Raw genomic sequence first — 57,671 nt, forward strand, 5'->3', positions numbered from 1 at the left:
GCAATCGCATGGGCATTCTTACATGCTTCATACGGCTCTGTTTCTACTTTTAACAACTGCTTATTCTCTTCACTGCTACGGGTAGCCAGATAATCCAGATCACTGTAAACCTGCTGCTCCGGTACCTTCGGATCGTAAACAGATATGTTCGCCTGTTCAAAAAGCAAATGGTCGGCAACATAGATCGCTGCTGATTCCCTCGTATCGTTCGTGTCTTTCTTAAACGCCCAACCTAAGAAGGCTATCTTTTTACCATTAACCGTATTATACAGTGTACGGATAACCTTATTGGCAAAACGGCGTTTCTGATGGTCATTCATGATGATTACCTGTTCCCAGTAATCTGCTACCTCCATTAAACCATAGGTACGGGCTATATAAACCAGGTTCAGGATATCTTTCTGAAAGCAGGATCCACCAAAACCTACCGATGCCTTTAAAAACTTTGGACCAATGCGGCTATCCGTTCCGATTGCCCTGGCCACTTCGTTGATGTCTGCCTCAGTATGCTCGCACAGCTCCGATAACGCATTTATCGAGGAAACACGCTGGGCAAGCATCGCGTTGGCTGTCAGTTTCGACAGTTCCGATGACCAAACGTTCGTTGTTAATATCCGTTCCCGCGGTACCCACCGTGCGTAAACAGCCGCCAATGCTTCAATGGCCCGCTGTCCGTCGCTATCCTGATCGCCGCCGATCAGTACCCGATCAGGGGCCATCAGATCCTCAACAGCTGTCCCTTCCGCCAGAAACTCCGGGTTAGACAATATCTGGAATTTTATCCCGTTGCCGGTATGGTGAAGGATATCCTTCAATGTGCTTGCCGTACGCACCGGAAGTGTCGATTTTTCCACGATGATCTTATCCGTTGTACTTACCCTGGCAATCTGCCTGGCACATAATTCTATCCACTTCAGGTCTGCCGCCTGCCCTTTACCTGCTCCATAGGTTTTGGTAGGCGTGTTAACAGAAATGAAGATCATATCCGCCTCATCAATGGCCCGCTCAACATCCGTAGAAAAAAACAGGTTCCGTCCGCGTGCCTCTCCTACAACTTCACTAAGCCCAGGTTCATATACCGGAATCTTTGTTACGTCAACATCGTTCCACGCAGCTATGCGCGATTCGTTCAGGTCAACTACCGTTACCTGGATATCAGGGCACTGTTTCGCTATTACAGACATCGTAGGGCCACCCACGTAGCCTGCTCCTATACAGCAGATTTTCTTTATTGTCATCGTATCAGAAACTATTAAGGGTTAATATAATCGTTATTTTTTCCAAAATTTCCACAAAGGTTTATTTTCTTCATCCTGTGCATAGTGTCCATAAGCATAACCATAATAACTCATGCCTTTACCTTTCATTTTTACATCATTAATTACAATGGCATAACTTTTAATTTTTCTTTCCCTCTTCAAATCTTCCGGTAGGCCTAACATATTATATGGTGTATAATTTGCTCTTGCTACAAACAAAAATAAATCGGCGTAATTACTTAAAAGCTGTGCATCAGTCACTGCGCCAACAGGTGGTGCATCAATGATAACAATGTCAAACTGTTCTCTTGCCATGGTAAACATTTCCTTCGTTCTAGCCTTTAAGATCAACTCTGATGGATTTGGAGGAATCGAGCCACAGGCTGCAAAATAGACATTTCCTGTATTATCAACTGCTGTAATAATATCATCCAGCGACAGTGATTTATCAATAATAAAATTAGAAATTCCCTTTTGCCCAGATTGATATGTTTTAGAAAGTTTCGGTTTTCTTAAATCAAATTCCATCAACAAGACCTTCTTGTCTGAATGAGCAAAAACATTTGCCAAATTGAGTGCAGTAAAAGACTTTCCTTCTCCCGGCATTCCAGATGATAACAAGACCACCTTATTCCCTTCTTCTGCCAGTAGAAATTGAACATTTGTACGAAGGCCCCGAAACTGTTCTGCTAGTACGGATCTGGACGATTCAAACTCAAGCAGTTCTTTTCCGGTATAGTTATGCCCTAATTCTGCAATCACCGGTGCTGTACTTCTATCTTCTACATCCTTCCTACCTTGAATTTTTGTATTTAAACTATCACTTAAGAAAACCTTGCCCGTTGGTATTAGAAAGGCAACTATGAAACTTCCAATCCAAATAAAAGACGATTTTGGACTGAATGGGCTCTTATCGGCTTTCGGCCTATCGAGAATAGTAATTCCCGCAATACTTGATGTATTCGCTAAAGCCGTTTCTTCTCTTTTTTGTAACAGGAACAGATAAAGCTCTTGTTTCAATTGTTGCTGCCTAGAAAGGTCCAAAAAAGCACGCTCCTGTTCAGGCACCTCTCGAATGTCACCCTTAACAAAAGTAGCGCTTCTTTCAATTTCCTGCTTATTCACCTCAAGCGTTTTCCTCGAATTCCTGATATATTCAAAAATATTATCTTTTACAGAGACTATCCGTTGATCTACATTCTTAACGACAGGATTATTAACCCTATATCCCATTAAAAGTCTTTCTCTTTCTAATACCAAACCGTTGTAATTAGATATCATTGCATTGAATGCCTGATCGGACAATCCATTATTCAAAACCGTTCCCGATATTAAACTTTTTCCTCCGGGTACATTTAATAACGAATCCACCGCCTTCATAACCTCCATACGTATTTCTACATCCTCCAGCTGTTTTAAATATTCATTATCCCTTTGCAGCATAATTTGAGATTGTGCGGAAATATTAGTAAGACCTTTACCTTGCATAAATTGCTGTATCTTTTGCTCGATCCCATTTAACTCAGCATTCACCAAAACAATACGTTGATCAATAAACGCAATCGTACTATCGGCAACCCTGCTCTTATTTTGAATATTCTGTTTAATATATTGATCAATATAACGTGTTAAAATAAATTCACCCTTCGACTTTAAAGCACAATCCATTTGAATATCAATAATGGTAGTAAGTTTATTTATAATATTGGTCGTTATAGTGGAACGCAGCGAAGACACCGCATCATCAAATGGCAATATTTTAATTTTAAATTCCTCTCCAGCTGCTGGCAGTTTCTTCTGAGGATTACTGCTCATCGTAAAAGCACCGTATCCAGGCAGTTCAAAAGGGCTATTAAAAGGAATATTTTGCAAAGCAATTTCTTCTTGACTTCCATTTGTGTAGACTAAATTGAATTTAGTACTATCTAATGTTGTCATACTGAGGATTAAAGAACGGTTCAATGTATCCGTTGTACCGTTAAATGTCAGTGTAAAAGGACCATTAAAAATCTCTATTTCCCTTAACGGTTCTTCTTTATACCACATGATATTCAACTTAAAATCGCGTACCAGAGCTTCCATTAATGACCTAATTTTCAAAACTTCCGACTGATTATCGACACCACTGGTAGTACCTAGGAGATTATCAAGGTTTAATTGAGCTGAGGACTGGCTCCCCGATTGTTGATCATTTTCTATCAATATTTTTGCTCCTACATGGTATGCAGGTATAGTATAGTAATGCAAATAAATATAGGCAGCAATAAAGCAAACTATTAGACTAAACAAAAAGAGTGGCCATAAACGAATTAATCGCAAAAAATAGTCGTGATAACTAAAGGCTGTCTTTCGTTTAGGTTGAGGTGTCACTTCCGTATAATTTGTACTCATAGATCAAATCAGATTAAAGGCGTGTTATAATTAAAGCTGCTGTTGATAATAAAGAGGCCACAATAGCGATCACACTAAACCGCGACGATTCAGCAGAAGCAATTTTACCCTTACTTGGCTCCACATAAATAATGTCATTTTGTTTCAAATAGTAATAAGGAGATTTAAAAATTTGGGCGTCATTTAAATTAAACTGAACTAGCTCCTTCCCAGTATCTGTTTCCCTGATCAGCAACACATTTTCTCTTTTTCCATAAATGGTCAGATCTCCCGCTAAACCAATAGCATCCAAGATCGTTACTCTTTCAGAAGGCATTGTGTAACTTGAGGGTCTTTGTACCTCACCTATTACCGTTACTTTGAAATTAACAAAACGTACTTGTACTGTGGGATCCACGAAAAACTCATCCGCCTTTTTACGAATAGCACTACGCGCTTCATAGCTTGTCAATCCTCTTACTTCAATCCTTCCTAGCACAGGCAATTCTACTTCTCCATTTTTATCTACCACAAAGCCAGATACGCGCGTTTGCCCGCTGCCAGCAACTACACTATTGTTCGTTGCACCCTCATTTACGGCAGATGAAGCGTTCAAATCAGCCGTTTGAATAGTAATATCCAAAATATCATCCTCCTTGATCTTCAACTCTGTATAAGCTGCTTGTTCAATCTTATTATATTCAGATTTTGGTATATTTTTAAAATAAGGAATCGTTTTATTGCTTCTACATCCCACTATCAAAAAAATTGCGCATAACATAAAAAACCTACTTACATATCTCATCATAAAACACTTATAAGATTAAACACTAAAAAATTATATATTTCATTCCCAGGCCAACACCAAAATTATGGTAGAAATCGCCCGCGTCCCAAGCTAAATTACCCGTCACTGTCCATTTATTGTTAAATGTATGTTCTACAGATTGTAGCATATAAAATTGCTTATACTTATCATTCGTTAAATGGCTAATTGCCGATCTATCCATGAAGTGAACGTTATAAGTGAGGTTTGTCCTGAACTTAAACTGTCTAAAAAATGAATATTCCGCTCCAACATTCCCTCCAATTATACGATTACTAATAATATTTCCATTTCCCCTTAAGAGGCCCTCAGTATACTCGTCTCGATGCCAATCTAAGGGTCTCACCCTCAAAAAATGGCTTCCCCTCACTCTATTTATAAAAAGCGGGATTCCGACAACCATGTCATGATATTCCCATCCCGTTTTATACATTCCATTGTTATAATAACTTTGCTGTTCTCCGCCATATGATTCCATTTGTTTCGTGTATATATATTCCACCAGCACTCTTTTTAGCTTTCTGTTATTTCCTTTAAAAGTTAAACTTAATCCAGCTAGGCGGTCAACGTTTCGAATATCGATGCCAGTACCACTTTCAAAAGGTGTTTGGTGATAAAAATGCCAAGAACCATATTTACTTTCTAAGTCTGCTCCAAACTCTAGAACACCTCTTTGATCACCTGCCCTGTTCGGTCTTAGGATACTTTCCTTCGGGAGACTGCCGTCGTTTGCTTCCTTCACAAATAGTACATCAAAGAAACCTTTCCAACTTCTATCTAGCTTATAGCCTTTTCTAATCCCCCCCCATTCACCGAAATGAACGGCACCACCATATAATTTCAACTTACCAGGGCCAATCCTCAGGTAAAATGCCTTCTCGTGTAAGTATGAATTATACAGGTAACGTTCCTTACCCATCCAGCCATGGCTAATAAGTCCCTTAAACTGCAGCCAACCATTCGTAAAAGGGACATTTTTGTAATTCAGCACTGCTATACCAACTTTGGGGATAGGGAGGGCATTTGCACTTAGTCCCAATGATCCCGTAGAAAGTAAAGGATCCACTTCTCCAATAGTCTCGCGATACCGCCCAGCTCTGATCTCCCAACCGCTATAGTTTAACTTTACATTGCCTTCAACCAGGGTAAAGTCATCAAAGTGATTATGATTATAGATATCCAATGTATAACTAAGCTTCAAAGGATGATAGTTTTTCCCACTATCCGTTGGATGCTTATTTAATAAATGCTGATTACTAACATAAAGATTAGTAGAAAAATCTTGCTTTCGATCGATAATTGTTCCATACTGATTCATAACCATCCAAAAGGGTTGAAAATCCTTCGAGGCAAATGTTCCCATTGTTCCAATATTTATTCGCATAGAGTCTTGCCAATGTTTTACAGTATCCTGCGCAAATGCCACAACCGTAAATTCCATCCCTATTAAAGTTAAAAAGCACAACTTCGACAACATTTAACACTCCTTCCTTTTCCTTAACCCGTCAATTCCAGCAGGTTGTTTTCAAAATTTCTCATTATTCTTTCTTTCGAAAGGTGCTTCATTGCGTAATCTCTAGCAGCATTTTGATAAGCGCTAAGATCTTCCTCAAGCATTTTCTCCAGACCACTAACCAGCGCATTTTTTGACTCTGGTTCAACCAGTACCCCTAGCTGATCACGTTGTATCACATCATAAAGAGAGGTGTTCGGCATAGCCGTTACCAATGCACATCCGCCCGCCGAAAGTATTCCTGTCAGTTTACTGGGCATCACAAGATCTGCAGCCGATTTTTTTTGCAATACTAGATGAATATCAGCAGTTGCTAACATCTCACTTAGCTTAGCATAGGGTTGTAAGGGATAGAAATAAACATTTGTCACCCCTTTTTCTGCTGCTAGTTTTTCCAAATTTTCCTTATTTCCACCAGAACCTACGATCAAAAAACGAATATTTCGTCTTTCTTTGAAATGCTCGGCTGTTTCAATAATAATTTCCAGTCCTTGTTTTTCACCCAGATTGCCCGCATACAATACAACTTTATCACCTAATGGGATGCCCCATTCCTGACGAAGGGAATTCTCTTTCGCTAAGGGTTTAATCGTACGCTCGTCTACCCAATTGGGAAACATAATAAACTTTTTTTCCGGCACCCCTTTGGCCAATATTTTACGCTGCATGCCTAAGCTTATTGATGATACGGCGTGACTATTGTTCAGTAGGTACTTTTCTGATTTAAACATCCATTTTAATAAACGTTCATTGTTAATCATACCCAAATCTTTAGCTGCATCAATTTGCAAATCCTGTATATGAGTAAGAAGTCGGGCTTTTTTTATTTTTGCGTAAAGCAGGGCAAAAAAACCAAGATGAAAGGGTGGGTTAATGTTAATAACTACATCATATTTCTTCCTAAGCAATAAGCCGAACCATTTGGGAAATACCGCCCCCAAAAAGGAAAATTCATGCAAAATTCTCTTTTTTGACGTCACCTCTTTTGGCACATACAAAGGAACTCTATACACCGTAACTCCGTCTACAATTTCCTTAAACCAATTTTTCCCTTTATATGCTGGATGTATGTTCCACTCGGGATAATATGGTGGAGCGGTTACCACCGCTACTTCATGCCCCTGAGAAGCTAACCAGGCGCCCATCTCCCCTGTATACTTTCCTATACCTGTCAATTCAGGGGAATAATTGATCCCAAAGATTAATATTTTCATCCGTTATAGATTTGTTTTATTACACATCTAAAATTCCTCTAACACATATATTTATGCATCTGGATCTATAAATTCTCATTTAGAACTTTGTTTATTTACTAATTCCTTTGTCTTTAAAACAATAAAGTATTCATAAATAGACTGTAAAGTAGCATAAGTAGTTCCCGCTACTCCATCCATAAAAGCCCTTCTCCACATAACCATATAGCACCATTTTATAAATGGTCTACCAGGCATTTTATAAAATAAACCTTTCTGATGGAATCGTTTTTCAGTAAAATCTTTGCTGAAAAGAGCCTTCTTTAAAGAAAAACTTGTTCCGTTACCCATATCTTCCAATCGCATAGCCGCCTCCATATCAGCATAGCTTAAATGGCGTTGTAGCCAATATCTAAACCCTTTACTGAAAGGATAATGGTCTAAATACCCCTCTAGTCTTCCTGTTGGACCATCTGGCAAAGAAACGGGGTTAACTAAACGTTCGTAACGCATTTTATCTGGCCTAAAAAACCGCAGATAAAAGGGTGAAATTTGGGCATGTTTTAACCATCTGCCATTCCATGCGAAATCACGTCTTTGTATTTCATGTGCTACGGCGTTACTTCCCTGAGAATCGAAAGCTAATAAGGCTTCCTTTAATCCATTAGAAACCCGCTCGTCTGCATCTATATATAACACCCACGAATATTTAAAAGGAATATTTGCCAATCCCCAATTTTGGTGAGCCGACCAATTATCAAATTTACGTTGGGTAATTACCGCCCCCGCTTTTTGGGCAATTTCAACAGTACGATCATCACTAAATGAATCGAAAACATGCACATCGTCGCACCATGCTACAGAAGCTAAGCATCCAGGTAAATCCTGTTCCTCATTTTTTGTTAGAATCAATACAGATATCATGTTGTATTTTTTTATAAGTTATGAGCTACGAATATCCCTACCCTTACTCCTTGTCGTAAAAAATTTTAAATCAATATAAAACGCTTACTTAATCATTACTCTACTCTTTCAATCATGAGTAGCTTAGCTAATTATCCATCACACGCTCTTTTAGCGGCTTACAAGGATGGCCAGCACAAACCATCCAATCAGGCATATTTTTCGTTACAACCGAACGGGCCCCTATCACGGCCCCTTCTCCAATAGTAACTCCAGGATGGATAAAACAATCAGCAGCAACCCACGCCTTATTCATTATAGTGATAGGCAACGTATATAAAGGGTGCCCTACTTTAGTATAATCATGTGTACCAGTACACACATAAGTTCCTTGAGATACAATCGCTCGATACCCAACCGTAATTACTCCCTGTGAATATAATTCTACTCCGCTTGCAATACCACATTCATCATCCAAAATCAAATTCCAGGGTGCCCAAATTTTCACGCCAGGATAAACATGGACACCTTTACCCACCTTCGCTCCAAAGCAGCGCAGAATAAAAGCTCTATAAGCATGCATAGGACGCGGTGAAAATCTAAAAAAAACCACATAAAACATACCCCAGGCTAGCCGTTTTAAACGATTCCCTAGCGAGAAAGAAGCCCCTTTATACGTATCAATATTATGCATATTTTAAGCTTTTTAATGCTTGAGCCATTCGCTTTGCCGCCTGTTCTATCGTAAAATAGTTATGATAAACGGCCAGCGCTTGTTCTGCCATCCTTTGTTTATGGCCGTCGCTTAACACTGCCCATTTTTCAAGCATGATAGTGGCTCCTTCCAACGTATCTGATTCTACTATACCTCCATCTAACGCTTCAATTTCTCGCCATATATTTACTTGATTGCTTATTAATACTGGTTTTGTGCAAGCAAGTGCCTCCACAACAGCAATCCCAAAATTTTCCTGATGGCTTGGCAATACGAAGGCTTGCGCTCCATAAATAGCGCCCCATTTCATATCACCTTCCAACATTCCAGTAAAAATGATGTCTTTTTCACTAGCAGCCACATGTTGGACATGCTGACCAAAAGTCGTTTCCAATCCCGGCCCGGCCACTACCAACTGCGGGATTTTAAGATTTCCCTTTTTTTTGAGATTTAAGTAAGCTTGGACCAATAGATCAATTCCCTTCTTTTCATTCACTCTACTCAAAAAGAGCCAATATCCATCTTTGCTAATTTGTGGAAACTTTTCAACGAGCTGGCCCCACATGGTTACATGAAAAGCTGGTGGCTGAGGAATACCGTATCCTACATTCCATTCGCTTTTAGGTCGGTAAGGTGAAAACGGAATCCGGGCAAGCTTCAATTCTTCTTCACAAGTAAAAAACATCCCTTCTGCTCCATTTACCACTTTGTTTTCGATTAATTTCCAGTAAAGCCAGTTTCTTAAGGCTTTTAACTTCCTAGTAGACGCCTGCTGAAAATAAGGATCTAACATGCCATGCGGCATAATATACACCGCGGGAGTGTTAACACTCTTGTTCGTCCGCTTATACTGATCAATTGCCTTATTAACGGCATAACTATGATAGAGCCATAAACCATGAATAATGATACGCTGATAATTAGCTATATTATTTAGCAGCCAAGGCAATAGTTTCTCTTGGTATTGCCATGGTCCTTTACTATTTCCCAGCGCATGAATCACAAAGTCATCTGCTTTAATAAATTCAGCATCTGGATCATCCATGCATACTACTTCATTTTCTAATCCGAAAGTTGCCAATGCAGGTATAGCGTTTCTAACACCTTGACTGGTTCCCCCGTGCTCGGGATGCATACTTGCTATCACATTTAAAATCTTCATCTATCATCAAAAATTTATAGTATACCAATCGCTTTATCAACCATATGATTCATACGCAAATACTTCTTTGCATATGCCTTTGCATTTGCCCCCATTAATGCAATAGCCGTGTTATTTAAACTCAATAATTTTCCAGTTAACTCATCCAAGCTTTCTACAATAAGTCCATTATAGCCGTCCTGTATATAAGCATATTCTACACATTGAAGCGTTTCTTCGCTTCTTTTAAAAGTAATAACTGGTTTACCGTATGCCAATGCCTCCACAACAGACAAACCTATCCAACCCGGTTGATAATACAAGTTGGCTATTCCAAACAACTCATCCTTCAACACCTTATCATATACCGCTCCGAAATCATAAACATTCTTATACATGCTAAAATCAGGCTTAAAAACCCCATCACCAATGATAATGAATCCAAATTTTTGAGCATCCAAAGATTTTATCAATCCCTCCAAGAGATCAATACGTCGATTCGGATTTTCAAATCGAGCGCAAAAAATAAGGCAGACTTCTTCTTTTATATTATGCTTATTTTTTAAATCCGAGATGCTTTGCATACCTGGACTTTCCAATATCTCATCGATGTTGGAAACGGTATTATTAAGTGCCGCAATTTTTTTATTTGGAAAAACCGCTTGCCATTGTTTCGCTTCCTTTTCCATATATACCCATGCACCATCGGCCAAACCTAACATGCCTTTCAATAAGATATTAGGTGTATTTTCCTCCGTTAAATAGCGCTTCACAGAAATACCCTGCCCCCACAAGATAATTCTCTTACGGTGGAAAAATTTAGTAGCGAGCAACCACCAAGTAGTTAATTGCGAAAAATCCCACATCAACACCAATGTTTGATAATCAGCTTGCATAAGCGGTTGCGTTTTATAAATCAGAAATTTACTAAACCGCTTTTTCTTCAATGTACAGGTAACAGTATCACTTACCTGAAACTGATTCTTCTTCATATCGCCTATCTGCTCATAGGTAAATACATCACAAGGCATAGCCTGTTGTATACCTAGAAAAAAATCTTTCCGGTAATGTGGAACAGTCGGGTTTACGATGGCAATTTTCTTTCTCACACTATTCATGCTAATTGTTTGGTAACGGCCAATAACATCCAATAAGTAAAAGCAGGAATACTTATTGTATCTAATAAATATCCCTCAAAAACTGATGTCACTAAGACCAACGTCAATATGGATAAATAAGCTAATCGTCTAAAATTTTTTGTATTTAGTAAGTCCTGGTAAGCAGATGCCATTGCCCCAAACAGGCTCCTATAGAAAAAAATTGCACCTACAATACCTCCTGCTACAATCGCAAACATGTATGCATTGGTACTGGCACCAGTTCTACCTTTACCTACAATAGGCAATTTCGCGACATCTTCGTATAATTCCTTCCAGGTTTGCTCCCTTGTATTTCCTCTATCTGCATAATCCAAAGAATCAGCCGTTATATTTGCTATTAGTATCACTGATACAAATACCATCAAAATCATAAAAAATGGCTTAAAAGAAGAATTTTTCATTGCCACACAAGAAAAAGCAAACCCCGCTGAAACCACTCCTAACATTGAAGTACGTGATAAGGTGAGTAAACAAACATAAGCCCCTAAACCAGCGCCAACACTATATATTACCCGATTTTTCCATTTTTTCTCCTCCATGAAAAAAAGTAGAGCCAATACCGTTTCAATAGCTGCACAAATTCCTAAAAAATTTGGGTGGGCCGTGAGCCCAAATAATCGACCTTTCCACATTACAGTGGCTAAGCCTGTTTTGTGTAAAAGAAGGTTTAAACAAATAAAAACAAAACTCCCCCAAAAGAAAGCCTTTAAGATCGAGTAATCATTTGCCTTATAGAGCGGAAGCTTTCCAACTACCTTTAGGAAATAAAAAAATGTAACAGTACTGAATATCAACCTAATCAAAAAATCCTGAAGATTGTTTTGTCTAGAAAATTCAGTCAATAAAATAATAACCTGGAAAACAAAAAAACATAACAATAAGGAAGTAGAAATTTCTGCGTTTTCACTTTCTATATTAACCATTAGGAAAATACTTAGCAACATACACAACAGCACCAATGGAACGGAAAGACTCTGAATAATCTGAATATAACCTGGAACCGCATAATTGAGTGCTACTTCCAGATCAGGAGCCCGAAATGAACTTAGAAACACAATCATGACCATGCATCCATATACCCAAATCTTATTTCTTTTCTCGTGCATATATTCTATTAACCTTATAAGCCGGCGGCCACTTCAACGGCAAAATGTTCTACTGTTTTTGTTCGAACAAATTCATGTGCTCTATCGCCGTTATGAGGAGTTTTAATGGCAAATTCTATTTTGTTGGCAACAAGCTCAGGCGTCACCTCTTCTACCAATAAACCTAAGTTATATGTTTCAACAATATCTTTCAATAATCCCTTACCTGCTGTAATCACCATCTTATTGGAAGCTGCAGCGTGCCCGAGTATACCACTAGAAGCCTCTGCATTTTTATAGGGGATCACCACCGCATAACACTGGTCAAATAGACTTTTCATCATCTCATTAGAAACAAATTGGTTATCCCAAACAATCGTTACATTGCTCTCTTCATTCACCTTTCGAATAGCTTTTTGAAGAGCCTCCTCTTCCTGTCTATTTCCAGTCTTTCCAACCAGTAAGAACATGGCCATCTCTTGCACTTCTGGCGCCAAAAAAGTAGCTGCCTTCACAAATTCAAAGGTCCCTTTACGATCGCTTAGGCTGCCAATATGAAGAAATATTTTGCGTTGTCGTTCAATTTCATAATGCTGGTAAATCTCAAAAGTCTTAACAGGAGAAAATACCGGGATCGGGTCAGCAAGCATTTTAAAAATTACGGTATTAAATTCCTGATTTAAGAAGGATACCGTCTGCTCATCATTCAATACGAAAACACGTTTAAGCCGCCTATTCATGGTATATCCTTTCGTTATGGCATATTTTCGATAATATTTCAATTTTTCTTTCCAACTGCTTGTAGCCATGCGAGAAAACTGAAAGAATAAAATACCGCTCACGGTGTATTTGGGTCGAAAAATTGACAAAGGAAGCTGAAAAATATTAAAATAAAGTAAGCATACATGCTTCGCATTGTACCGGCGTGCATACTTATTTGCAACTTTATACATACTAAAAGATTGCCGTACCAACCCGCCTTGCTGAGTTATATCGAACTCTTTTTGAGTAACCCCAACAAGCATCATATTACCGGCATGCTCTACTTTCGTGGCTATTTGCGAAAAACGGTCTTCAAAATCAGGATGTACAATAAACACATATTGATGCTCATTCTCATTCCTCGAAAGATAATCAACCAAATGACTGATATATTCGATATGGTGCCCTGTAATTAGTATATCAAATAAAAGTTTTACCATCTTTATCTATTTAACTTAAATTTGAATAAACTTAGATACAAATTACTAATGGCAATTAAGGTATAGAGCTTTTTGGGAACATGACCAAACAGTCGGCTTAAAGATTTTATTCGCTCATAGTAAACGGGTGAGGTTTTACTATAAGAATCTGATATTCTGTCACTGCTATGCCTAATGTAAGTATAAAGAGGTTTATTTATATAAGCAATCTTACTCGACATCAACGCCGCTTTTAAGAAATAATCAACATCCTGATTCCTTTTAAGATTTACATTCCAATCAATCTTATCCGCTAGCTCCTTTGTAAGCAAAGGAGAACCACATCCAAAAGAACCATGTGTTTTAAGAACTTTTCGCAACCTTTCCGCATTCGAATGATACACATGTTTTCCATTATCTACATAGATCATTTCGAAATCACATAAACCAAAATCAGCACCTTCCTTTGTCATAGCGTCAATTTGAAGGATAAACTTTTCTCGACTAATGAGGTCATCGCTATCCAAAAATTGAATAAACGTGCCTTCCGCGTGTGCATAACCAAGGTTTCTTGCCACAGGAGCACCTTGATTGCGCTGATCGAGCACCTTAACAATGAACGTTTCATCTTCATACTGTTCTTTAAACTCTTTAAGAACAGCTAACGATTCATCTTTTGATCCATCATTTACCAAGACTATTTCCAATGGACGATAGTTATTGGCCAAGAGGTTATCTAACGTACTCCCAACAAAATCAGCCCTGTTGTATACAGGAATAATTACAGAAACCAATGCGTTTTTCGAAACCTTCATATAAGTATAAATTGAAGCAAGCCTTAATCTTTTTATGTTTTATCTATTCAACATCGTTCTGTAATAAATCTTATACTCTTTAAGCAACCACTTATCCTTCACTAGGTATTTCATAAATAAGCCCCAAGCATTCAAGAAATAAGCGCTGGCAATTTTGTAAGAATAGATTCGTCGGCTAATTAAGCGTTTATATTTTGAAGCAATCTTTTCTTGTTCACTCCATTTACTTAAGCTTTCCCACACCAATAATTGATTACGATAATATTTTTTCTCCTTAAATCCGACTTGTGTATAGCGATTTTCAAGATGTACTCCTCTCGTAGCTATTGCCTGATCAATAATTCCAGGAATAAATCTTGCATAATATCCTAATCGTATAGTAAATTCATAATCTTGATGCAATCTTAAATTCTCCTGAAAATGTGTAGGCATTTTATCCAATATCTCTTTTCTTATTGTCAGTGTATCCAAATGAATATGGCCCCTTCTTTTCCTATTCATTCCTAAAAGCTCTTCAAACATAGATTCGCCATCTTCAAAATCTCTTACAACTGTAAAATTAGTAGAGAAATGGCTGGCATATTTCTCTTGGGCATCAGTAGAGTAAAAATGTATACCCAACGCACCGTACATTGCATCAAAAATTCTCCCTTGCACTGCCATTTCCCTTTCGGCATTAAATCGATTAGGCATATAGAGGTCATCCGCATCCAAGAATGCTACATGAGTACCGCTAGCTTTGCTAATACCTAAATTTCTTGAAGCACCAGCCCCCTTATTCACACCATTTTCATGTTGAAATAATTTTACCCGCCCATATTCTGCTTCTAATTCCTTACAGATTGCTAATGCATTATCTGGAGAGCAATCTTCAACTAAAATCACTTCACGCACCTCATTAAATTGTAGAGCGGAATCGACAGCAGCTCTTATATAAGTTTCAGCATTGTAAACAGGAATAATTACCGATATTTCCATTTCGTACATTCTTATATTTTTTGCGATCTATTGAAATTAAACTCCATGACTTATCAAGTAACTTGCTGTATCAGCGTTATCTTCTTATTACGACTCTTTTTACCATTCTTTTGGCGTATTCGAAATTTTGTTTCATTCTGTCTTTAATATCCACATCGAGCACAAGGCTATTCATACGCGACTTGACATAGGTCGGAATACTGTCTTTATTAAACATCAATTCACAATAGATATAATTATCAATCAATCGTTTTCGTTCTACATTTAGTTGTCCGGTTTCCGTCAGGTATTGTTTGATATCCAACCTCAACTGAATTCTATTATCGACTATCCGACTTACTTTTTCTTTATCAAAACTTTTTGATATAACGCTATCTGCCTGATGAATAATTGTATTTGTTTTGTTGTCAAATACTACTTTTGCCCCCTTTTTCATCATCCTAAATAGCAGATCATATTCTTGGGAAGAAGACATAGCCTCATTCCAACCCCCTATATCTTCCAGCATATCTTTACGCCAGAGATTTGTGCTTGTAATACCTAAAAGAGATAAAATAAGTCCCGACCAAAAATCGCTTTTATAGACTTTCCGGGTACTTTCCAACGTCTTTCCATGAACCCATTTAAAAACAATTGCTTCACTAACGATCACATCAACATCCTGATTTCTTATTATATCTATTTGATCCTGAAATTTAGAAGGCAATAGTTCATCATCTGCATCCAAAAATTGTATCCATTCTCCTCTTGCATGTTTAAGTCCCGTATTTCTTGCTGCCGGAGCACCCTTTTTTAACTCGTCTAGTAATTTAAATCTATGAGGCCATTGTTTCTCCACCTGCTCCAGCACCGCGCGGGTATTGTCAGTAGAATTGTTATTTACTGCAATAATTTCCCAATCTGTAAAAACCTGCTTCTCCACGCTATTGATGGCTCTCATCACAAACTTCTCACAATTAAAACAAGGTATGACAACCGAAATCATCCGCTATCTCAATTAATATTGTTTATAAAATCAAAAATCTGTTCCCACGCTTCTTTTGACCGTTTCTTTTGAATGGCACTGTTATCTTTGAGTCGCTGGGAAATTTCCTTTCTTTTATCCGGGTTTGACAATTCATTAATTTTATTTTTAAGATTATCAAAGTCTTTCAGATCCTTAATCACTCCTTCAGGATATCCATATTCTTCCATGAGCATTTCGTATTTATGCGACCAGCTGGTTGCTAAACAAGGAACACCTTGTGATAAAGCACTAACAACACCATGAAATCTTGAGCAGATGATAAAGGAAGCAGTGGAAATTATCCCTTTAACAGCTAGTGGGTTTGCGTAATGAAATAGTGAAATAGGTTTTGCTAGCCTTGCATTAGCTTCTTCAGCAATACTACGATCCTTTTCTCCTTCATGAATCAAAAAATAGGGTTGTTTCCCATTTTCGAGAAGGGCTTGGATCGTCTCATTCAAGAATGCTAAATATTCCTCTTTACTTAAAATTTTTTCAATCATTTTATAATTAGGAATAATTGCAACATCATTCTTTGTAGCATCAAAATCTTTTGGAATAACCCCACTTATCAGATTCGTAAAGTCAGGTGCTAGTTTAATCTTAGGCGAGGCATTTATACCGTTCATATATTCATACGACTGTTTCTCCCTTGCAAAAATAAGGTCCGAATGGTTGATGATTTTTTTCATCACTTCGTGAAGTGCCTCGTCGTTAAATGGCCCAAATGCTTGAGGTAACAAGATTACTTTCTTCCCTTCATTCTTCCATTTAGCAATATCATTCCCTAATCTTTTCTGCGCATATTGTGCACCCCATTGATCTCCAAATGCAAATCCCGAACCATCTAAAACTAAATCAATATCTTGAGGAAGCACATAATTACGATTAAGCAGCAAAGTCCTTGGTAAGAAATAAGCGACGTTCTCCCACTTCACCCGAAAGTTCCGAAAGAGAAACTTGATATAAATATTATTTTTATTAAGCTCAGCAGCAGGGGCTCTTGGATTCTTCTGCATTACAAAGATGATGTCTGGATACCTTTCTAATAAAATGGTTCTAATGGCATTCAACATTAATTCTGCTCCTTTATTAACAAAATCAACACCTCTTAATTCGATTACTAAACGCTTTTTTATCATTTATTTTAATTTAACGGCTGCTTCAAATCCTGTTACCACAAACAGGTAGTTAACAATTAATTGTACTTACGGATCTGGTCTAAAGGTCTTTTCTCTGAATAGGCCACCAATCCTTCAGGATCTGGATACCCTACACCTATACACATCAATGCCCGTTGATGTGCTTTCAGATTTAGAAATTTATCCATTTTCTGTTCCCTGGTTTCTATATCCGGCCAGTTGATTGCACAGCTACTTAATCCCATTGTTTCTAATGCCAACATAAAAGACATGGATGCGAGGGAAGCATCAATATAAATGACATGCCTGTCCCGCTCATCAAAGTAAGCGTCTAGATTCCCAACAAGCACAATAAATATCGGAATAGAGTGACCATATCCTTTCGTTCCCATAGGAAGATTGATTCCCTCTTTTACCAGATCAATCTCATCAAAAATTCTGAATTCAAAAGGCTGACGGTTACAGGCACTGGGTGCTTGATTGGCGGCTAAGACCGCTTTGTCTATCATATCACGTTGCACAGGTTTATCGAGAAACCATCTCACCGATCGTCTTTGTTTACATAGGCGATAAAACTGTTCATAAGAAATATCACTTTTATGCTCTTCCAACCTTACATAAGGTATTGATTTCAGTGTCTCCTCAGTGTGCACATTATCCGGCCCGCAAGAAGCCATAATCTTAAAAAATCGTTCTCCTTGTTTCTGAACGAAAGCATCGACCTCTCCCGCCAGCGTAAAATACTCCGAAAGTACATCCTTGAACCATTTTAATTGCAAGTTTGCCTGGACGTCCGACTGCATTTTACATATTCCTTCGAAGCTGTCGATCGTTTCTTTAATATAGTCTTTCCCAAACACAGGGCGTCTAGGTCGCATTAAGAGCCCTTTTTCAATACGGTGTGTATTTCTCACAAGTAAGAAGTAGTTGGCCTTAACTTCTTTCGCTTCTGTAATGTGTTTAACTCTACCAGCTAAAACAGCTTGATTTTCCCTCAGAAAAGACTTGTCAAAAAATGCATAATACAGACTGGAGAGCATACGTGATTTCATGCAATATTTTGGAAGATGTTCGCTTACTAAACCCTGAAAAGAAGACCTGATTGGTTTTAGGATTTTTCTCATATATTTAATTACTTTTTTAATCCCTTTAATTGAAGCACCATAAATTTTAGCTCATTCTCCATCAATAACCAGATAAAAAGCCCATAGCTAATTAATAAAGTGGCACCTGCCAGAAAAAAATTCACACCAACATATTTATAGCAGGTATAACTTATTATGAAAGCCAAAATTGAGGCTATCCATGGGTTTTTAACCGCAATAAGAAACTCGGTTGTGCTTACTTTTAAGTGAAGCAATCTATTAAACGTATATTGTGCTATTACTACTGCGATTGCTTTATTGATCATTACTGCCCATGCCGCTCCTATTATTCCATAGAAATAAATACCCATCACCAGCGTTGGTACAAAGATAAACGCCTTCACTAGTTGGAGTTTCATTTCTAGCCCAGGCCTGCCCATACCTCTGATAAGTGCGGTATTGCTATTAACCATCATATGGAACATCACAGATACCGACAACAGTCTAAGTGGCTCAACAGAATCTATCCATTTGCTTCCAAAAAAGGTCAATATTAAAGGTTCAGCAAAAGTGAACATGAACGTCATTATCGGATATATGATTAAGCTATTGTAATTCACCACTTTGAGATAATATTTTTTTAACTCTTCTGGCTCCGACTGCTTTCTTCCATAAAACGGATACATCACGTTATTTACCACTGCCATTAATCTTCCTCTAAAAGTATCTGTTAAAACAAAAGCGAAAGTATATGCACCCAGCAGTTGTGCACTTAAAAGTTTACCTATCAACAGATAATCTATATTATTAATAAGGTAATTAATAACATTAGTGGCTGTTGTATAGAGGCCAAAACCGAATATATCCTTAAATGCTTGTCGATCCCATATAAATTTTGGGGTCCATCCCGTGGCTCTAAAATATAGTGGAATAGCAACAACAATAGATGCTACAGAATTAAAAGCCAATGACCAAACGCCTGCACCCATAAACGCAAGTATTAATGCTAAACATCCAGAAATAATATTAGATGTATTATCAATAAATGCAATTTTTTTGAAGTTCATCATTTTTGTCAATTGTGCTCTGTTAACCAAATTAATTGGACTAGAAAGCACTCCTAAACTAATAATGGGAATTAAGGACTTCAAAACAGGTTCCTTATAGAACATAGCAGCCAGCGGCGCAACCAATAGGCTAATGACGGTATATAAACAGATGGACCAGACTACACCGGTCCAAAACGATGTATGAAAATGTTCATCCCTAAGGTCGGTAGATTTCTTTTGTATTAAGGCAGCTCCAATGCCAATATCGTTAAACACCTGTACAAAACCCGTGAATACGGTTGCCATACCTACTACTCCGAATTCTTCCGGAAATAAGATACGCGCCAAAACCAAGCGTATAATAAACCCAAAGCCCTGGTTGACGACCATTTGCACCCCAGTCCAAAAAACACCTGTTACAACCAGCTTTTTAGAATTATCCATTGATGGCATTTATATATCTCTACTATTTCAATTCGTTCAAAAAAGCGCTTCGCACGCTTAAAATCCCCCTTACATGGTGGAAAATCAATGCTTAATCTATTCAATTTCGTGACAGATTAGTACTTTGATAAATTGTTCTAAGTTTTTCCAAAACATATTTATTATACAGATAAACTCCTTTTGCATTAATATGGCTTTGGTCCATAAAGAAAGAACGTGGCAGGGATTTCTCCTTGTTAAAATTATAATAGTTACCAAAGCCCTTCAGCGTGTTATCGAGCTCATCGTTATTTAAATAACTACTATATCGTTCCTTCGGTAAAGGCGCTTGCAGCATAATATATTTGATATTACGCTCTTTTAGCATACTGATTATCCTTGTAAAAGATATCTCTTGTTCCTCAGAAATTTTCAGTGAAGAAGCAGGGAACGGCGCGTCCTCATATTCAGCAATATATGAGCGAACATAACCACCCTTCACATACTTCTCTCCGGGAATAGACTTATCTTTAAAATCTGATGAAAAGTGAAAAAGTTTATTCACTAAGGTGTAGAGCAGCGTATTATACACCCTTATATCAAATGTGCACAGTGCTTCGTACACCATATTTTTAGTTAACACTTCAACAGAAAGTAATTGACACATAGACTCTATTCCATCGTTATCAAGTAATGCCGGATAAATATCCAATACAACATATTTAGGATTTAATCTAGAAATATAGTGTTCTAATAATATCTCAGTTTGTTTCAATGTTTGCGCAGATGTGCCAAGATTAAATGTTTTCAAACCAGTTTGTTTTGCTAAAAACTCGGTATCATATCCCCTGTAGGCATGAGAAGAGCCTAGAATCAGCAGATCAACATTTTCCGTGCTATCGGCCTCATGAAGTCGCGTTGCCGTAAAATCACTGGCAGTATCATACTTAAAAGTATTAGGCATCAAGCGTTGGGGTAAAAATCTTTTATTCAATACCAATAGGCAGGTATAAAGAATGAGCGCAAATACCCCAAATCCAGCAGAAGCTTTTAAAAACTGTTTCATACCATTTAGAACTGAAAATAAATAAACTCCGCACCTCCAGTATTCATATACATACCTATACAGTAAACGAGCAGACCATAGATAGACCAACGTATTATTCGAGGCCATTCAAGACCTAATGTTTCAATCGCATAGTTATTTTTCCGTCCCAACCATTCCACACATAAGAATGGCACTAACAACATGGCACAAATCCTCGAAGAACGAAGTTCAGGATAATGAAAAGGATTAGGATCACTTCCGAACAAGAACATTCTACTAATATATTCGCCGGCATGTCCTAGGCTTTCTGCACGAAAGAATATCCATGCGAAAGTTGCTAAACCAAAGGTGAGTAACAATTGCCCCGTTTCTTTTAAAGAAGGTAATAAGCTATTTTCTGCCACAACCTGTGTCTCCCTATTTTTCTTTTTCCAGATCACCGAAGGCATAATAAATAAGGCATTTAGCCCTCCCCACACAATGAATGTCCAATTAGCGCCATGCCAAAAACCACTTACTAAGAAAATAATAAAAGTATTTCGAATAGTCATCCATAGAGACCCACGGCTTCCTCCCAATGGGATATATAAGTAGTCTCTAAACCACGACGAAAGAGATATATGCCAACGCTTCCAAAACTCAGCGATATTTCTTGAAAAATAAGGATAATTAAAGTTCTTGAGGAGTTCAAAACCAAACAACCTAGCAGTCCCTAAAGCCATATCAGTATATCCAGAAAAATCACCATATATCTGAAAGGCAAACAATATAGCCCCCCAAACAAGCACTAATCCCGAGTATTGCTCCGTATTGTTAAAAATCGCATTCGCATATTCTGCACAATTATCTGCAATGACAATTTTTTTAATCAGCCCCCATAGAAATTGCTTTAACCCATCTACTGCCTGCTGGTATCTGAAAGTGCGTGCTTTTTCAACTTGAGGCAATAGATGGGTTGCACGTTCAATAGGTCCGGCAACCAGTAAGGGGAAAAAACTCACGAAAAGGGAGTATTCAACCCAATTGGTTGTTGGTTCGATCTTTTTATTATAGATATCAAGTACATATGAAAGTCCGTGGAATGTATAAAAAGAAATTCCTACCGGTAAGATGATATTTAAGGTGGTATAAGATGCTTTAAGGCCAAACACACCTATAAAATCGACAAAAGATGCTGCGAAAAAATTATAATACTTAAAGAAACCAAGGAAACCCAAGTTGATTCCAATACTAATTACCAACCAAATTTTTTTTCCAAGCTGCGAGTCCGATCTATAAATTTTCAACCCCGTTAGATAGTCCAATCCGGTTGAAAACGCCAATAAAAACAGAAAACGCCAATCCCAACAACTATAAAAGTAATAACTAGCAAATAAGAGTAGCCAGTTTTGCGTTTTTAGGGATTTATTGGTTACAAACCAATATAATATAAAAACGATCGGAAAAAAAACAAGAAACGAAATAGAATTGAATAACATCCGTCTATTTTAAATTATTTTCTCAAATATTATAGCTATTGAACATCCAAATCTTCATTTAACGAAAGCAATTCTAACCAGCCAGATGCTCCCACTGGGTCTTATTATCCTTTTTAAATACCTCTACATCCGCAGCAACCATTTCCCGACATAAAGCAGGTAAATCATATTCCGGCTCCCAGCCTAATTTAGTTTTTGATTTAGTAGGATCACCAATTAGCAATTCTACTTCTGTCGGACGGAAATAAGCAGGGTCTACCGACACAACCTCTTGGCCAACTTTTAGCTCAAATTCCGGATTAGTTACCGCCTTCACAAATCCTTTTTCATTCACGCCTTCTCCCGTAAATTCAATCTCGGCTCCTACCTCTGCAAAGGCCATTTTTACAAAATCGCGTACTGGAGTAGTTATACCCGTCGCAATAACATAATCTTCTGCCTTATCCTGTTGTAGTATAAGCCACATCGCTTTTACATAATCCTTTGCATGCCCCCAATCGCGACGAGCATCCAAATTACCCAAAAACATTTTTTCTTGTAGACCTAAGGAAATAGCCGCTACCGCCCTTGTAATCTTTCTTGTCACAAACGTTTCACCTCTTAAGGGGCTTTCATGGTTAAATAAAATACCGTTACAGGCATACATATCATACGCTTCGCGGTAGTTTACTGTGATCCAATAACCATAAAGTTTAGCTACAGCATAAGGACTACGAGGATAGAAAGGAGTTGTTTCGCTTTGAGGTACTGCCTGTACTAGGCCATATAATTCCGAAGTAGATGCTTGATAAATACGCGTTTTCTTTTCCAATCCTAAAATCCGAATAGCTTCTAAAATTCTCAAAGTTCCAATTCCATCGGCATTAGCGGTGTATTCAGGGGTATCAAAACTTACTTTTACATGGCTCATTGCCGCCAAGTTATAAATTTCATCAGGCTGCGTTTCCTGAATAATACGGATAAGATTCGTGCTATCCGTCATGTCACCATAATGCAGCTTAAACCGTACATTCTCACTATGAGGATCTTGGTATAGATGGTCTATACGATCTGTATTGATGAGTGATGAGCGTCTTTTAATGCCATGCACCATATAGCCTTTTTCTAGTAGTAGTTCTGCTAAATAAGCGCCATCTTGTCCGTTTACGCCGGTAACTAATGCTGTTTTCATATCTTACTTATTAATATAATTAAATTGCTTGTTTATCTAAGAAATTGTCATTCAACCGCACTACATCATGATCATCAGAAGGATTTTGCGCATCAACATGGTGCCATATTTGTGCGATTACGGCCCAATCTTTTAATCCTACCAAACGATGACGTTTACCGGGACTTAATTCCATTAATTCATTTGATTGCTTTATAGATAACGTCCCTTCTTCATCGTTATCACTTGTTATCACCCCTACCTCCCCCACAAGCACCTGCCACCATTCGGCCCTTCGTAGATGATATTGCCATGCAATTGCGCGTTTTGGTTCAACCACTAAAATTTTCGGTTTCATTGGGAGATGAGGAGAAACGTATTGATTCATTTTCCAATTTTTAAAGTACATCTTTGCAAACTGCATCGATTGGGCTTCGTCTATAAGAAGAAAACCGCCCCACGGTTGTGATTGATCTAAGCTAGCAATACGAAAACCTTGTAATGCGAGTTTGGCTTTCACTTCTTCAAAAAGATCACGCTTATATGAGATACGCATAATTGAAAATATTTAATCTTATACAATCAACATGAATCCGAATATTACATCCCCAAAAATATTTCATGTTTTTCCCCTTATTATTGTCTTTCTAAACGTTCACTCAGCTCGTTTCGTCAAAATTCTACCCTGAGTAAGAAGGAGTTAACTCGCACTAAAAATATTACAGTATAATATTTTCATAAAGCACGACATATAAATGAATATTTTTCAATTAATTAACCAAATCTTAACAACATTTTAAAATAAAAAGTCATTTTATTGGCTTTCTTCGAAAATAGCAAGCTTTTCAGAAGCAAACAAGATTTACCATTATACATGTGTACCAACTACACAATAATGTGTAAATTTGTAGAAGTAAGTGTGATGGGAGATAAACGATTGTAAAAAAGGCACTAAACAACCATAGCCCTTATAGAAAGGACTTCTTTAAAGAAGAGACAAGGCCCGAAATCAGTTAATATTTGCTTCTTTTTGCAAAAATTAATTCTTTAATTACTCGGCATAGAGTATAAGGTAATCATTATCGATTTCAAAATCCTCATACACTAATTGGCGATCCGTATCAGCTCGTAAAAGAGATTTACCTTCACCTCTCTCTGCACAAATCTTAGCAAGTTCCCCCTCATTAAGATGCAGCCTCTGCCATTGCCCCAGTTTAGCCGGCATATTACTTTTATTATTCATTTACAATTAGGTTTTTATAAAAGCATCTAAGGTACAAAGGTAACCATATTAGCACGGGTAAATATACCTGTTTTCAAGTATATTATCTTCAATTACGCACATACCATTTGGTATTACTTTAGATAGCTGCACCAAATATCGGTAAATCAAACGTTTCCAAGTAGATATAAGCACGAAACGTGTATAAATAGAGAAAATTTGAGTATTAATTATTAAAGATTTAATAATAAGATCATCTTTGTTTAAAACCAATGTGTTTTGAAAAGGAGCTTATTCAATGCAACAGAATTAAAAGAACTGCAATAGCAGACAGATCAATTAAGAAAATAAAAGTTGATTTTGCAGATTTAGTCCACCTAAATCTTTATGTGCTTGGCCACTTTTAACATATTGTGTAATCTTTCCTAAATGACGCTCATGGTGTAGATCAGTACCTACCAGATCGTATAATCCATTTTTTATAAGGTACATGGTAGCTTTCGCTACTTCCTTGCCATAATAACCTGTTGGTGAAAGCAAATTCAATTGCAATAAGCAACCTAGCTCCTTTAAACGGTGATATGCTTGCGGTTTTTGAAAATAAAAAGTATAGCGTTCAGGATGGGCCATAATAGGTTTATAGCCTTTCGTAACGATTTCAAAAATAGTTTGCTCCAGTTGCATGGGTTCTGCCAGCCAGGGCATTTCTATCAGCAAAAAATTATTAGGAAAAGTATTTAGTCTATTATTTTTTAACAAACTCGCGAATTGCTCTCCCAACATATGTTCAGCCGCAGCAAACGTGTAAGCATCTATATTTTCTTTTCTTAATTCATCCGTTAACGTATGATGTACTGCTGCAATTATTTCAGGAGTATTAGGGTACACTTCATCGTAAACATGAGGTGTTATGATAAAACGACTCAACCCTAGCGCTTGTAATTTTTTAATAAAATCAATACTGGTGACAAGCGTTTGCACCCCGTCATCTATACCTGGTAAAAGGTGAGAATGTATATCCGTTCCCATCCATTGCAGATCTGTATGGCCTTGTTTTTTAAATAAACTAAACATTTTTCCTAATTTCAAACACCATCAATTCCTAACCAACCAATCGGCTATCTAATAAGCCTGCTTGTCTCCAATAATCATTCTCCAAAAAGTCAAAAATATGATTTTTAAATCAAGTAAAAAGGCCCAATGTTCAATATACCAAATATCATGTTCAATTCGGGCTTTCAAGAGATTTGGGTTAGCAGATTCACCCCTTAACCCATTTACCTGTGCCCAACCGGTAATACCGGGTTTTGCCTGATGCCTTACCAAGTAATTTTTCACCAGATAGGTAGATTCGAGGTTCATTAACGAAGCATGAGGACGTGGTCCAACTACAGACATTTCTCCTCGTAATACGTTTAAAAACTGTGGAAATTCGTCCAAACTAGTTTTTCTCAAGATCCTTCCTACCTTCGTTATACGCGGGTCATCTTTCTGCGCCTGTTGAAATTTACCTTGATTATTTGTGTCAGGCGCTTTTACATACATAGACCTAAATTTATAACATAAAAAGGGTCTATTACGTTTTCCCCACCGTTCTTGTTTATAAAAAACAGGTCCTCTTGAATTCAATTTAATAGCAATAGCTATGATCGGGAAAAGCCACGAGCATACAAAAATTAGCACGAAACCGCTAAAAATCAAATCAAAACCCCGCTTTGCCGCCCGGTTATAAATATCCTCTAGCGGTTCATTACGCACACTTAATAAAGGAAATCCGCCTATCATACTAAAACTGTACATTCCAGGACTACTCATTTGGAACACATTCGGTATAATCCGTAAGCGCACGGCATGAGCACTTAATACAGAAGCTATTTCCTTTGCATTATATGGTGCATCGGGCTCTTCCGTAATAAACACTTCATCAATATCATCGATATTTCCTAATGGCTGACCGCCCAACATCAACACTCTTCCGTCCTTTTCATTGCTTGCGGGACGAGAAAGACTTAGTACTCCTTGTACATAACGGACCAACTCATAACCGTAAAATTTGTTCTCACGGATATATTTACAAAATAATTGGCCGTTCTCTCCCCCCCCAATAACCAACGCTCTCCTTCTTAAATAGCCATGCCTAAAAACAAGCAAGTAGATTTTTTTTAGCAAAATTTTACTTAGCGGTATTAAAAACCCCAACAGTACACCATAAATCACTACAAAAGTTCTCGAATAATCATTTTCTTTCACCGCAAAAATGAAAAGCACTACAAGCATAATTTGCCAAAGTATAGTGTTAGCAGTTTTAAAAAGTTCTCGCATTTGGTTCTCCTGTATTTTATCTTCGTATAAACGGCTTGAACGAGCAGTAAAATACCAGCCGCATAATAAAAACAATAAGAAACCTAAATCGTAAAGCCCCAGTTGATAAAAATACTCATAGTTACTCAGGCGAACAGCCACAAAAAACGAGAGAATAATAAAAAAGAAGTCTGAAACTACATGCGTAAAATGAAAGAAATAACGGCTACTTAAGTCCATATGAAGTAAATTATGAGAAGATATTACACAGTAAAGAGCATTTTTAAGGCAAAAACGCGCTTAGCAAAAACCATACCGCTATATTATAATATAACAAAAATCCAGCACTCTTTATTTTTTATTCACACCTCATAAAAATCTCGCTTTATGTACTTTTTGTTCATGGAACCTGATTAAATAATAAACTCATGCAAAAAAATGACATACTTGTCAAAAAATCAACACACACATAAACAATTTATAAATGTTTATACACAATTATTGATAAATTTGGCATGATTTTTACACTTAATTGTAAAATTGTTAACGAATTTCAACAATTATTCACATAAAATTTATATAATTTTAACACATACATGTGAAAGAAAGACTATTAAACCCACAAGCATTATTATTTAAATTGTTACATACGAAACCAAACTCAGCCACTAAACATTACGCCAAGGTCGTTCGGTTAAAAAAAAGACCATCGCGACTTTCGGTGCTGGCTACACAAAGCTCTAAATTTGGTATAATGCTTATCGGTTTTATACTTTATAGACGTAATAAAAACACACAAAGGCAGATTATTGAATTACAGAAAATTAATGGAGCACTCCAAACGCAATATGATGTTTTAAAAGACACCAATGATAAAAACGAATTATTGTTAAATGAAATTCACCACCGTGTGAAAAATAATCTACAGTTTGTGTCCTCTTTATTGAACATGAAGATGCGCTCCTCCGACAATGCAGAAGCCAAACAGGCGCTACACGAGAGTGCCGTAAGGTTACAATCCATGTTGTTAGTGCACCAAAAACTATACAGTGAAGATCGTCAAGGCTTCGTAGACATGAAGCAATATACGCACGACTTAGTGCATTATCTTTTACAAAGTTACATTACAAATAAGCATCCCATCCTCCCACATATATCGGTAGGCACTATAAAATTTGAAACCGATACAGTTATTCCTTTTGGCCTACTACTCACAGAATTAATAACCAATTCCATTAAGTATGCAAAACCTAAAGAACAAAAACTACATTTAAACATTGAGCTGTCCCCTTTACAACATGGGCAATACTGCCTGCACTACAGTGACAATGGAAAAGGTCTTTCTTCTCCAATTGACTTCACGAGTGTAAACACCATGGGATTACGCTTACTGTACAACCTCACCAAACAACTAAAAGGAACGATTCATTACGAATTCAGAGAAATCTCCATTTTTAAAATTAATTTCAGAAGTATTTAGATGCAAAATTTACGAATTGTTATAGTTGAAGATGAAATGATCATTGCAATGGACATGCAAGAGATGCTCCAGGATGTGGGTTATACGGTGTGTGGTATTGCCAGCACTTACGAAGAAGCCCTTTCAATGACAAAAACAGCGCAACCGGATCTATTTCTACTAGATATTGGTATAAGCGGGGCCAAAAACGGTATAGGTTTAGCGCACACTTTACATCAGTTAGGTTTACCCTTTATTTTCACGACATCCCGTACGGAAAGCTCCTATATTGAAAGTGCTAAAAGCACAAAGCCCTACGGTTATTTGCTTAAACCATTCTCCAAGTTAGATCTATACGCCAATATAGAAATGGCATTGGGCCACGTACAAAGCCCAAAAGTACAAAGCTTATACCTTCCAATGGGCCGGAACAAGCATCATGTTGCGCTTAATGATTTACTTTTCATAAAGGCAAACGGCAACTATGTAGAGTTGAAAATCGGAGAGAGAAGAGTTGCATTGCGAAAAAACTTAAAAGAGTTTGAAGCGAAATTACCGGCAGGCCACCCCTTTCTACGCGTTCATAAATCGTATTTGGTAAACCGAAATCACATAAGTTCATTTAATCAGCTAGAATTAAGTCTTTTAGACGGTACAAAAGTGCCCATTGGCCGCACATATTTTACCGAAATCAAATCAAACATGATGATTGTTTAAAAAAATATTAAGCAATCCGTCATATAATTATGGTTTACACACAAAAAGCAGTCATTCAAATACAAAAAATTCAAGAAATATTACAACAAACAATAGATCATCCTATATTTATACTGAAGAAAATGATACGCAGTAATAAAAACATATAGGATGATCTCAATTCTACCAAACGATACTACTTCTATTTCAGTAGGCAGTTTATTAGGCGTCGACATGCATATCGATTTGCTCAATTCGAGCAGTGATTTCTTTGCCACCAATGATGTAACTGAAGGCCTCAAAATTTCGGGTTATAATGCTATTATTGGCGCTGCATTAGACAATGAAAGTGCTAATCAAACGATTATGGAAGCAGCCCTTCCAATTCGCACGGTACGTCTTTATCACCTAGAAACGGAAACAGCAGAACTACAAGAAAGTGAACTTGTATGTTTTGGAAAAAATTATGTGCTCTTACAAGCCAGTTCAGCGATCTTAAGTAAAGACCTTGAAGATGGCATAGCCGATCTCAAACAAAGAGGTTATACACCTATATTAGTTAAAGCCGAGCAGTATGAATGTTTGCAAGACAATTATCGTAACATACAACGTGTAATTCTCCAAGGTTGTTTATTTGAAACGGACATGCTGTCTTTAACAGGGCATAATGGAATCGAGTCCAAACGTTTGGCACAAAAGTTATTTAAAGAAGAACGCGTAAGTTTTGCCGGATCTGGAGCTTGCAGCGCTGACGAACAATATATGGTAAATGAGCTTTTCCATTCCAAAAAATTAGTTAAGCAGCTACAATCGCCACAGATAAAGAACAAAGAGTTACTAACAACATATTAAACATTCAAATATAAACCCAAAGACTTTATTGGGGTTAGCAATTAGCATACTAACCCCTTAAAGGCATACGTTTTGTTGATGATCGCCATATTGCGGCTCCCCCTAATAATATCCCTCCACCCACAACAACAGCCACAGCTCCATTCGCTGCAGAAAATCCGAGTATGCTAATACCCAATCCCACCAGCGCAATAGATATACCTATTACTTTTACTCCAAATGCGTTTTGCTTCTGTGATTCACTATCTTTATCTGTCGCCGCTAATTTACCTGCTGCACCTTTAAATGAAGGGTAATGTTGACTGCTATTAACTACTTCAAAAAACAACAATACCAAAAGCGGTAAACCGACCCCCAAAGCAGTCTCCCAAACCCTATTTAATTTTATTTCCAACAATACAGGAGCACCTATCTTCATAAACATACTGACCATTAAACTGATTAGGGAAGCTGTTACAATAGATACAGCGGTTTGCTTTTTTGAGAATAACGACCAAATAAGAGGAGCAAAGAGTGATCCGCCAGCAATTGCTGCTGTACTCAATACCATTTCCACAATCCCACCAACTTTAGGTATCAGAATAGCAATAACCATCGTAAGTAATCCAAAAAGCACCGTAAAGACTCTTGCAACCCATACCAATGTTTTATCAGAAGCTTTCGGAAAAAAGATCTTTTTATAAACATCATTTGCAAAAACTACTGCAACTAAATTGAGTGTCGTATTTGCTTTACTGGCCGTAGCAGAAATCATTCCTGAAAGCACTAAACCAACCAAGCCAGCAGGTAATACCTTTTGCGCCATCATCATGTAGGCCCCTTCCGCTTCTATACCTTGTAAACTTGGATTAATCACACGGTAAAGCATGGGAGGTAGCATCCAAATAAACGGACAGATCAAATATAGCCCCGTAAATAAAAAGGCAACTTTACGTGCATTCTTTTCATTAGAAACACTCGTGTAACGTTGCACGTATGGCCAGTTGCCCCCTATATAAATAGTTTGATACAAAAGAAAAGCAAGAAAAAATCCAACGCTGTACTCACTATTAAAAAAATCAAAAAAACGATCTGGAGCATTGGACACAAAAGTCGGGATACCTCCGGCATCCTTTAATGCTAGCGGAATCACAATTAATACCGCGGCAGATAATACCACAAATTGTACCACATCTGTTACTAAAACGGCCCAAAGGCCACCCGCAGCGGTGTATAAAATAATAATACCGCCAATGATGAGCACACTGGCCTCAATAGAAATTCCTGATGCAACATTTACCATCTTTCCTACCGGGTATAAAACTGCCGCAACAGAAAACAGACTATACAATAATGTTAGCGTAGTATAAAATTGCTGTGTTTTTACACCAAAACGAACGCCGATGTATTCTGCTGCTGTAAGTGCGCCGGTTTTCTTCCATCGATGAGCAATAAAGATAGCCGTTATTAATCCCCCTAACATCATGGTCAACTGTATCCCGTTGGCTACAAATCCCGCTTGATAGGCAATGGATCCCCAAACAACAAAAGTCCCTGCCGAAAAGTAGCTGATAAACAAAGAGAGCCCATTAATCCACCAAGGTGTTTGCCCGCCCGCTTCAAAAAATGTCGAGGTATTCTTACTTCCCGAATAAGTAAACACCATTCCAATACATAAAATCAGTAGGGCAAATACGGCCATTACTACATAATCGATGTTATTCATCACGATCTTTTTTTTGTTTAAGACAATTGTTTTAGAATTTAAGCATAACAGCGTATAGCAAACAAGGCTGCCGGAACTTTAGCCGAAGGATGTTCCATACTAATGGTCAATCTTTCTGTTTCTACAAAACGATCAAAGATTATAGTATTGACTGTTTTATAGTTATTCCGTTTTTCATATAATATGTTCCCCTCACCATCTAGAATTTTATACTCCTGTATACAAAAAGGCATTACACGTTCAGGATGCGTCATTAATACAGACTCCATTGGATGATCGAAATCCGTATCGAAGAAAAGATCTAGCCTTTTTATCTTTTGTTTTTTATTCCAAACAATTTCTATTGCCGGATGAGGGTCTGCAGGGTCTGCCACCCAGGCATTTGTACTCACTGTTGGCCTATCTATACCATTTACAAGAAAGCTACTATCAAAAATGTGGATTCTTTCAGAGAGCGCTAGCAATATATTTTGTCCTTCAGGTCTTCGTGCAGGACACCAAAATTCAAAGGCTTCAACTCCCATATTTAACGGTGGAATTTGTTTCCCGTAATTTGATACCGCTTTGTTTACACCGTTAAATACAGAAACCAGTCCCGTAACCCGTTGCTCTGTATAAGGAAGTAAAATATCCGAATTATCTTTAAACACGAGAAATACATATGCAGGATGCGTCAGTGTGACATCAAAAATTAACTCCAGCATCTGCTCTCCTTCCTTCACATTGAGCGTTTGGCTCGCTAGCAGAACATCCGGTGTAAAGCTTCCAATTCGACTGCTTTTTTTCAATTCCACTACTAATGAAGTGTTGCAGCTCCCTTGCACGCTTATCTTAAAGGTTGGGCATAGACCGCTCGGCAACGGTAGCAATTGAGCAGCAGCAATGAGCAAAGGCTTCCATTGAACATCTATGGCATCAAATCCGTTAAACTCCCATACAGAAGAAGTTTTTATAAAACCTTGCTGCATCAAATCCAGCGGATCTTTTTGCACTACATGTGGAATATAATGGCCTATTCTTATTAGTTCCTGCTGAAGTAAATTGATCTTTTTCTCTTGTAAAATAGCTGCCGGGTTTATTTTTAACTGCTTGCATAAAACAGCTGCCATACCCACCGCCTCTCCCACGTAAGCACTGGTAGCCATTACCCTAGTAGCTCCAAAGGCGACGTGGCTTACGCTGATAATTCGTCCCGCCAGCAATAGATTCTTAATGTTGCGGCTATACAAACAACGGTAAGGAATCTGAAAAACCCCTTTACTATGCCACTGATCACAGGCGTTATTTTCACCGAACACACCATCTGCAGGATGTAGGTCAATAGACCATCCCCCATAAGCCACTGCATCTTCATGTTTCCTTTGTTCTACCAGATCCTGTTGTGTCAGTATATAATCTCCTTCAAATCTTCTACTTTCTCTTTTCCCTGGAATGGCGCCTACCCATTCTAACGTCATGGTATCCGCTTCGGGAAAATTTCCCGAATTCTTGATATAATCCCATACACCGTAAACGATCCTCCACAGATCCCATTTAATTTTTTCACTATCATGCACCGTATCCATTCTACCTCCGTGTTCTACCCACCACAATTTACAGCCAAATTCCCGTGCGTTAAAATTCTTAAATCGCGGAATTTCTTTCGTTACGTCCATCGCAAATGCGGGCGGTATAAACTTAACCGATTTACCCACATCTTTACTATAAAAATATAAGCTATGCCCCAGCAGTTCTCCATATACAGCTTCTGGCGCCATCAACTCTCCAAACTCCTCTTTACTTTCAGCACCCATTCTAAAGGCTGCGCCGGCCAAAAAACCAATAATACCGTCTCCAGATGCGTCACAGAATAAAGGTGCCCTTAGCTGATATTCTGTTGAATTTTGACTGCAAAATGCTGTCAATGCTGTGATATGATCAGGCCCATCTTTTTCCACCTCATATACAGCTGTGTTGAGTAATAAGGTAATATTTGATTCTTGAGCTACTTTGTCTAACAAAATCATGTCCAAAATAACAGCGTTTCCCTCAGGATTACGATACGTATTTTCTACCAATAGTTCGTCAACCACCCCACCCTCACGGCTCCACCGGTTATTATTACCCATATGTGAAGTAGCTCCCAATATCCACAGACGGATTTCACTGGATGCGTTACCGCCAAGTACTGGCCGGTCTTGTACAAGTATCACTTTAATCCCTTTACGGGCAGCTGTGATTGCTGCACAAACGCCAGAAAGTCCCCCCCCTGTCACAACGAGATCGGCCTTTAGTACTTCCACACGCTTATTTCTTCCTGCTGCTACAAATTCTTCTTTAAACTTCATCGCTAATTTTTATTGGTTTTTATTCCTTTTATGCATATCGCTCAAGCTCCGGCTATTATTACCTGTTCCCAAGGCGACCATTGACTTTCTATTGTACCTGTTAGACCTTTTATTCTAAGCTCATAGCTCCCTGGCGGCACATTATCGATTTTCAGAGAGCCCTCCAATGATGATTTCGTAGGGATATAAAACTTATTTGTAAATTTCATATCGATGCCCTGGCAACAGTTTAAAGCTCCACCATTTATTCCCTTGCTTTAGTTCTAATTCAATCTTTTTATTCATAGTAAGGTCTTTCACCTTGACATTTTCATCGATGATGCCCTTCACGCTCTTATTAATAGTAGATTTTCCCATACCATCAGGAAAGAAGAAATTATACGAAAATGCTTTTTCTGATATAGGATATATCTCTGCATAAAATTCCTGTTTTTGGCTGCTTACTAAAATCCCCTTTCCACCTATAAATAGAGGCAACTTGTCGACAGGAAATGCGTAATCTTGCAATATACAAGGGCCACTAAAAACTGTCCCATTTTCATAATCTATCCATTTCCCTTCTGGCAGGTACACATCCCGTGAGGTCGCAGTGGCATAATCATTTCCGTACAGCGGTGTCGCCAATAAAGACTCGCCCAGCATCCAAGCATATTGTCGATGCTCCTTACCTGCCAAATAATAGGTGCTTGTATCAGTAGGAAAAGCAATCGGCAGTGGCGTCATGGCATACGGAAAACCTTCTTCAAAACTGCTAACTGCCGCACTATAAAGATAAGGCGCGTATTTAGTATGCCAGTCCGCTGCTTTCTTCACCGCATTCCTGTAATGGCTATGTGTAATATTCCATGGTCCTAAACCCATAGCCATCACAGGGCTTATGGCAGCCAGCATGGCATTTCTCGCAAAATACAGTTCTTGATCAGTCGTAAGTGGCAATGTCAAGTATTTACCCGCCACAATATCTAAGTAAACGGCGGGCACACCACTTGCTGCATAATTCAATCCGTTAATGACAGGACGGTCTTGGTCATGACCGTATTGCGTATCCTCCAATCGCAAAATATGACCCGGAACAGCGTATGCTCCATTTCGAGCCATTATTAAATATTGTTTATCTATCAAAGACCTATTAACTAAATCAACTTTTGCATCGTTATTTAGCTTCGCGCCGTCCAATAACATGAGGTCCTCCTTAAATCCTTTCACGCCCCATTTATCAACGCCTTTCACATACCAATCAACCGCTTGTCTATTCTCACTATTCAACAAAAACACGTTTCCCTGTGGAAAGACGACCTTATAAGTACCCGGCTCCCCTCTCACCCCCTTTACAAAATAGCTTGAATCCATTCCCTGCAACGTATAAAACCCATCGTTTGCCTGATAAAAGTTACCATTATATTGTTGAGGTGCTTTAAAATTAATACGCAACCCCAGCAATAAATCTATCTCCCGCTTAACGAAGAAATCTTTAAAGCCGCTCACATCAGGATATCTCGGAGATGGTAGACCATCCCTTCTTCCCTTCTGCGGCTCGTCATCCCATATACCAAAGCTAGTGGTACTGCCTTCATTTGGATTTCTTCTTTCTCCCTTCCAAAATCCCGAGCCTATCACCGCCCACTTTAATTTAAATCCGCGTTGCAGGTAATTATCAATATCCTCTTGCACCGAATGCTGAAAAGTATTCCATCCCAACGATCCAAATGCTTCATACCCTACTTCAAAAAATCGGTATTTCGGTTTCACGTCTTGGTATCCTTCCCGCACTTTCACCTGCTTATAACTGGCATAGATTACCTGAGGGCTCCCAAGAAAATAGTAAATAGTAGCATCCTTTACACCTACTGCACCTAAGCGATTTTCTTTATCGTTGATCGCTACACGCTTTGTTCGTTTTTCAAAAAGGACCTGTGCAAAGTTATTTTTGGGAAAAATGGCAAAGTTGGATATAAAACGATGCCCGTTATCCCGATTACCAAAATCATTATCTGTAAAATGATGGATCGCGGTGTTATCTCCGTAGCCCCCATGATCTCCCAAACCATAGGCAGGGCCAGTAGCAGCTGTACAAAAATCTATTACATACAAGTCATCATCGTCACGGCCGACAGATGGTATCAACTTTAAAGCAATATAATTTGTATCTAAAAATATACTCAATTGCGCTTTTACGCCCTCTTTATTTTCAACGCTTAACAGCAACAGATCTCTCCCTTGTTTTAATACAGCTGTAGCATTAGCAGTGAGGGGAGCACTTTCAGCTCCTTTTACAAAACGGATTCCTGCTTGTGCATGTGGCGATATTGCGGCTGTTTGCCCCTCATTTAATAAGGCGCCATAACGCAAACCTTGCGGCATGATAAAAAAAGTATACTTATCTCTTTTGATAAATAATGTATCCGGTAAATTTGCGGCCTTAACAGAGAAGCAAACGAAATAAAATAAAAACACAAGACCTTTACTTTTCATGTAAAATATGCCCCTTTACTAAAATTTTCCCTATGTAGATTTCTGAATGCGCATATTTTTCGGGATGTTCTGTAATATCCTTTAATTGCTTTGTTCCCAAAATCTCTCTCTTATCGGGTATCGTTTTATCTATGCTAAACGTCACCTCATGTTTTCCAGGATTGACCTGCAGCACAAAATATTGCCCTCGGTAACGATTGTTGCAATTACTATTAAACCGGTTAATTCCAGTAAGCCCTTCATTGACTACCTTATAACGAACCCCTTCATCAACGAGCATTTGCACCTCCCTGCCATCCAATAACACCTTCAGCTGTCCAACTTCCGGTCCTCCAATATCAAACAACCCAATAGCATCTCCTTCAAAGCGGATCGTGCAGCTCGCTCCAAGGGTTTCTGCAGCCATAACGGTCGGAAACCATGTCGCAAATTGCTGCAGTCGCCCACTGGTAGGTATTTCTTTCCAATCGTTCGAAAATATTGCACCTTCTTTTGGATTAACCCATTGCGCTTCCTCCCAATTATCGGGATACATTGCAGTTGGCAAATCATGTATCGTCGCCTCTTCCGGCACAAAAAGATCATAAGCAGCACTGAACATTCTTGCTATCGCAGCAGCATACAGGTTTCCTCCCTCCTTTAAGGGATGCACCCCATCCGCTGTAAAAATCGGTTTGCCAGATTTAACCTCTGGGTCTCCCTTGGCCACCAGTTTTTCTTGCTGCACCATCCAAGCCGGGTATAAAGCCATGTGCACAGAAGGCAATTGATAATAATCTGCTAACTGTTCTATCGCAACAATATGAGGTAATATTGATCCTTCTTGGTAAGCATTCAATTGATTCACCGTTGCCACATATACCAAACAAACATCCGTATGGACATCCGTCTTTTTTACCTGCCGGATAATCCCCTCTATACCTTGTGGAAAACCACCATTCGCAGCAAATTCTATAAAGACTAGATCCGGCTGTTTAGACAGCAATTGATCAGCCACCCGGCAGGCACCTAGGTCAGCATCCGTGCCCGGAATACCTGCTGCTAGTTCAATGATTTCGTTGTTGGGCAATAATTCACTAAGAAGTTTTGTGGTTTGTTTACGATATCCATAGTTTGCTTCTGTAATGCTCCCACCAATATAAGCTACACGGACCTTTTTACTTCGGTTGGTTTTTTTAAAAAAATCCGGCAGCCCACTTCGAAGTTTAAACTCGTCAATTCCTGCTATGTGTAGCACCGAGGACTTACTTAATCGCTGTTCACGTATCCGAAGGGTATTAACTATCTTAACCGCGAGCGAATCCCCCACCTTATCCAAGCCACCTTGATTGTAATGGATTTCATCCATCATGAAACCACTATTTATAAAAAGATTAGTCCCCTCAAAAGCAATATGCACCGCATCCATTTGTTTGGCTATATTTCCCTGACTGGCCCTTACTAGATCAAAACCCATCGTTGGGTGATCTTTATAATAACCTGTTTTAACTATAAAAATTGGAGTATTAGCATGTAAAGCAGTTCTAAAGCGCTCTATCAGCTCTTTAAAACACTGTTCGTAGGCCAATTGACTTAACTGTTTTTTATTAATAGCATTGGCATCCCGTTCGCCCTGCAGCCAAATAATACCACTTAACGGCAATCCGGTCTTTTTCATGGCAGCCGAAACCTTACGCAAAGCATTCTTAAATAGTTTCCCAGAAGACGCCCATGTTCCATAGCTATCCAGTTCTGCCTTTTCGTTGCAGGAACTTCCCCCTCTAGCAGCCGGCACTAATATAATGGTGTCGCCGGTGAGCTGATGAAAAGTACGAGAAAAAGCAGGCCAAGCACTTCCCGATGTGGCCGACTCAAAGTCCAATTCATTGGCACCCACGGGATCGATCAATGGCCTCAGGGAGTCTTCTTGATAGACATATTCATAGGCTGTTCCAGGCATTAGAGCAGGCGACAATGAGGCGTCACCCTTCCCCACGGCGTTACTCTGTCCAGCTACTAAAAACAAATATTTAGCCGCTTGCACTTTCCATACCGAACAGCTTAACAATAAAAAAATACAGCTAACCTTCAATCCCATATTAAATTAATTAATAGTGATAGATGCTTCTTTAGTAAAATGACCTAAACCATAAGAAAAGGTAAGTACATCGCCTTTTATCAACTTAAAAGGCAGTTCTTCTACGTTCAACACTTTCTTAAAATACAAAGCGTCTACGCCTTCCTCTTCCAGCACCACTACCGTATCATCTTTACCATTTTTAGCTACACGTATTTTAGCCTGCTCTTGCACCAAAGGATTTAAGTTCAGCGGTGCAGCCAGTTGTAGCGTTATTTCTTTATTCTTTAAGTTACCTATGACACTCAAGGCCGTTAAATCATAATTTCTATAAGCAATTCCTTCCATCCAGGCAGTATTAAAAGTAACCCAGCCTTCCGTATGACCGGGATCGCCTCCATATGGATCATATTGGTACACATCCTCCTTTGGCGAGCCATCTAACACACCTCTAACCGTTTGCAGCATACCCGCTCCACCTTCCAATTCCTGGAACCAGCCAATGTCGGCCCCTTCAAAATCGACACAGGCATCATAGCTGTAATGCCTGCCGGTAGGATTTCTACCAAATACATTGTCAATATGGCCTACCGCCAATTGCTCCAACTTGTCCTTCAACTTTTTATCACTCAGTACTTGCTTCGCAGCCAAGACAGCTGCCGGAAACCCCGCAATATTACCAGGTTCATTAAAGCTACCATTTGGATTAAACGTTGGATCACTCGCTGGTTTAATGTCAGGTATTACCCATTTATCCTCTTTATACTTCCTAAAATCCCACATATTATCCGAGCGTTTTACAGCCACTTCCGCCCAAGACCTTATTTTCTCCAGCAGCTTTTTCGGCGCTTTATCGGGATAATGCTTAAAAAAGTAGCTCAGCGATTGCATTGTTACATATTCATTCATTCGCTGCCCCTTTGTTGTTGCCGGATCGTTCCAATCAAGGTTATCAATAATCCACACCGTTTGCTTAAGCGCTGCATTCCAATAGCGCTCAGCATCCTTTCGCCCTTCTCGTTTTGCCACTTCATATAGCATCAGATTTGGTACAATGGAGTGACCTGGCGGGAATTGTCCCTTCCCTGTCCCCATAATGGTATAGATTTGAAATAGATCAGCACTGTGTTCAATATCGTGCCAGCGCCACCTACTATTATCTGTATTGCCCCATATTGAAAACAGGTAATCCTTTGCCTCCTCATACACTTCTTTGGGTATATACTCACTCAGATAAGGGTACGCATATAAAAAATAAGCCAATTGTTCTTTCAATAAAGTATGATTCACCTTTCCTCTTAAATAGATATCTACCGCGTAATAGATTAAGCGAACAATCTCCGGTGTATTTTCAGGAAGCTCTTTTCTCAATCCGATATACTGACCCTCAATCGGCATTTGTTCTACTGTAAAAGCGTCCGGATTAGAGAAGTATAGGTTTATTAAGGCTTGTAATTCAAATGAAAATTGATGACTGTCGCGCCAGGCAACTCCCAAGAAGGGGCAACCGGCATTTTCCACGGTAGGCACAAAGCTATTGGTATTCCCATACCAACATCTATCATCGATCATAAATTGCATCGCAGGTTTGTAAGAAACCCGTTCGATCAGATAGGGCGCTATCTTAAAAGGAAAAGATTTACCGGCATCTTTTCCTTTAACAATTACCTGATAGGCTAAAGAACCGGTGGGATTGAATGCACTAAAGTCGCCTATTTTATCTTTTATCGTCCCTTCAAACAAGGTTTTATTCTCCCCTGCTTTCACGACCAGAAACGGGGTACCATCTGCCGCAAGCGGCGCTGTAAACCTTTTTACAGCACCCGTATTGTAACCGCTTTGATTCACCATTACCGGTTGGGGTTCATACGCAAAGACTTCCAGCTCACCCATCAATGTTTTATCCTTCGGTTTATATTCAACAACTAATTTATGCGCCTCAATCGGCTTAAAAGTTATCAGTTTTTTCGCCGGCAATACATCGGCAAAAACTTCCTTCTTCTCACCAGCCGAGCTAATGGCATAGATCCGAAGCGTGTCTGTTCCACGAAAACCTCTTAGCAACACACGATCAATATAGAAGGCCCCCAACAAGTCTACAACTATTTCATTCATGGGAGCCGTTGGGTAAGCGTAAAACAACGTAGCATCGTCCCCATCAACAAAATGTTTCCCAGGGTTATCAGAAATTTTCGGCTCAATAGAAACGGGCTTTCCTTTAGCAAGATTAAGCATTTGAGCTGCAAGCTTATTGTAAAACAATAAGCCTGTAAATAAACAACATATTATTAACTTTCGATTTATCATTGTCTTTATCGATCAAATTTTATCACCCTTAAACCCGCGGCCGGAATGCGCATGGTTATGTTATTATTAGTCTGGATGCGTATCGGCACTATCATCCCCTTTTGGTCCAGCAAAACTGGTTTTCCTTTCGACGCTTCTTGCTTAAATTCCTTCGAAAGGTCAATAGCTACCTCTATGTTTTGGTCAACCACACTGTTATTCATCAGCACAACATAGTAGGTGTTTTTGGTTAAACCTTTGGCACAGAAATAGTCGATCTTTTCATTATCTATCTGAACAGTATTTTTAGGAAGGTGAAGCGCTACCTCTTCATTAAACAACTTGCCCGGTGCAAAGCCATAAGGCTGGTGCGGACCAACTTTAGGGGTGAGGAATCCTCTGGGAAAACTAATCAAATTAGTTGTTCTTAAGGAAGCCTCCGAGAGGAGATAATCCATAATCCACCCTATTTGCCACCAGGCATGATGCGGAAATGGCCCTGGCCCCGCATTCATGGTACTCCAATAATAAGATGCCACATGGCTAGCCGGATCAACAAATGCATCTCTTCCCCAAGCGGCAGCACGCGCCATATCAATAAAAATAGCATCTTTTGTAAGCTCAAACATCCGAACAAACATGCCCGCGTGGCTGGCGAGCAGAATCGGCCCAGAAACATTGGCCGAACCAAAAATCCCACCATGCTCAAAACTTAAACCAACCTGACTAATCTGCCAATCCTTCCATTGCACGTCCTTAACGCGCTTATCTGCCGTAGAAGGGATTGGATGCGTGTAAATAGAAGTTGTATACAATCGGGCTGTTTCAATGGCGGCTGAGAGGTATACCTCCTTTTTAGTGAGATCATACAAATCCAGCAATGCCTGCGCCGTCTGACCAGTTGCAAAATCCGGGGCAAAACGAACGTCGCCACAAACACCTAAAAAAGAACCTTTGTTAACAGCTTCATCTATTAACCAAGCGGCACCTTTTTCAGCTCCCGCCAAGTATTTTTTGTCGCCCAACAAACGATAGGCCACCAGCAACCCATAAAAAGTGGGGCGTCGATCCATCAATTCCTTAAACACCGGATGCGTAGTCTTCCGATCATAAGCAACTTCCCATTGTCCATTCGTCTTTTGCCACGCCAACAATTTATCCCCCCCTATCCGCAAACGTTTCAAAAGTTCCAAATCCTGTGGTTGATATAACAATATATTCCCGAGATCAATCATTGTATAATAGGTCAGTGCGATAGGTTCTACATAATTCCCCCATTCTTCCGTGAAACGCTTTCCCTTCCATAGATAGTACTGACCGATTGCAGCACCCTGAAAAAAACCCGTATCCTGCTGCTGTTGTACCAATTTGAAGTTGCGGGCATCAGGCAGTCTCTCTTTTTGAAGTACCGTATCACCACTTAGCCTTGCAGCCATCCACATGGCACCGTAGTCTGAATTTTTAACAGCATCATGATCCGAACCGGCAATAGGTCCCAAATACGCTTGTGCGCCAATTTTTAATCCCTTATAATCATAAGTATTCCAAAGAGATGTGGAATCATCTTTTAGATAGTTCACCATGGCATTGATGCGGTGGGTGAGTGATTCATGGGTGTTTTTTAATTTCAGAAAATCGTTGAATTTATAGATATCATACACCACATGCTTATAGAGGTCAAACCAGCTATTGGTATTTAATGTATATCTAAATCGAAAAATCCGCTGTTCGCCCGCATGCATATAGGAGCTATCCTCGCCTAACACAGGGTGATATAAAGTAGGCGAAAGTTGGCCAGCGCGGTTCATTAAAGATAAACCTAACTTCCATTTACGTTGGGTTATGGCGTCTGTTTCCCAGGGATCCCTTCCTGTTCCCGGTTCTGGGGTTACCGCCAGACTCAGTCCATTCAGCTGCTGCACGAGCGGTGCTAAAGTGCTCGCTACCCGTTCACGTACCACAACGGGCTTATCCGGTATCCCCTGTCCATAACCATATGCTAATGTCAAATTTGGTTCCAATTTCTTTCCCTGAAAGTAACCAGGAAGAATCGCCCATTTCAAATTGCTCTCTTCGGTTGGATATAGCGTCGGGCTGGCTATTGCGTAATATCCATCTTCTTTTGCCGTGATGCGTATCTCTACCAGTAAATCGCTTGCATGATGATTGTCTAGTTGCCAGCGTGATTCCATCGAAAGTACACCCATATCCTGTTTAAAGTGCAGTTCCCCATCACTTGAATCAACTTCCCTAGGAAAAAAAGAAAGAGCCTTACCTGCCGTATTCAATGGAACAGGTTGGAGCGCCTCTTTCCACATCTTCAAATTATGCGGATAGGCGCTAAATAGATCAAGCTGATAGGCTTGCTCATTCGTATTACTTGTGTCTGGTATATCTTTGCTGAATAATATCGTGTATTCACCCAGCGGATTAACAACCGAATTGGCGTGCTGCCCATCTTTTAAAACGAGCTGATTCAAACGATAACCTTGCGGTGTTTTTGTCCACTGCAGCTTAAGATGGTCATTCTCCAAATCTACATTTGATTGAGCAAAGCCCGTCAAACTTATAAAAACCAAAACAATAGAAATAAATAGGCAATAACGCATGAGAACATCCTTTTTCATAACAATTTTGACATGACCATTAATTCCAGTCAGGGTTTTGCACCAATTCCCTATTAGCATTTATTTCATCCTGTGGTATTGGGAAATACCTATATTTTGCCTGCACATTTCGTTGCGGATACACATCGTTTGTAGCCGTTGGTATAACCGTCATAAATTTACCCGTTCTTGTTAAGTCGTACCAGCGATCTCCCTCTGCAAAGAATTCCCAAGCCCGTTCCTGTATCACCGCATCAATAAAGCCCTCATTCCCTAAACCAGGTACTAAGGCCTGTAGACCAGCACGTGTACGAACAGTATTTAAATAAGCATAAGCCGTCGTTGTTGGTCCATTTAATCTTGCTTCTGCCTCTGCCGCAATTAGATACACATCGGCTAAGCGTAAAATTGGAATATTCCGGATCGTGCCCGTTGTCGATACCGGATCTTGGTATTTTTTGATTAAAACCGCTTGCGGCGTAAAAGGAGAAATATTCCTCTGCGCAACCCATTCTCCATCTCTATTCAGATAAGTAGTATCCAACATCTTTCTTCTTTGATCACTCGGATCGAAAGAGTTGAAAAACGACATATAAGCAAACATGGAACCGTAAGAGGTACGCGCATATTCTGCCCCTCCACTACCCGATGGACCACACAGGCCAACCAACTGGTGGCCATTTCCCGGCGAAATAGGATCGCATTCATAAGACCAGATCATTTCCTTTCGCGCATCATCTTCCTTTGTATATGCATATAAATCGACCACATTCGGTATGAGCGAATAAGTTCCTGAGCTTATCACCAATTGCGCTTTTTCCAGTGCTGTCGACCAGTCTTCATTGTATAGTGCCACCTTCGCATAAAGGGTATAAATAGCTTCCCGCGATGGTCTTCCAGGTACTATAGAAGGGTAAGAAGGTAAACCAGCAGCATAAGCACTATCCAGGTCGCTGTATATCTGGCTATACACTTCCGGCAAGGCGCTTTTAGGTGTATAAGCCTCTGCCTGCGTTACACTCGGCGTGATTTTCACGGGGATTTCACCGAAATTTTTTGTGAGCATCCAAAAATAAAAAGCCCTCAAAAAGTGCGCTTCACCTAAGATTTGCGTTTTCCTGGTTTCATTCATCGTAATTTCCGGCACCTTTGTAAGTACCCAGTTTGCCTGTTCGATACCACTGTAGCAAGATGTCCAAATCTGCTGTGGTGATTCGTTTAACCTACCTTGACTACGCTGTATTGTATAGGTTGGATCTAGCGTAAAAAGCGTTAGGGAATTTCGGCCAACCACCGCACGTGGAAAAACCTGATCGCTGCTTAGATCGGGCACGAGGGTTGCAGCAGGACCGCCGTATAGAGGGCCCATCGCACTATATACAGCTAAAAGGCCTTTCTCAGCATCTGACGCTGTTTTATAAAAAGTCTCAGTAATGATAGAAGAATATACATCTTCTTCCATGCTGCAAGAAGTATAGGTAGAACTTATTATCAATACCGACAATAATTTCCAAATGTTTTTATATTTAAAAAATTTCATAACCAATTAAATTTAAACAGCCCTTAAAAATTTACCTGAATACCTGCTATAAACGACCTAGCTTGCGGATAAACCAAATTATCAACACCAATTTCCTTGTTCGAACCCGCAAAAGTGTTTACCTCCGGATCATAACCCGAATAATCAGTAATCGTAAAAAGGTTATTGCCACTTACATAAAACCTAACATCACTCAACACCCCTTTCAATCCCGATAAGCGATATCCCAAGGTCACATTACGCAGACGCAAATAAGAGCCATCTTCCATGGAATAATCGCTTATGGGTAATCTTCCCCCAACAAAGGGGCTAGAATATTGATTGCTGTGATTCTCCGGTGTCCAACGATTTACCACTCCTTTAAACAGATTTCGTTGCCCAATTGGGTTTTCAAATGATAACCTACTGATATTATAGATATCATTGCCCTGTGTTCCCGACAGGAACATACTTAAATCAAAATTCTTGTAACTTAAATTGGTAGAAAAGCCGTAAATAAATTTAGGATTAGGATTTCCCGTAATGATTTGGTCGTTCGAATTAATAATTCCATCATTGTTAATATCCTTCACTTTATGCCCGCCTACACGACCATCATAACCCGGCACAATTTCGTCTACACTTTGGTTGATCCCATCAAAAACGTATGTCTTAAAAACACCCAGGGGCTCTCCCACTTTAAGAAGTGTGTAGTTGGTAATAAATCGCTCGTTTGTAACACCACCATCTAAATCCAACACCTTATTTCTATTTATGGTCATATTGGCCGCTACCGACCATTTAAAATCACCATCAAAAATTGTCGCATTCGCCGCTATTTCAACGCCCTTATTCTCCAAAGACGCAAAGTTTCCTATCATCGTTGCGTATCCGGAAGAAAGCGGAAGTGCCTGCACATATAGCAAATCATCGGTACGTTTATGATAATAATCTGCCACAAACGATAACCTATTGTTGAACAGGCTAACATCGAGCCCGATATCCAGTTGTTTGGATTTTTCCCAACGCAAATCCGGATTCGCGATACCGGTTGGTCCAATGGCTGTTAACCAGGTATTGCCTATATTGTAGCCGCTGTTAGCAGCCACCGTTGCAAGCGACTGATACGGGATGATTCCTCCTGCATTGCCACTAATACCATAGCTGGCGCGCAGTTTTAAATCAGAAATTGCTTGCACATCCTTTAAAAACGGTTCCTCACTAATTCTCCAGGCACCAGATACTGCCGGGAAAAAGCCATATTTGTTATTTGCTCCAAATTTACTCGACCCATCTACCCTTGCCGTTACATCCAGAAAATACTTATCCCTAAAACCATAATTGATACGGCCCATGTAAGAATCCAAGCGCTGTGACGTTTTTTCGCTTGATACCGTCTGGTTTAAAGCAAGCTGTAGCGCCTCATTTACAGTGGCATCGTTCGGAAATCCCGTTGCACTGATTCTGTTCATCTTATAACTCTCGGTTTGCGTAGCAAACAAACCGGTAAATTTCAACGAATGGTCCTCTCCTATTTTCGTTGTATAAGTTAATAAACTCTCATGGAGTAAATTGAGGTAGTCGCGGTTCTCCTTTGATGCCGAACCGGAATTTTCGTTAACATCTGCAGCATTTAGAATAGATAGAGGTGAATAGTTGTCATATAAACGGTTCTCAATATCCGAATTAAAGGATGCGCGATAAACCAAACCCGGCAAAATGGTATACTCGCCAAATAAATTGATTAAGGTCCTTTTAATGTTATTACGCTGTAAGATTTCTGTGAAATTGAGTGGGTTTACTACCTCCCTATACCTACCATTTCCTTGCTCGCCAAATGGGAATACCGAACCATCAGGCCGATAGGCCTGTAGTACAGGAGGAGCACCAACCGCTGCCCCCAAAACACTTCCGGTTACCACCCCGCCACCATCTAAGGTTTCGGCACCCGCATTAACACCATTATTAGTAGAATAACTACCTAAAATACTAGTCCCTATTTTAAAGCGATCACTAATCTTATGGTCCACATTTAGCCGATAAGAATAGCGTGTGAAATCAGAATTTACAATAATCCCGTCCTGTTTAAAATAATTTAAGGACAGGGATAACTGCGTCTTGTCGTTTCCACCGTTTATAGCTAGTTGCTGGTTGTTAATAGGAGCACTTTGAAAAATAAGATCCTGCCAGTCTACCCCTTCACCCAAAGAAGCAGGATCTGGATAATAATTATCTTTAAAAACCTCATTCTCTAAGGTAGCAAATTCAGCTGCATTCAACAGGTCAAGTTTTTTACCAACCTTCTGTATGCCATAATAACTCTCCAGGGCAATGCGGGTAGCGCCTTCCTTACCTCTTTTTGTAGTAATCAGCACGACTCCATTTGCAGCCCGCGCGCCATATATAGCTGATGCAGAAGCATCCTTGAGTACCTCAACCGATTCAATATCATTCGGATTGATCGTAGAAAGCGGGCTCACATCATTGATTCCCCCACTATTTGAAATCTGAATCCCGTCTACAATATAAAGCGGTTCCGAATTTCCATTAATAGAATTTGTTCCACGTATCCGGACACTCACATTTCCACCCGGCGAGCCCGAATTCTGATTTATTTGAACACCCGAAACGCGCGATTGTAGTCCTTGGGCCACATTTACAACCGGCATCTGCGTCAGCTCATCGGCCTTCACCGAAGCAATAGAACCCGTTGTTTCTATTTTCCGCTGCGTACCGTAACCCACCACTACTACCTCATTCAGGACTTCATTTTTTTCCTTTAATTGCACTTTAAACACTAACTGATCGCTTTTTAAAGGAATCGTTAACGTTTCATAGCCTATCAAAGAAAAAAGCAGTGATTGGTCGCCCTGCTCAACATCCAGTCTATACTTGCCTTCCACATCCGTTTTAGTACGCACTTGTTTACCCGTTACCGAAATGGTAACGCCAGGAAGGTTTGCTCCGCTTATCTCGTCTGTCACGGATCCGGTTATCGTCCGTTTTTTTTGTGCTAGTACGGTTCCCATCCCGATTATTGCACAGAGAAATGTTAATAGAATTTTACGCATGGTTAGCCATAATTAGTTTACATTGGTGTGGTCTGGTCTGGTAATTAATACCAGCAAGCAATTATAGGCAGTTTCATTTTAAAATCCAAATTATTTTTTATATTCGTATAATATATTGATTTATAAGATCAAAATATCATAAAAAATTGGTTTGGTGTGGTCATGCATATCCTATCAATTTATTAATCATTTAAAACATGTCTAGTACAACAAAATCTTTAGAAGAGAAGAGTGATTCCTCCAGTCAGCGCATGAAATACCTGCAGCTGGTAGATCATATACAACAGCTTATCGAAACAGATCAATTACATATTAACGATCGGTTACCTTCGTTAAAACAATTTGAAAAGCAGTTTCATATCAGTAAGGAAACTGTTTTAAAAGGCCTGAATTATTTACTTGAAAAAGGTATTATTGAGTCGGTTTACAGGAAAGGGTATTATGTACGAAGAAAGTCGGTTGAACATACTTTTCGTGTTTTTCTGCTGCTTGATAAAATGAATCTTATGCGCGATAAATTTTATCACACCCTTTTCGAAGCGATAAAAGATAAAGCAGATATTGATGTATACTTTCACCATCACAATGTAAAGGTATTTGAAAAATTGATCACCGAAAACCTTCAAAGCTATACACACTTTGTTGTAGCGGCCTATCTAAAAGAAGATGTCTCCACGATCCTTAACCACATTCCGCCTGCTAAAAGAATCCTGATCGATTTCGATCAACCACATTTAACAGGCAAATATTCTTCCATCTATCAAGATTTCAAGTTAGACATATATGACGCGCTTACACAAGTAAAGTCTCAATTAGCCAAGTATACACAGCTTATACTCATTGTACCCGCTGCGGCATTCCATGCTACATTAGTAATCGATGGATTTCTGCAATTTTGCCAACAGCACCAGTACCCATACGTTATACAACATGAAGTATCCGCTGCTAATTTCCAAAAGGGAAATGTATATATAACCTTCAGTAGATACGATACGGATGATGTTGCGCTCATAAAATTAGCTCGCCAGAAAAAATACCTGTTAGGAGAAGACATCGGGCTTATTTCTTATAACGATACCGATGTAAAAGAAATTTTGGAAGGTGGTATTACAGTTGTTTCTTCAGACTTTGAGGCAATGGCTAATCAAGTAGCCGAAACCATTGAAAAAAAGCAGATTACCAGACAGCGGAATCCTACCAAGGTCATTCTTCGCCAGTCTTTATAAGCCAATCCTTCTGTATGTGTTATATATGATTGGCAAGCCTTCCATGTAATCAACATCGTTTTTATTGAAGATCCAAGGAAAGGTTTACCATATTCATCGTTTCATGTATCGTAAAGGGTTGATGCAGGGCCCAACTCAGCGAATAAACCTTGCCTTTATTTACATTGATTGGCGTTAATACTTTGCGGTATAGTTGTTGGGGAATGTTCCGATCCACTTCAATTACTACCTGCCGCTGAAACATATTATTCGACTTAATAAGTAACTGGTTTATACCTTTCTTTAATTTAAGCAACACCACGTCCTGTTTTTCACCTGCCCGCTTATCATTATTATGAAGTAACAAATTCTCTCCATTTAGTGCCAGCGCTATTCCATCAGCCGATGTCAAGTTAATCAATACGCTCGTTTCTTTATCAGCTATTATTTTTTGTGCGTAATAATAACATGCCATCCTATCTGCCGGAAGTTTAAGCTTACCAGCATGGGGATTTTCTATCCATGCTTTGTTCTTCCAATTTTTATGCATGTCCAGTAACGGATCCTGTGAATTGATCTCACCGATTCCCTCAAAGAATGGCCCAGCCACATAACTTTTTTCCCATCTCACAGCAGTTTTATCTCCTTGAAGAACAATTGCTTTATCTCCTTTTAATTCAACAGTCGTTTGCTTCCCATCAAAGGTAAGATCTATTTTTTTACCCCTTTCCTGATCCGTATACCATAAAACAGGCTTGATCGTTTTCGCATGCGCTGTCTTTAAATTCCACGACTCTTTTACGGTGCTTTTAAATCGACTATTATAATCAATTCCAGAATTGCTATAATATTTAAACGAATTTTGATGATTGAGTAACAGTGGTTTGTTTCCCAAAGTCAAAAGATGTGTAGGACTGATTTCATATCCTTTATCAAAAGACAGAGCAATGACTTTAAAATCAGCATCAACGGAGAAATCTGCAGGTAGTTGAAGAACAATCTGTCCATTCCCTTTATTAGCAAGCACGGGTTTTAAATGAGGTTCACCAAAGATCGATGCGGTTGTCACATGGCCATGTATACGGGGCAAGTAAATCACATTATCTTTCGGCTGTTTCATCACTAACAGATAGATCTTGTGAGGCGTACTGGTAACCGCTCCCCAATCGAAGATTTCACGAAAGGGATCGGGATTAACATCATAAATAGCTTCCTGATTTGTATCCAACCATTTGCCTATTCGTAACAATATTTTTTTTTCATAAGGCACCACTTCGCCATTTCCCTTGGGCCCTATATTAAGTAAGTACTTTCCTCCCCTACTCGCTACATTAATTAAACTCGTGAGCTTCTCTTTAAACTTTTCTTCCTCCGGAACATACTTCTGCCAGGATCTATACCCCCAGGTTTCGTCAAAAAAGGAGGCTGGAGACTGCCAAGGAACTCCTATTTCATAGTCGGGCTGCTGGTTATCAGACATCACTGTAAAGTCTCCCATATCGTTGCCCAATCTACTGCCAATCATACAATTTGGTTGCAGCTGATGTACCAGTGCCCTCATCTCCTTACTTTGTTCAAAAGTATTCGAACCCATATCAAACCACAATTCGGTTATTTCACCATAATTTGTTAACAGCTCCCTTATCTGCGCGAGATTATACTGATGATGAAGAGGTGGTATAGAATCAGAGTTATGGCTGGAAATCGGAGAAGCTTCCGGAAAATGCCAATCAATATTAGAAAAATAAAGTCCTAGTTTTATTCCATGCCGTTTACATGCCGCCGAAAGCTCCTTGATAACATCTCGTTGATAAGGTGTCGCTTTTACTACATTAAAATCTGTTGTTTGTGTGTTCCACATACAAAAACCATCATGATGTTTCGAAGTAAAGACAATCGCCCGCATCCCTGCATTTTTAGCCAGTAGCGCCACCGAATCGGCATTCCATTTTTCTGGATTAAACTGTTCAGCAACCTTTGCATAACTATCGCTGTAAATACCCGCATGCGCCTGAATCTGTTCTCCCAAACCTCTTGTAATCGGTTTACCATCCCAAACACTTCCTAATACCGAATAGATACCACCCCAATGTATAAACATATTATACCGCTCGTCTTGCCATCTTTTAAGTTCTTTCGGACCCGGCTGCGCCGCAAGTTTAGTCGCAAACATTATTATTAACAGAAAGCAAAGCTTTCTTCTTAGCATACTCCAGCGAACGATCATTTGATATATTTGCTTAAGGTTTAACACTTATACGAATAAGATATTCAATAATAAAAAAATAAACGAAACATGCCTTTTCAAAAACAGCTTCTTTTCATTTAAAAGAAGAAGAAAAAATGTCCCTTTTAATAAGATAGCTCAATAATAGCCAAAATAATCAATGGAATTCGCTATTGCTAATATTACATATTACTTTGCTAATTAAGCATAATGAGAAAAACGGGCTAAATCGCACATTTGTAATAAGCATATTTTGCGTAGAGAACCATTATCCTGTTATAAACCCAGTTTATTAAACGCTCAAAAAATGAAATGTCTTCGGCCCTTCAGCGTACAAGCAAAACACTTCCTTATAGCATGCCTATTAGTCACTTTTTGCATGGCATGTGGAAATAGTAATACAACACGTATTTATGTTTCAAAAAGAGGCAAAGACACAAACAACGGCACCAAAGACACCCCTTATGCAAGCCCCACAACAGCGAAAGAAGCCATTCTCAAACTAAAAAAAGAGGGACATCAGGGTGCCATTGAATTAGTCATTGAAGAAGGCATTTATTATCTAGATAAGCCATTGGTATTTCGAGCAATAGAATCAGGAACGACCCAAGCTCCCTATATCATTAAGGCTGCAGAAGGTCAAAAGGTCATCCTCAGCGCAGGTATTCCACTTGAACTCACTTGGGAGAAGCATAATGATAAAATCTGGAAAGCCACGGTTCCAAACGGGATAACCTTTGAAAGCCTTTTTGCCAACAATAAAAGCTTAATCCGGGCACGATATCCAAACTATGATGCTGAAATCCTACCATTTAACGGTTATGCAGCGGATGCAATGAGTTTAAAAAGAACACAAAAATGGAAAAATCCCATAGGCGCTTACGTGCATGCATTGCATGTGGGCCGTTGGGGAGGTTTTCATTATCAAGTTAGTGGAAAAAATGCGCTTGGAGAGCTTCAATTAACTGGCGGACAACAGAACAACCGACCCAGTGCCATGCACGAAACCTATCGTTATGTAGAAAATGTATTTGAAGAGCTTGACCACGAAGGGGAGTGGTATCTCGATAATACACAGCACATACTTTATTATTACCCTGCACCGGGAGAACACATCGAGCAAATGAACTTCGAAGCGTCCCATCTAGAAAACCTCGTTACACTGCTAGGTAATGAACAGCAGCCTATTCATGATATCACCATCCAAGGTATCAGCTTTATTCATACGGCCCCTACTTTTATGAAGACTGCGGAACCGCTCCTTCGAAGTGACTGGACCATCTACCGCCAAGGGGCTATTAAAATTGAAGGGGCAGAACGTTGTAAAATCCTCCAGTCGAATTTCACTGATCTCGGTGGTAACGCACTATTTGTAAGCAATTATAATCGAAAAATTGAAATTGCTGGCAATCTGATAGAAAATATTGGTGCGGGCGCCATTAATGTGGTAGGCAATCCAGCAGCGGTACGCTCTCCCTCCTTTCGTTATGAAGAATTCGTGCCTATAGCTAGAATGGATACGATAAGCGGACCAAAAACAAACCAATATCCCGCCGAATGTAAGATAACAGACAATCTCATTCGAAATATAGGACGCATAGAAAAACAGGTTGCAGGCGTACAAATCTCGATGGCGTCAGCCATACAGGTAAGCCATAATACTATTTATAATGTACCGCGAGCAGGCATCAATATTGGTGATGGTACTTGGGGCGGTCACTTGCTAGATCATAACGATGTATTCAATACCGTACTGGAAACAAGCGATCACGGCGCTTTTAATTCATGGGGAAGAGACCGCTTTTGGCATCCCAATAGAGCAACGATGGATTCGATTGCGGATGCACATCCAGCATGGGTAAAATTGGATGCTATAAAAACCACCATTATTCAAAACAATCGTTTCCAATGTGACCATGGCTGGGACATTGATTTAGACGACGGATCTACAAATTACACCATTTTCAACAACCTCTGCCTAAGTGGCGGACTAAAGCTTCGCGAAGGTTTCTACAGGACAGTTTATAATAATGTGATGGTAAATAATGGTTTCCATCCGCACGTATGGTTCAAAAATAGTCATGACGTCTTCAAAAACAACCTTGTTATGCAAGCACACCAAGACATTCAAGTTAATTATTGGGGAGACACCGTTGATTATAATATATATACAGCACCTGCTGCGTTGCAGCAAGACCAAGCGAAAGGCATTGAGCATCACGGCATGGTTGTCGCTTCTTCCTTTATCAATCCCAACAGCGGAGATTTCAATTTAAACAATACAACAAATACCTCCTTTAAACGTTTTGACATGCAGCATTTCGGCGTTACCAGCGACCGTTTAATACAGCTCGCTGAAAAGCCTGAAATCCCTCTATTAATTACGCAAAGCAACCCTGATACTGGTGAGACCTTCAAGTGGAAGCAAAGTATCTTTAAGAATGTAGAGACCCTAGGTGAACAGTCGGCCGCAGGTTTACCAACTATTGCCGGTGTCCTCACAATAGACATCCCTACCAGCTCACCTCTCTTCGAAAGCACCCTAAAGGTTGGCGATGTCATAGTGGCTTGTAATGACCGGCAAACAAAGAATTTTCAGGAATTATCCAATGTTTTAAAACAAGATCAATATAAAAATCAACTAAAGCTAATTATATATCGTAATCAAAAACAACAAGAAATTTTTGTTAACGAATGATTTTAATAGTTTAGTTCATACCCATTCAAAATCAACTTGCTTTGATTGATTCGTCTATACTTTTACTTATGCAGTAAAAAATTCCGTCAACAACCAGCCTACAGTAATTAACGAGAGTATTTAATAATCAGAATTTAAGTTGAAAATTTTTAATCATAAATCCTCATAACTCTTACAAAGGGTATATAAAATGAAGCATTTGAACCGTCAAAATAATATGTATCACCGAAACAATATTTCACAAAATTCAGCTTAAAAGTGAGAAATAATGAGAATGAATAATTTACAAACAACACACATATATCTGATTATCAAATAATTGTAATTAATAAATTTTTTATTAACCTACAACAATTATACACATTTCACATATAAACACATTTTTTCTCTAAAATTTACATTTTTTTCTCTATTTTTATCTCAACATAATTTAAATGAAACTCAGAAAATTTACTGAAGCATAATATCAGTTATTTAGCCGACAACCTTTATTGATTTCTTTGGAGTTTCACGGTAACCTTAAAACATATATATGAAAAGAGTTTTACATGACCTTCTTCTAATTTGCTTGTTATCGATTATTCTAGCCTGCTCAAAAGAACCTATTCCCGGCGGTGGCGATAGCTCATTAAATCCAACCAATCCACTAGAACCAGGCTTACATTTAGGTGTGGTTGGCCATCCTCTTAATCAGGAGGCTTACAAAAAGCTTTCTCCTGCTGCTCAAATCACATTAATTAAATCCCTTGGCATGAACATTTACCGGATAGGTGCTGCTATAAGCCCGAGTACTGGTAAAATGAACATGCATGAACGTTACCTAGAATTAAAGCATTCCGCTGACTCAGCGGGCATCACGATTCTTCCTATGGTTCCGGCTAAATTAGACTTCAATGATACAGAAACAAAGTCGTACCAAGCGGGTTATGATCGTGCCAATAAATATGCCTCTGTTTATAAAGATGACTTTATATATTATAATATTGCTAACGAGCTAGACAACAAGTGTATTTTACCGAATAAATCAGGTGTCTCCCGTTCAGACTATGATACTGCTAAATTTAAAATTATAGCAGCACATCTAAAAGGAATGAATGATGGAATAAAAGCCGTCGATAATAATGCACAAACTATGATTAATGCTTGTTGGATGCATTATCAATATTTATTAATGCTGGAGGAATATGGAGTGGATTTCGACATTGTAGCTTACCATTGGTATGACGATATGGAAAAGCTCGCACTAAAAACTTATAACATAACAGACATTTCACAATTTTTATCTGAGAAATTTACCAAGCCCATATGGTTTACAGAGGTCAATATAAGAAACTATAAAGGGACTACAGCAGACGAAATACAGAGAGATTTTTTAAATAGTTTTATTACTAAGTGTAAAAATAACCCTCAAGTTAAAGCGCTTATTATTTATGAGTTATTTAATCAGCCTGTTTTTAAAAATTCGGAATCATATTACGGACTATTCGATTGGGTTAAACCTTATAGCGACTATATTCCGAAATTGTGGGCGAAAGAAATCACAGACTACAAGGCCCATTATTAATAGCATACCGTATCAGTAATTATTTAGATTAATTCAAAATAATTTTGGTAAAGTGTAACCAATACACTTACTTTGTTATTTAGATTTAATACAAATAAATATCAACTGAACTGTATATTAGCATGAAAGCCTTTGGCCCTTTTCTATTTTTCTTCATACTGTGCTATCAAGTCATTTTTGCACAGCAACATCCATCAACGCTTCAAGGTACTATCACCAATGACAAAAATGAACCATTAGAAGGTGTAACCGTAGCGGTAAACAATCGCTTAACAACTAAATCAAACGATCAAGGAAAGTTTGCGCTTTCTTTTCCTCCAGGCACCTACCAGCTCACTTTCCGTTTTGTAGGATACAACACAGAACAGGTATCGGTCGAAATTTTTCAAGATGTATCCAAAGAACTTACAATAGCTCTTTCACCGACAAATGAAACGCTCCAATCCGTAGAAGTGATCGGCAGAAAAGAAAGTAGCTATAAGAACACCAACTCATTCAGTGGTACAAAAACAGCTACTCCCATTAAAGAAATACCTCAATCAATCAGCTACGTTACGAAAGAAACCCTTGACGATCAGTTAGCTTTCAAAACCAGTGATGCCATTAAAAATGTAAGCGGTGTGAACCAATACTCCTACAATAATAATGACTTTGTGTTACGCGGCTTTCGCGCCAGCAATACCCTTGTAAATGGCTTACGCATTTCAACAAGGGGTTGGGCGCAGAACCTGCTCCCTTATGTGGAGCGTATTGAAGTAATCAAAGGGCCTGCATCTGCCCTATTTGCAAATACAGATCCCGGCGGCACCATTAATACCGTTACAAAAAAACCTTTGGATGAAACAAGAAGATCTATCAATTTTACTACCGGCAGCTACAATACCTATCGCACCACATTAGACTTCACAGGACCGCTTACCGAGAATAAAAATCTGTTATACCGACTCAATCTCGCTTATCAAAATGCAGAATCATTCCGCATGCTGCAAGACGGTACGGCCATGGTTATTGCACCATCGTTCTCCTTCATCCCCAATGAACGTACACGCATCAACTTCGATCTGGTATACCAGTATAATAAAGGGCGGTTAGATCGTGGCCAGCCTATCTTTGGTGCTTCACAGGGCACTGATCTTTATTCAACGCCTACTTCTTTTGCCATTGGGCGCAAAAACGATTATCAGAAAGAACTTAATCTCTTTTCTACTATTTCCCTTCAACATCAATTCACGGACAATATCAGTTTCAACGCCTCTTATTTAAAATCTTATTACGATGAAGACCTGTTAGAGCATCGTACATCCAATAATTATGGTGTAGATAAAGAGGGGAATCAGATCCCCACACTTATGGGCATGCAAACCATCAGACGCCTTCGCAAAAACTACATTGACAACCTCACTACTTATTTTAATTTCAATTTCAATACCGGCCCTTTAGCACATAAATTATTAGTCGGTTATGATTATATTCAAGAAGTATTTCCGAAAGGCAACTCCACCTATAATGCAAACGGTTTCTTAAGTCGCGATGGGAAAAGCACCATCAGCACCTATAAGCCGGCAGATAGTGCAAAATACATGATCGTAAACAATATGCCGGTTCCTAATGTGCCCTATTTTAATTTGGCCAACCCCGACTATTCCATCTCCGAAATCTCCAATTATCTCAATGTATCGCGCGAGGAAACACCTACTAAATACTATGTAAATGGAATCTATCTACAAGAGCAGCTTAAGTGGGGCAAATGGCAGGCATTACTAGGTTTTAGGCAAGAATTTTATACCGATATCTTAAATTACACGAAAGAAAATGAAGAAAAAGTAGAACAAAAAGCATTTATCCCACGCGTTGGTCTAGTATATACACCGCTAGAACCGGTGAG

The 57,671-nt window shown here is 39.0% G+C and carries 41 protein-coding genes (1 of these 41 running past the window's edge); 7 read left to right on the forward strand and 34 right to left on the reverse strand.

Annotated elements, in window-relative coordinates:
* The 24 genes from BMY50_RS19040 to BMY50_RS19155 form a co-directional block, all read right to left on the reverse strand.
* A partial coding sequence (locus tag BMY50_RS19040) for a nucleotide sugar dehydrogenase (RefSeq protein WP_093327613.1) occupies positions 1-1,238 on the reverse strand: 1,238 nt, incomplete at its 3' end.
* A gap of 33 nt (positions 1,239-1,271) precedes the next feature.
* Complete coding sequence (locus BMY50_RS19045; protein ID WP_093327616.1) at positions 1,272-3,650, reverse strand: GumC family protein; 2,379 nt, start codon at positions 3,648-3,650, stop codon at positions 1,272-1,274.
* Between the two features lie 13 nt (positions 3,651-3,663).
* On the reverse strand, positions 3,664-4,437 hold the full coding sequence (locus BMY50_RS19050; protein WP_093327619.1) for a polysaccharide biosynthesis/export family protein: 774 nt from the start codon (positions 4,435-4,437) through the stop codon (positions 3,664-3,666).
* A gap of 22 nt (positions 4,438-4,459) precedes the next feature.
* Complete coding sequence (locus tag BMY50_RS19055) at positions 4,460-5,896, reverse strand: capsule assembly Wzi family protein (protein WP_162276635.1); 1,437 nt, start codon at positions 5,894-5,896, stop codon at positions 4,460-4,462.
* 56 nt (positions 5,897-5,952) lie between these two features.
* Positions 5,953-7,182, reverse strand: coding sequence for a WcaI family glycosyltransferase (locus BMY50_RS19060; RefSeq protein WP_093327624.1), 1,230 nt, complete (start codon positions 7,180-7,182; stop codon positions 5,953-5,955).
* Positions 7,183-7,257: 75 nt separating this feature from the next.
* On the reverse strand, positions 7,258-8,085 hold the full coding sequence (locus BMY50_RS19065; protein ID WP_093327626.1) for a glycosyltransferase family 2 protein: 828 nt from the start codon (positions 8,083-8,085) through the stop codon (positions 7,258-7,260).
* A 127-nt stretch (positions 8,086-8,212) separates the two neighbouring features.
* Positions 8,213-8,758 (reverse strand): LbetaH domain-containing protein, encoded by a 546-nt coding sequence (locus BMY50_RS19070; RefSeq protein WP_093327629.1) that lies wholly within the window; start codon positions 8,756-8,758, stop codon positions 8,213-8,215.
* Positions 8,751-9,941, reverse strand: a complete 1,191-nt coding sequence (locus BMY50_RS19075) for a glycosyltransferase (protein ID WP_093327631.1) — start codon at positions 9,939-9,941, stop codon at positions 8,751-8,753. The genes BMY50_RS19070 and BMY50_RS19075 overlap by 8 nt, the downstream gene beginning before the upstream one ends.
* A gap of 14 nt (positions 9,942-9,955) precedes the next feature.
* Entirely contained in the window at positions 9,956-11,038 is a 1,083-nt protein-coding gene (locus BMY50_RS19080; protein ID WP_093327634.1) for a glycosyltransferase, read from the reverse strand.
* The gene (locus BMY50_RS19085; protein ID WP_093327637.1) at positions 11,035-12,186 is read right to left on the reverse strand and encodes an O-antigen ligase family protein; all 1,152 of its coding nucleotides are present in this window, start codon (positions 12,184-12,186) and stop codon (positions 11,035-11,037) included. The genes BMY50_RS19080 and BMY50_RS19085 overlap by 4 nt, the downstream gene beginning before the upstream one ends.
* 14 nt (positions 12,187-12,200) lie before the next feature.
* Positions 12,201-13,367, reverse strand: coding sequence for a glycosyltransferase (locus BMY50_RS19090; protein ID WP_093327638.1), 1,167 nt, complete (start codon positions 13,365-13,367; stop codon positions 12,201-12,203).
* 2 nt (positions 13,368-13,369) lie between these two features.
* Complete coding sequence (locus BMY50_RS19095; RefSeq protein ID WP_093327641.1) at positions 13,370-14,161, reverse strand: glycosyltransferase family 2 protein; 792 nt, start codon at positions 14,159-14,161, stop codon at positions 13,370-13,372.
* 39 nt (positions 14,162-14,200) lie between these two features.
* Positions 14,201-15,148, reverse strand: a complete 948-nt coding sequence (locus tag BMY50_RS19100; RefSeq protein WP_238383821.1) for a glycosyltransferase family 2 protein — start codon at positions 15,146-15,148, stop codon at positions 14,201-14,203.
* A gap of 67 nt (positions 15,149-15,215) precedes the next feature.
* On the reverse strand, positions 15,216-16,124 hold the full coding sequence (locus BMY50_RS19105; protein ID WP_093327644.1) for a glycosyltransferase family 2 protein: 909 nt from the start codon (positions 16,122-16,124) through the stop codon (positions 15,216-15,218).
* A gap of 8 nt (positions 16,125-16,132) precedes the next feature.
* Entirely contained in the window at positions 16,133-17,287 is a 1,155-nt protein-coding gene (locus BMY50_RS19110) for a polysaccharide pyruvyl transferase family protein (RefSeq protein ID WP_093327647.1), read from the reverse strand.
* A gap of 56 nt (positions 17,288-17,343) precedes the next feature.
* Positions 17,344-18,411: a nitroreductase family protein gene (locus BMY50_RS19115; protein ID WP_093327650.1), complete on the reverse strand. Its 1,068-nt coding sequence runs from the start codon at positions 18,409-18,411 to the stop codon at positions 17,344-17,346.
* Positions 18,412-18,419: 8 nt separating this feature from the next.
* Positions 18,420-19,865, reverse strand: coding sequence for a lipopolysaccharide biosynthesis protein (locus BMY50_RS19120; protein WP_093328192.1), 1,446 nt, complete (start codon positions 19,863-19,865; stop codon positions 18,420-18,422).
* Positions 19,866-19,965: 100 nt separating this feature from the next.
* Complete coding sequence (locus tag BMY50_RS19125; RefSeq protein WP_093327653.1) at positions 19,966-20,910, reverse strand: hypothetical protein; 945 nt, start codon at positions 20,908-20,910, stop codon at positions 19,966-19,968.
* 5 nt (positions 20,911-20,915) lie between these two features.
* A complete protein-coding gene (locus tag BMY50_RS19130) occupies positions 20,916-22,370 on the reverse strand; it encodes an MBOAT family O-acyltransferase (protein WP_093327656.1) in 1,455 nt (484 codons plus the stop codon).
* A gap of 73 nt (positions 22,371-22,443) precedes the next feature.
* A complete protein-coding gene (gene gmd, locus BMY50_RS19135; RefSeq protein WP_093327659.1) occupies positions 22,444-23,541 on the reverse strand; it encodes a GDP-mannose 4,6-dehydratase in 1,098 nt (365 codons plus the stop codon).
* A gap of 19 nt (positions 23,542-23,560) precedes the next feature.
* A complete protein-coding gene (locus BMY50_RS19140) occupies positions 23,561-24,076 on the reverse strand; it encodes a cupin domain-containing protein (protein ID WP_093327662.1) in 516 nt (171 codons plus the stop codon).
* A gap of 495 nt (positions 24,077-24,571) precedes the next feature.
* A complete protein-coding gene (locus tag BMY50_RS19145; protein WP_093327664.1) occupies positions 24,572-24,763 on the reverse strand; it encodes a hypothetical protein in 192 nt (63 codons plus the stop codon).
* Positions 24,764-25,081: 318 nt separating this feature from the next.
* Positions 25,082-25,816 carry a tyrosine-protein phosphatase gene (locus BMY50_RS19150; RefSeq protein ID WP_093327667.1) on the reverse strand — a complete coding sequence of 245 codons (735 nt, stop codon included), beginning with the start codon at positions 25,814-25,816 and terminating at the stop codon, positions 25,082-25,084.
* A gap of 48 nt (positions 25,817-25,864) precedes the next feature.
* On the reverse strand, positions 25,865-27,283 hold the full coding sequence (locus BMY50_RS19155; protein WP_093327669.1) for an undecaprenyl-phosphate glucose phosphotransferase: 1,419 nt from the start codon (positions 27,281-27,283) through the stop codon (positions 25,865-25,867).
* Between the two features lie 358 nt (positions 27,284-27,641).
* Between BMY50_RS19155 and BMY50_RS19160 the strand changes: the two genes are divergently transcribed.
* The 3 genes from BMY50_RS19160 to BMY50_RS19170 all read left to right on the forward strand — a co-directional run bounded on the left by BMY50_RS19160 (position 27,642) and on the right by BMY50_RS19170 (position 30,050).
* Complete coding sequence (locus tag BMY50_RS19160) at positions 27,642-28,523, forward strand: sensor histidine kinase (RefSeq protein ID WP_093327672.1); 882 nt, start codon at positions 27,642-27,644, stop codon at positions 28,521-28,523.
* Positions 28,524-29,219, forward strand: coding sequence for a LytR/AlgR family response regulator transcription factor (locus BMY50_RS19165; protein WP_093327674.1), 696 nt, complete (start codon positions 28,524-28,526; stop codon positions 29,217-29,219).
* Positions 29,220-29,369: 150 nt separating this feature from the next.
* Entirely contained in the window at positions 29,370-30,050 is a 681-nt protein-coding gene (locus BMY50_RS19170; RefSeq protein WP_139202298.1) for a CpsB/CapC family capsule biosynthesis tyrosine phosphatase, read from the forward strand.
* Positions 30,051-30,099: 49 nt separating this feature from the next.
* Here the strand turns inward: BMY50_RS19170 and BMY50_RS19175 are convergent, their stop codons facing one another.
* The 9 genes from BMY50_RS19175 to BMY50_RS19210 form a co-directional block, all read right to left on the reverse strand.
* Positions 30,100-31,755, reverse strand: coding sequence for a sodium:solute symporter family protein (locus tag BMY50_RS19175; RefSeq protein ID WP_093327680.1), 1,656 nt, complete (start codon positions 31,753-31,755; stop codon positions 30,100-30,102).
* Between the two features lie 38 nt (positions 31,756-31,793).
* Positions 31,794-34,082 carry an FAD-dependent oxidoreductase gene (locus BMY50_RS19180; protein WP_093327683.1) on the reverse strand — a complete coding sequence of 763 codons (2,289 nt, stop codon included), beginning with the start codon at positions 34,080-34,082 and terminating at the stop codon, positions 31,794-31,796.
* A gap of 41 nt (positions 34,083-34,123) precedes the next feature.
* Positions 34,124-34,291 carry a hypothetical protein gene (locus BMY50_RS28180; protein WP_162276637.1) on the reverse strand — a complete coding sequence of 56 codons (168 nt, stop codon included), beginning with the start codon at positions 34,289-34,291 and terminating at the stop codon, positions 34,124-34,126.
* A complete protein-coding gene (locus BMY50_RS19185; RefSeq protein WP_093327686.1) occupies positions 34,275-36,554 on the reverse strand; it encodes a TIM-barrel domain-containing protein in 2,280 nt (759 codons plus the stop codon). The genes BMY50_RS28180 and BMY50_RS19185 overlap by 17 nt, the downstream gene beginning before the upstream one ends.
* Entirely contained in the window at positions 36,544-38,631 is a 2,088-nt protein-coding gene (locus tag BMY50_RS19190) for an SGNH/GDSL hydrolase family protein (RefSeq protein WP_093327688.1), read from the reverse strand. Before BMY50_RS19190 ends, BMY50_RS19185 begins: the two co-directional genes overlap by 11 nt.
* Positions 38,632-38,637: 6 nt before the next feature.
* Positions 38,638-40,845 carry a hypothetical protein gene (locus BMY50_RS19195; protein WP_093327690.1) on the reverse strand — a complete coding sequence of 736 codons (2,208 nt, stop codon included), beginning with the start codon at positions 40,843-40,845 and terminating at the stop codon, positions 38,638-38,640.
* A 77-nt stretch (positions 40,846-40,922) separates the two neighbouring features.
* Positions 40,923-43,523, reverse strand: coding sequence for a glycerophosphoryl diester phosphodiesterase (locus BMY50_RS19200; RefSeq protein ID WP_238383823.1), 2,601 nt, complete (start codon positions 43,521-43,523; stop codon positions 40,923-40,925).
* A gap of 19 nt (positions 43,524-43,542) precedes the next feature.
* On the reverse strand, positions 43,543-45,042 hold the full coding sequence (locus BMY50_RS19205; RefSeq protein WP_093327692.1) for a RagB/SusD family nutrient uptake outer membrane protein: 1,500 nt from the start codon (positions 45,040-45,042) through the stop codon (positions 43,543-43,545).
* A 23-nt stretch (positions 45,043-45,065) separates the two neighbouring features.
* Positions 45,066-48,092, reverse strand: a complete 3,027-nt coding sequence (locus BMY50_RS19210) for a SusC/RagA family TonB-linked outer membrane protein (protein ID WP_093327695.1) — start codon at positions 48,090-48,092, stop codon at positions 45,066-45,068.
* A 197-nt stretch (positions 48,093-48,289) separates the two neighbouring features.
* Here BMY50_RS19210 and BMY50_RS19215 point away from each other — a divergent pair, with 197 nt between their 5' ends.
* Positions 48,290-49,318: a GntR family transcriptional regulator gene (locus tag BMY50_RS19215; RefSeq protein WP_202907888.1), complete on the forward strand. Its 1,029-nt coding sequence runs from the start codon at positions 48,290-48,292 to the stop codon at positions 49,316-49,318.
* A 61-nt stretch (positions 49,319-49,379) separates the two neighbouring features.
* Here BMY50_RS19215 and BMY50_RS19220 read toward each other — a convergent pair whose 3' ends face one another.
* The gene (locus tag BMY50_RS19220) at positions 49,380-51,470 is read right to left on the reverse strand and encodes an alpha-L-fucosidase (protein WP_162276638.1); all 2,091 of its coding nucleotides are present in this window, start codon (positions 51,468-51,470) and stop codon (positions 49,380-49,382) included.
* 361 nt (positions 51,471-51,831) lie between these two features.
* On the opposite strand from BMY50_RS19220, the gene BMY50_RS19225 reads away from it, so the two are divergent.
* The 3 genes from BMY50_RS19225 to BMY50_RS19235 all read left to right on the forward strand — a co-directional run.
* Positions 51,832-54,222: a PDZ domain-containing protein gene (locus tag BMY50_RS19225; protein WP_093327701.1), complete on the forward strand. Its 2,391-nt coding sequence runs from the start codon at positions 51,832-51,834 to the stop codon at positions 54,220-54,222.
* 532 nt (positions 54,223-54,754) lie between these two features.
* A complete protein-coding gene (locus BMY50_RS19230) occupies positions 54,755-55,786 on the forward strand; it encodes a glycosyl hydrolase (RefSeq protein ID WP_093327704.1) in 1,032 nt (343 codons plus the stop codon).
* Between the two features lie 122 nt (positions 55,787-55,908).
* Positions 55,909-57,671: the 5' portion of a TonB-dependent receptor gene (locus BMY50_RS19235; RefSeq protein WP_093327707.1), read on the forward strand. Its footprint extends 682 nt past the window's final position; 1,763 of the gene's 2,445 nt are visible here — the first part of the coding sequence; its start codon is at positions 55,909-55,911; the stop codon falls past the right edge of the window.

Origin of the sequence: Olivibacter domesticus, from assembly GCF_900109575.1 — a bacterium.
In the GTDB taxonomy this organism is placed as follows: Bacteria; Bacteroidota; Bacteroidia; order Sphingobacteriales; family Sphingobacteriaceae; genus Olivibacter; species Olivibacter domesticus.

Excerpts from the sequence above, each read along its gene's own strand:
- BMY50_RS19070 (WP_093327629.1), bottom strand. The coding sequence starts at position 8,758 with ATGCATAATATTGATACGTATAAAGGGGCTTCTTTCTCGCTAGGGAAT.
- BMY50_RS19055 (WP_162276635.1), bottom strand. The coding sequence starts at position 5,896 with ATGGAATTTACGGTTGTGGCATTTGCGCAGGATACTGTAAAACATTGG.
- BMY50_RS19140 (WP_093327662.1), bottom strand. The coding sequence starts at position 24,076 with ATGCGTATCTCATATAAGCGTGATCTTTTTGAAGAAGTGAAAGCCAAA.
- BMY50_RS19075 (WP_093327631.1), bottom strand. The coding sequence starts at position 9,941 with ATGAAGATTTTAAATGTGATAGCAAGTATGCATCCCGAGCACGGGGGA.
- BMY50_RS19155 (WP_093327669.1), bottom strand. The coding sequence starts at position 27,283 with ATGGACTTAAGTAGCCGTTATTTCTTTCATTTTACGCATGTAGTTTCA.
- gmd (WP_093327659.1), bottom strand. The coding sequence starts at position 23,541 with ATGAAAACAGCATTAGTTACCGGCGTAAACGGACAAGATGGCGCTTAT.
- BMY50_RS19205 (WP_093327692.1), bottom strand. The coding sequence starts at position 45,042 with ATGAAATTTTTTAAATATAAAAACATTTGGAAATTATTGTCGGTATTG.
- BMY50_RS19105 (WP_093327644.1), bottom strand. The coding sequence starts at position 16,124 with ATGATTTCGGTTGTCATACCTTGTTTTAATTGTGAGAAGTTTGTGATG.
- BMY50_RS19060 (WP_093327624.1), bottom strand. The coding sequence starts at position 7,182 with ATGAAAATATTAATCTTTGGGATCAATTATTCCCCTGAATTGACAGGT.
- BMY50_RS19200 (WP_238383823.1), bottom strand. The coding sequence starts at position 43,523 with ATGAAAAAGGATGTTCTCATGCGTTATTGCCTATTTATTTCTATTGTT.
- BMY50_RS19180 (WP_093327683.1), bottom strand. The coding sequence starts at position 34,082 with ATGAAGTTTAAAGAAGAATTTGTAGCAGCAGGAAGAAATAAGCGTGTG.
- BMY50_RS19080 (WP_093327634.1), bottom strand. The coding sequence starts at position 11,038 with ATGAATAGTGTGAGAAAGAAAATTGCCATCGTAAACCCGACTGTTCCA.
- BMY50_RS19170 (WP_139202298.1), top strand. The coding sequence starts at position 29,370 with ATGATCTCAATTCTACCAAACGATACTACTTCTATTTCAGTAGGCAGT.
- BMY50_RS19120 (WP_093328192.1), bottom strand. The coding sequence starts at position 19,865 with ATGGATAATTCTAAAAAGCTGGTTGTAACAGGTGTTTTTTGGACTGGG.
- BMY50_RS19210 (WP_093327695.1), bottom strand. The coding sequence starts at position 48,092 with ATGCGTAAAATTCTATTAACATTTCTCTGTGCAATAATCGGGATGGGA.
- BMY50_RS19230 (WP_093327704.1), top strand. The coding sequence starts at position 54,755 with ATGAAAAGAGTTTTACATGACCTTCTTCTAATTTGCTTGTTATCGATT.
- BMY50_RS19095 (WP_093327641.1), bottom strand. The coding sequence starts at position 14,161 with ATGAAGGTTTCGAAAAACGCATTGGTTTCTGTAATTATTCCTGTATAC.
- BMY50_RS19115 (WP_093327650.1), bottom strand. The coding sequence starts at position 18,411 with ATGAGAAAAATCCTAAAACCAATCAGGTCTTCTTTTCAGGGTTTAGTA.
- BMY50_RS19110 (WP_093327647.1), bottom strand. The coding sequence starts at position 17,287 with ATGATAAAAAAGCGTTTAGTAATCGAATTAAGAGGTGTTGATTTTGTT.
- BMY50_RS19215 (WP_202907888.1), top strand. The coding sequence starts at position 48,290 with ATGTCTAGTACAACAAAATCTTTAGAAGAGAAGAGTGATTCCTCCAGT.
- BMY50_RS19085 (WP_093327637.1), bottom strand. The coding sequence starts at position 12,186 with ATGCACGAGAAAAGAAATAAGATTTGGGTATATGGATGCATGGTCATG.
- BMY50_RS19145 (WP_093327664.1), bottom strand. The coding sequence starts at position 24,763 with ATGAATAATAAAAGTAATATGCCGGCTAAACTGGGGCAATGGCAGAGG.
- BMY50_RS19150 (WP_093327667.1), bottom strand. The coding sequence starts at position 25,816 with ATGTTTAGTTTATTTAAAAAACAAGGCCATACAGATCTGCAATGGATG.
- BMY50_RS19190 (WP_093327688.1), bottom strand. The coding sequence starts at position 38,631 with ATGGGATTGAAGGTTAGCTGTATTTTTTTATTGTTAAGCTGTTCGGTA.
- BMY50_RS28180 (WP_162276637.1), bottom strand. The coding sequence starts at position 34,291 with ATGAAATTTACAAATAAGTTTTATATCCCTACGAAATCATCATTGGAG.
- BMY50_RS19090 (WP_093327638.1), bottom strand. The coding sequence starts at position 13,367 with ATGGTAAAACTTTTATTTGATATACTAATTACAGGGCACCATATCGAA.
- BMY50_RS19225 (WP_093327701.1), top strand. The coding sequence starts at position 51,832 with ATGAAATGTCTTCGGCCCTTCAGCGTACAAGCAAAACACTTCCTTATA.
- BMY50_RS19165 (WP_093327674.1), top strand. The coding sequence starts at position 28,524 with ATGCAAAATTTACGAATTGTTATAGTTGAAGATGAAATGATCATTGCA.
- BMY50_RS19175 (WP_093327680.1), bottom strand. The coding sequence starts at position 31,755 with ATGAATAACATCGATTATGTAGTAATGGCCGTATTTGCCCTACTGATT.
- BMY50_RS19100 (WP_238383821.1), bottom strand. The coding sequence starts at position 15,148 with ATGTACGAAATGGAAATATCGGTAATTATTCCTGTTTACAATGCTGAA.
- BMY50_RS19185 (WP_093327686.1), bottom strand. The coding sequence starts at position 36,554 with ATGAAAAGTAAAGGTCTTGTGTTTTTATTTTATTTCGTTTGCTTCTCT.
- BMY50_RS19220 (WP_162276638.1), bottom strand. The coding sequence starts at position 51,470 with ATGTTTGCGACTAAACTTGCGGCGCAGCCGGGTCCGAAAGAACTTAAA.
- BMY50_RS19050 (WP_093327619.1), bottom strand. The coding sequence starts at position 4,437 with ATGATGAGATATGTAAGTAGGTTTTTTATGTTATGCGCAATTTTTTTG.
- BMY50_RS19065 (WP_093327626.1), bottom strand. The coding sequence starts at position 8,085 with ATGATATCTGTATTGATTCTAACAAAAAATGAGGAACAGGATTTACCT.
- BMY50_RS19125 (WP_093327653.1), bottom strand. The coding sequence starts at position 20,910 with ATGAAACAGTTTTTAAAAGCTTCTGCTGGATTTGGGGTATTTGCGCTC.
- BMY50_RS19045 (WP_093327616.1), bottom strand. The coding sequence starts at position 3,650 with ATGAGTACAAATTATACGGAAGTGACACCTCAACCTAAACGAAAGACA.
- BMY50_RS19195 (WP_093327690.1), bottom strand. The coding sequence starts at position 40,845 with ATGCTTAATCTTGCTAAAGGAAAGCCCGTTTCTATTGAGCCGAAAATT.
- BMY50_RS19130 (WP_093327656.1), bottom strand. The coding sequence starts at position 22,370 with ATGTTATTCAATTCTATTTCGTTTCTTGTTTTTTTTCCGATCGTTTTT.